The 55,569-nt window shown below is 65.7% G+C and carries 54 protein-coding genes and 1 riboswitch (2 of these 55 only partly in view); of the genes, 31 read left to right on the plus strand and 23 right to left on the minus strand.

The genetic code is table 11. The features are described 5' to 3' along the window. A protein-coding gene (locus ACQR1H_RS18345; RefSeq protein ID WP_316238388.1) for an efflux RND transporter permease subunit crosses the window boundary here: on the plus strand, positions 1-2,112 show its 3' portion. Its footprint begins 966 nt before the window's first position; 2,112 of the gene's 3,078 nt are visible here — the last part of the coding sequence; its start codon lies beyond the left edge, outside the window; its stop codon occupies positions 2,110-2,112. 108 nt (positions 2,113-2,220) lie between these two features. After that, positions 2,221-3,495 (plus strand): DUF2130 domain-containing protein, encoded by a 1,275-nt coding sequence (locus ACQR1H_RS18350; RefSeq protein WP_434863841.1) that lies wholly within the window; start codon positions 2,221-2,223, stop codon positions 3,493-3,495. Positions 3,496-3,610: 115 nt separating this feature from the next. On the opposite strand, the gene ACQR1H_RS18355 is transcribed toward ACQR1H_RS18350, so the two are convergent. From ACQR1H_RS18355 to asd, 6 genes are all read right to left on the minus strand, one after another. Continuing rightward, on the minus strand, positions 3,611-4,504 hold the full coding sequence (locus tag ACQR1H_RS18355; RefSeq protein ID WP_434845464.1) for a DUF3313 domain-containing protein: 894 nt from the start codon (positions 4,502-4,504) through the stop codon (positions 3,611-3,613). 175 nt (positions 4,505-4,679) lie between these two features. Further along, positions 4,680-6,884 carry a xanthine dehydrogenase family protein molybdopterin-binding subunit gene (locus ACQR1H_RS18360; RefSeq protein WP_434907964.1) on the minus strand — a complete coding sequence of 735 codons (2,205 nt, stop codon included), beginning with the start codon at positions 6,882-6,884 and terminating at the stop codon, positions 4,680-4,682. Between the two features lie 4 nt (positions 6,885-6,888). After that, positions 6,889-7,905 (minus strand): FAD binding domain-containing protein, encoded by a 1,017-nt coding sequence (locus ACQR1H_RS18365; protein ID WP_434839183.1) that lies wholly within the window; start codon positions 7,903-7,905, stop codon positions 6,889-6,891. After that, on the minus strand, positions 7,902-8,411 hold the full coding sequence (locus ACQR1H_RS18370) for a (2Fe-2S)-binding protein (RefSeq protein ID WP_434907965.1): 510 nt from the start codon (positions 8,409-8,411) through the stop codon (positions 7,902-7,904). The genes ACQR1H_RS18365 and ACQR1H_RS18370 overlap by 4 nt, the downstream gene beginning before the upstream one ends. Positions 8,412-8,561: 150 nt before the next feature. Next, positions 8,562-9,539, minus strand: a complete 978-nt coding sequence (locus ACQR1H_RS18375) for an NUDIX hydrolase (protein WP_315804386.1) — start codon at positions 9,537-9,539, stop codon at positions 8,562-8,564. A 115-nt stretch (positions 9,540-9,654) separates the two neighbouring features. Beyond that, the gene (gene asd, locus ACQR1H_RS18380; protein WP_434907966.1) at positions 9,655-10,530 is read right to left on the minus strand and encodes an archaetidylserine decarboxylase; all 876 of its coding nucleotides are present in this window, start codon (positions 10,528-10,530) and stop codon (positions 9,655-9,657) included. A gap of 35 nt (positions 10,531-10,565) precedes the next feature. Here asd and ACQR1H_RS18385 point away from each other — a divergent pair, with 35 nt between their 5' ends. Beyond that, on the plus strand, positions 10,566-12,230 hold the full coding sequence (locus tag ACQR1H_RS18385; protein ID WP_434887434.1) for an aminotransferase class III-fold pyridoxal phosphate-dependent enzyme: 1,665 nt from the start codon (positions 10,566-10,568) through the stop codon (positions 12,228-12,230). A 247-nt stretch (positions 12,231-12,477) separates the two neighbouring features. Here the strand turns inward: ACQR1H_RS18385 and ACQR1H_RS18390 are convergent, their stop codons facing one another. From ACQR1H_RS18390 to ACQR1H_RS18400, 3 genes are all read right to left on the minus strand, one after another. After that, positions 12,478-13,110 carry a hypothetical protein gene (locus tag ACQR1H_RS18390; protein ID WP_316177869.1) on the minus strand — a complete coding sequence of 211 codons (633 nt, stop codon included), beginning with the start codon at positions 13,108-13,110 and terminating at the stop codon, positions 12,478-12,480. 145 nt (positions 13,111-13,255) lie between these two features. Further along, on the minus strand, positions 13,256-13,945 hold the full coding sequence (locus tag ACQR1H_RS18395) for a class I SAM-dependent methyltransferase (RefSeq protein WP_315804383.1): 690 nt from the start codon (positions 13,943-13,945) through the stop codon (positions 13,256-13,258). Between the two features lie 50 nt (positions 13,946-13,995). After that, positions 13,996-15,051 (minus strand): glycosyltransferase family 4 protein, encoded by a 1,056-nt coding sequence (locus ACQR1H_RS18400; RefSeq protein WP_316217598.1) that lies wholly within the window; start codon positions 15,049-15,051, stop codon positions 13,996-13,998. Between the two features lie 357 nt (positions 15,052-15,408). Between ACQR1H_RS18400 and ACQR1H_RS18405 the strand changes: the two genes are divergently transcribed. The 4 genes from ACQR1H_RS18405 to ACQR1H_RS18420 all read left to right on the plus strand — a co-directional run bounded on the left by ACQR1H_RS18405 (position 15,409) and on the right by ACQR1H_RS18420 (position 20,478). After that, positions 15,409-16,107: a L,D-transpeptidase gene (locus ACQR1H_RS18405; protein ID WP_434907967.1), complete on the plus strand. Its 699-nt coding sequence runs from the start codon at positions 15,409-15,411 to the stop codon at positions 16,105-16,107. Positions 16,108-16,351: 244 nt separating this feature from the next. Beyond that, positions 16,352-17,989 carry a DUF4403 family protein gene (locus ACQR1H_RS18410; RefSeq protein ID WP_434839189.1) on the plus strand — a complete coding sequence of 546 codons (1,638 nt, stop codon included), beginning with the start codon at positions 16,352-16,354 and terminating at the stop codon, positions 17,987-17,989. Positions 17,990-18,306: 317 nt separating this feature from the next. Next, positions 18,307-19,047 (plus strand): response regulator, encoded by a 741-nt coding sequence (locus ACQR1H_RS18415; protein WP_315717811.1) that lies wholly within the window; start codon positions 18,307-18,309, stop codon positions 19,045-19,047. Positions 19,048-19,071: 24 nt separating this feature from the next. Beyond that, positions 19,072-20,478 carry an ATP-binding protein gene (locus tag ACQR1H_RS18420; protein ID WP_316177860.1) on the plus strand — a complete coding sequence of 469 codons (1,407 nt, stop codon included), beginning with the start codon at positions 19,072-19,074 and terminating at the stop codon, positions 20,476-20,478. A gap of 70 nt (positions 20,479-20,548) precedes the next feature. Here the strand turns inward: ACQR1H_RS18420 and ACQR1H_RS18425 are convergent, their stop codons facing one another. The 3 genes from ACQR1H_RS18425 to ACQR1H_RS18435 form a co-directional block, all read right to left on the minus strand. Continuing rightward, positions 20,549-21,085: a PRC-barrel domain-containing protein gene (locus tag ACQR1H_RS18425; RefSeq protein ID WP_316238377.1), complete on the minus strand. Its 537-nt coding sequence runs from the start codon at positions 21,083-21,085 to the stop codon at positions 20,549-20,551. A 686-nt stretch (positions 21,086-21,771) separates the two neighbouring features. Beyond that, positions 21,772-22,038: a hypothetical protein gene (locus tag ACQR1H_RS18430; protein ID WP_316238376.1), complete on the minus strand. Its 267-nt coding sequence runs from the start codon at positions 22,036-22,038 to the stop codon at positions 21,772-21,774. 164 nt (positions 22,039-22,202) lie between these two features. Further along, complete coding sequence (locus tag ACQR1H_RS18435) at positions 22,203-23,690, minus strand: hypothetical protein (protein WP_434839190.1); 1,488 nt, start codon at positions 23,688-23,690, stop codon at positions 22,203-22,205. Between the two features lie 214 nt (positions 23,691-23,904). On the opposite strand from ACQR1H_RS18435, the gene ACQR1H_RS18440 reads away from it, so the two are divergent. The 9 genes from ACQR1H_RS18440 to ACQR1H_RS18480 all read left to right on the plus strand — a co-directional run bounded on the left by ACQR1H_RS18440 (position 23,905) and on the right by ACQR1H_RS18480 (position 32,561). Then, entirely contained in the window at positions 23,905-24,696 is a 792-nt protein-coding gene (locus tag ACQR1H_RS18440) for a lytic transglycosylase domain-containing protein (RefSeq protein WP_316217604.1), read from the plus strand. 78 nt (positions 24,697-24,774) lie between these two features. Next, positions 24,775-24,886: riboswitch (TPP riboswitch) on the plus strand. Further along, a complete protein-coding gene (locus ACQR1H_RS18445; RefSeq protein ID WP_434874120.1) occupies positions 24,874-25,887 on the plus strand; it encodes an FAD-dependent oxidoreductase in 1,014 nt (337 codons plus the stop codon). (Overlaps the previous riboswitch by 13 nt.) Beyond that, positions 25,878-26,075: a sulfur carrier protein ThiS gene (gene thiS / locus ACQR1H_RS18450; protein ID WP_316238372.1), complete on the plus strand. Its 198-nt coding sequence runs from the start codon at positions 25,878-25,880 to the stop codon at positions 26,073-26,075. Before ACQR1H_RS18445 ends, thiS begins: the two co-directional genes overlap by 10 nt. Positions 26,076-26,203: 128 nt before the next feature. Then, entirely contained in the window at positions 26,204-26,986 is a 783-nt protein-coding gene (locus ACQR1H_RS18455; RefSeq protein ID WP_434907968.1) for a thiazole synthase, read from the plus strand. Beyond that, positions 26,973-27,581 (plus strand): thiamine phosphate synthase, encoded by a 609-nt coding sequence (locus tag ACQR1H_RS18460; protein ID WP_316238370.1) that lies wholly within the window; start codon positions 26,973-26,975, stop codon positions 27,579-27,581. The genes ACQR1H_RS18455 and ACQR1H_RS18460 overlap by 14 nt, the downstream gene beginning before the upstream one ends. A gap of 380 nt (positions 27,582-27,961) precedes the next feature. Continuing rightward, on the plus strand, positions 27,962-29,863 hold the full coding sequence (gene thiC, locus ACQR1H_RS18465) for a phosphomethylpyrimidine synthase ThiC (RefSeq protein ID WP_434907969.1): 1,902 nt from the start codon (positions 27,962-27,964) through the stop codon (positions 29,861-29,863). A 287-nt stretch (positions 29,864-30,150) separates the two neighbouring features. Further along, on the plus strand, positions 30,151-30,948 hold the full coding sequence (locus tag ACQR1H_RS18470) for a hypothetical protein (RefSeq protein WP_434907970.1): 798 nt from the start codon (positions 30,151-30,153) through the stop codon (positions 30,946-30,948). Continuing rightward, positions 30,945-32,114 (plus strand): hypothetical protein, encoded by a 1,170-nt coding sequence (locus tag ACQR1H_RS18475; protein WP_434907971.1) that lies wholly within the window; start codon positions 30,945-30,947, stop codon positions 32,112-32,114. The genes ACQR1H_RS18470 and ACQR1H_RS18475 overlap by 4 nt, the downstream gene beginning before the upstream one ends. Before the next feature lie 51 nt (positions 32,115-32,165). Beyond that, positions 32,166-32,561, plus strand: coding sequence for a RidA family protein (locus ACQR1H_RS18480; protein ID WP_434907972.1), 396 nt, complete (start codon positions 32,166-32,168; stop codon positions 32,559-32,561). A gap of 286 nt (positions 32,562-32,847) precedes the next feature. Here the strand turns inward: ACQR1H_RS18480 and ACQR1H_RS18485 are convergent, their stop codons facing one another. After that, complete coding sequence (locus ACQR1H_RS18485; protein ID WP_316217612.1) at positions 32,848-33,192, minus strand: hypothetical protein; 345 nt, start codon at positions 33,190-33,192, stop codon at positions 32,848-32,850. Between the two features lie 653 nt (positions 33,193-33,845). On the opposite strand from ACQR1H_RS18485, the gene ACQR1H_RS18490 reads away from it, so the two are divergent. The 3 genes from ACQR1H_RS18490 (at position 33,846) to ACQR1H_RS18500 (ending at position 36,053) form a co-directional block, all read left to right on the plus strand. Beyond that, positions 33,846-35,105, plus strand: a complete 1,260-nt coding sequence (locus tag ACQR1H_RS18490) for an acyltransferase family protein (protein ID WP_434907973.1) — start codon at positions 33,846-33,848, stop codon at positions 35,103-35,105. 226 nt (positions 35,106-35,331) lie between these two features. After that, positions 35,332-35,589 carry a hypothetical protein gene (locus ACQR1H_RS18495; protein ID WP_315804366.1) on the plus strand — a complete coding sequence of 86 codons (258 nt, stop codon included), beginning with the start codon at positions 35,332-35,334 and terminating at the stop codon, positions 35,587-35,589. A 194-nt stretch (positions 35,590-35,783) separates the two neighbouring features. Beyond that, complete coding sequence (locus ACQR1H_RS18500; protein ID WP_434848711.1) at positions 35,784-36,053, plus strand: hypothetical protein; 270 nt, start codon at positions 35,784-35,786, stop codon at positions 36,051-36,053. 162 nt (positions 36,054-36,215) lie between these two features. Here the strand turns inward: ACQR1H_RS18500 and ACQR1H_RS18505 are convergent, their stop codons facing one another. Next, positions 36,216-36,836 carry a glutathione S-transferase family protein gene (locus ACQR1H_RS18505; protein WP_434907974.1) on the minus strand — a complete coding sequence of 207 codons (621 nt, stop codon included), beginning with the start codon at positions 36,834-36,836 and terminating at the stop codon, positions 36,216-36,218. 108 nt (positions 36,837-36,944) lie between these two features. Here ACQR1H_RS18505 and ACQR1H_RS18510 point away from each other — a divergent pair, with 108 nt between their 5' ends. Then, complete coding sequence (locus tag ACQR1H_RS18510; protein WP_316217616.1) at positions 36,945-37,487, plus strand: mismatch-specific DNA-glycosylase; 543 nt, start codon at positions 36,945-36,947, stop codon at positions 37,485-37,487. Positions 37,488-38,347: 860 nt separating this feature from the next. On the opposite strand, the gene ACQR1H_RS18515 is transcribed toward ACQR1H_RS18510, so the two are convergent. Further along, positions 38,348-38,788 carry a hypothetical protein gene (locus tag ACQR1H_RS18515; protein ID WP_315804362.1) on the minus strand — a complete coding sequence of 147 codons (441 nt, stop codon included), beginning with the start codon at positions 38,786-38,788 and terminating at the stop codon, positions 38,348-38,350. Positions 38,789-39,214: 426 nt separating this feature from the next. On the opposite strand from ACQR1H_RS18515, the gene ACQR1H_RS18520 reads away from it, so the two are divergent. Beyond that, complete coding sequence (locus tag ACQR1H_RS18520; RefSeq protein ID WP_316217617.1) at positions 39,215-39,484, plus strand: helix-turn-helix domain-containing protein; 270 nt, start codon at positions 39,215-39,217, stop codon at positions 39,482-39,484. Positions 39,485-39,645: 161 nt separating this feature from the next. After that, positions 39,646-40,173, plus strand: coding sequence for a collagen-like protein (locus ACQR1H_RS18525; RefSeq protein ID WP_434907975.1), 528 nt, complete (start codon positions 39,646-39,648; stop codon positions 40,171-40,173). A 30-nt stretch (positions 40,174-40,203) separates the two neighbouring features. Here the strand turns inward: ACQR1H_RS18525 and ACQR1H_RS18530 are convergent, their stop codons facing one another. Further along, positions 40,204-40,476, minus strand: coding sequence for a DUF2277 domain-containing protein (locus ACQR1H_RS18530; RefSeq protein ID WP_434907976.1), 273 nt, complete (start codon positions 40,474-40,476; stop codon positions 40,204-40,206). Between the two features lie 96 nt (positions 40,477-40,572). On the opposite strand from ACQR1H_RS18530, the gene ACQR1H_RS18535 reads away from it, so the two are divergent. The 5 genes from ACQR1H_RS18535 to ACQR1H_RS18555 all read left to right on the plus strand — a co-directional run bounded on the left by ACQR1H_RS18535 (position 40,573) and on the right by ACQR1H_RS18555 (position 46,677). Then, entirely contained in the window at positions 40,573-41,634 is a 1,062-nt protein-coding gene (locus ACQR1H_RS18535; RefSeq protein WP_434907977.1) for an alpha/beta fold hydrolase, read from the plus strand. 20 nt (positions 41,635-41,654) lie between these two features. Further along, entirely contained in the window at positions 41,655-42,008 is a 354-nt protein-coding gene (locus tag ACQR1H_RS18540) for a hypothetical protein (protein WP_434907978.1), read from the plus strand. A gap of 164 nt (positions 42,009-42,172) precedes the next feature. Beyond that, complete coding sequence (locus ACQR1H_RS18545) at positions 42,173-43,294, plus strand: efflux RND transporter periplasmic adaptor subunit (protein ID WP_434907979.1); 1,122 nt, start codon at positions 42,173-42,175, stop codon at positions 43,292-43,294. Further along, positions 43,295-46,369, plus strand: a complete 3,075-nt coding sequence (locus tag ACQR1H_RS18550; RefSeq protein ID WP_434907980.1) for an efflux RND transporter permease subunit — start codon at positions 43,295-43,297, stop codon at positions 46,367-46,369. Then, on the plus strand, positions 46,366-46,677 hold the full coding sequence (locus ACQR1H_RS18555) for a DUF3240 family protein (protein WP_315804523.1): 312 nt from the start codon (positions 46,366-46,368) through the stop codon (positions 46,675-46,677). The genes ACQR1H_RS18550 and ACQR1H_RS18555 overlap by 4 nt, the downstream gene beginning before the upstream one ends. A 100-nt stretch (positions 46,678-46,777) precedes the next feature. Here the strand turns inward: ACQR1H_RS18555 and bfr are convergent, their stop codons facing one another. The 3 genes from bfr to ACQR1H_RS18570 form a co-directional block, all read right to left on the minus strand. Beyond that, complete coding sequence (gene bfr / locus ACQR1H_RS18560) at positions 46,778-47,263, minus strand: bacterioferritin (RefSeq protein WP_315717837.1); 486 nt, start codon at positions 47,261-47,263, stop codon at positions 46,778-46,780. A 120-nt stretch (positions 47,264-47,383) separates the two neighbouring features. After that, entirely contained in the window at positions 47,384-47,668 is a 285-nt protein-coding gene (locus ACQR1H_RS18565) for a (2Fe-2S)-binding protein (protein ID WP_315804522.1), read from the minus strand. 187 nt (positions 47,669-47,855) lie between these two features. Beyond that, positions 47,856-48,125, minus strand: coding sequence for a hypothetical protein (locus tag ACQR1H_RS18570; RefSeq protein WP_315804521.1), 270 nt, complete (start codon positions 48,123-48,125; stop codon positions 47,856-47,858). 169 nt (positions 48,126-48,294) lie between these two features. Here ACQR1H_RS18570 and ACQR1H_RS18575 point away from each other — a divergent pair, with 169 nt between their 5' ends. Both ACQR1H_RS18575 and ACQR1H_RS18580 read left to right on the plus strand, forming a co-directional pair. After that, positions 48,295-48,615, plus strand: coding sequence for a hypothetical protein (locus ACQR1H_RS18575; RefSeq protein ID WP_315804520.1), 321 nt, complete (start codon positions 48,295-48,297; stop codon positions 48,613-48,615). 214 nt (positions 48,616-48,829) lie between these two features. Further along, on the plus strand, positions 48,830-49,111 hold the full coding sequence (locus ACQR1H_RS18580; RefSeq protein WP_315804519.1) for a hypothetical protein: 282 nt from the start codon (positions 48,830-48,832) through the stop codon (positions 49,109-49,111). 82 nt (positions 49,112-49,193) lie between these two features. On the opposite strand, the gene ACQR1H_RS18585 is transcribed toward ACQR1H_RS18580, so the two are convergent. The 3 genes from ACQR1H_RS18585 to ettA all read right to left on the minus strand — a co-directional run bounded on the left by ACQR1H_RS18585 (position 49,194) and on the right by ettA (position 52,889). Further along, entirely contained in the window at positions 49,194-50,441 is a 1,248-nt protein-coding gene (locus ACQR1H_RS18585) for a lytic murein transglycosylase (protein WP_315804518.1), read from the minus strand. Positions 50,442-50,512: 71 nt separating this feature from the next. Further along, positions 50,513-51,094: a TIGR00645 family protein gene (locus ACQR1H_RS18590; protein WP_315804517.1), complete on the minus strand. Its 582-nt coding sequence runs from the start codon at positions 51,092-51,094 to the stop codon at positions 50,513-50,515. A gap of 145 nt (positions 51,095-51,239) precedes the next feature. Further along, positions 51,240-52,889, minus strand: a complete 1,650-nt coding sequence (ettA, locus tag ACQR1H_RS18595; protein WP_315804535.1) for an energy-dependent translational throttle protein EttA — start codon at positions 52,887-52,889, stop codon at positions 51,240-51,242. Between the two features lie 304 nt (positions 52,890-53,193). On the opposite strand from ettA, the gene ACQR1H_RS18600 reads away from it, so the two are divergent. Next, on the plus strand, positions 53,194-53,412 hold the full coding sequence (locus ACQR1H_RS18600; protein WP_315804516.1) for a hypothetical protein: 219 nt from the start codon (positions 53,194-53,196) through the stop codon (positions 53,410-53,412). Between the two features lie 124 nt (positions 53,413-53,536). Continuing rightward, on the plus strand, positions 53,537-54,499 hold the full coding sequence (locus ACQR1H_RS18605; RefSeq protein ID WP_434907981.1) for a D-2-hydroxyacid dehydrogenase family protein: 963 nt from the start codon (positions 53,537-53,539) through the stop codon (positions 54,497-54,499). 80 nt (positions 54,500-54,579) lie between these two features. Here the strand turns inward: ACQR1H_RS18605 and ACQR1H_RS18610 are convergent, their stop codons facing one another. Continuing rightward, a protein-coding gene (locus ACQR1H_RS18610; RefSeq protein WP_316177822.1) for a L,D-transpeptidase family protein crosses the window boundary here: on the minus strand, positions 54,580-55,569 show its 3' portion. It continues 237 nt past the right edge of the window; 990 of the gene's 1,227 nt are visible here — the last part of the coding sequence; the start codon falls outside the window, past its right edge; its stop codon occupies positions 54,580-54,582.

The raw sequence follows: 55,569 nt of genomic DNA on the forward strand, positions 1-55,569 counted from the left end.
GTCTCGGACCAGCCCAAGATCGTCGAGGAAGCGGTCGGCGGCTTCACCAAGGCGCTGTACGAAGCCGTCATCATCGTGCTCGCGATCAGCTTCGTCAGCCTCGGCGTCCGCGCCGGCCTCGTGGTCGCGATCTCGATTCCGCTGGTGCTCGCGATCACCTTCCTGTTCATGGCCTACACCGGCATCTCGCTGCAGCGCATTTCGCTGGGCGCGCTGATCATCGCGCTCGGCCTGCTGGTCGACGACGCCATGATCGCGGTCGAGATGATGGTGGCGCGGCTCGAGGTGGGCGACTCCTTGCGCAAGGCCGCGACCTACGTCTACACCTCGACGGCGTTCCCGATGCTGACGGGCACGCTGGTGACGGTCGCCGGCTTCATTCCGATCGGCCTCAACAGCAGCGCCGCCGGCGAGTTCACCTTCACGCTGTTCGTGGTGATCGCCGTGTCGCTCGTCGTGTCCTGGATCGTGGCCGTGCTGTTTGCGCCGCTGCTCGGCGTCACCATCCTGCCCGCGACCTTGCCGAGTCACCATGCCGAAGGCGGCCGGCTGACGCGGATATTTCGCGCCATGCTCAATGCCTGCATGCGCAACCGCTGGACCACGATCGTCGCCACGGTCCTGATCTTCGGCCTGTCGGTGTTCGGCATGCGCTTCGTGCAGCAGCAGTTCTTCCCCTCCTCCGACCGCACCGAGCTGGTGATCGACTTCAACCTGCCGCAGAATTCCTCGATCGCCGAGACCAACGCGCAGATGGCGAAGTTCGAACAGGAGGCGCTGAAGGGCGATCCCGACATCGACCACTGGTCGACCTATGTCGGCTCCGGCGCGCAGCGCTTCGTGCTGTCGTTCGACGTGCAGCCCGCCGACGTCTCGTTCGGCCAGATCATCATCGTCACCAAGAGCCTCGAGGCGCGTGACCGCGCCCGCGCCAAGCTGCAGGCCTATCTCACCAAGACGTTCCCCGGCACCGACGCCTATGTGCACCTGCTCGACATCGGCCCGCCGGTCGGCCGCCCCGTGCAGTACCGTGTCAGCGGGCCTGATGTCGCAAAGGTGCGCGAGACAGCGCAGGAATTCGCCGGCGTCATGCGCGGCAACAGCCATCTCGGCGCCGTCATCTTCGACTGGATGGAGCCGGCGCGTGTCGTGAAGGTCGACGTCCTGCAGGACAAGGCCCGCCAGCTCGGCGTCACGTCCTCCGACATCGCCAACGCGTTGAACGGCGTGCTCGACGGCACCTCGATCACCCAGGTGCGCGACGACATCTATCTGATCGACGTGCGCGGCCGCGCCCAGGCCAAGGAGCGGCAATCGCTGGAGACCCTACGCGACCTGCAGCTGTCGGGCTCGAACGGCCAGTCGATCCCGCTCGCGGCGCTGGCGACCTTGCGCTACCAGATCGAGCAGCCCGAGATCTGGCGCCGCTCGCGGCAGCCCACGCTGACCCTGAAGGCCAGCGTCATCGATCAGGTACAGCCGAACACGGTGGTCGATCAGCTCAAGCCCGCCCTTGCGGCGTTCAACGCCAGGCTTCCGGCCGGCTATCAGGTCGTCACCGGCGGCAGCGTCGAGGAGAGCGCCAAGAGCCAGGCGCCGATCATCGCGGTCGTTCCGATCATGCTGTTCACCATGGCCACGATCCTGATGCTGCAGTTGCAGAGCTTCCAGCGCCTGTTCCTGGTGTTCGCGGTCGCGCCGCTGGCCTTGATCGGCGTCGTCGCGGCGCTGCTGCCGAGCGGTGCGCCGCTCGGCTTCGTCGCCATCCTCGGCGTGCTCGCGCTGATCGGCATCCTGATCCGCAACTCGGTGATCCTGATCGTGCAGATCGAGCATCTGCGCGACGAAGGCCGCCCGCCATGGGAGGCCGTGATGGAGGCGACCGAGCACCGCATGCGGCCGATCATGCTGACAGCAGCCGCGGCCTCGCTGGCGCTGATCCCGATCGCGCGCGAAGTGTTCTGGGGTCCGATGGCCTATGCGATGATGGGCGGCATCATCGTCGGCACCGTGCTGACCCTGCTGTTCCTGCCGGCGCTCTATGTCGCCTGGTTCCGGATCAAGACGCCGGAGGCGAGCGATTCAGTCGAGCCGGCAGCGCACGGCGCCTGACGCGGGGCCTGCGTGAATCGCGGATAATTGCGTGGGATAAGCCGCCCGCGTGGGTTAAAGCCCGCGCGGCGGCCGGGTAGATTCGGCCTTCATGGAAGGATGCGAATCATGACCGATCCTCAGATCGTCTGCCCCTCCTGCCGCACCGAGATCAAGCTGACCGAGCAGCTCGCAGCGCCCCTGATCGCGGAGACGCGCCGGCAGTTCGAGAAGCAGCTCCAGGCGAAAGAAGCCGATTTCGGCCGCCGCGAGGCGCAGCTCACGGCCGCGCAGGCGCAGATCGCGCAGGCCAAGGCCGCGATCGACCAGCAGGTCGCCGCCAAGCTGAAGGCCGAACGCGCCGCGATCGCGCAGACCGAAGCCGAGAAGGCGCGGCAGGCGGTGGCCGATGAGATGGGCAACCGCGATCGCCAGCTCGCCGAGCTGCACGAGGCCATCGTCAGCAAGGACGCCAAGCTCGCCGACGCACAGAAGGCCCAGGCCGAGATGCTGCGCAAGCAGCGCGAGCTCGACGAGGCCCGCCGCGAGCTCGATCTCACCATCGAGACCAAGGTGCAGGAGAATCTCGCCGCCGTCCGCGACAAGGCCCGGCTCGAGGCTGAGGATTCGCTGAAGGCCAAGGTCGCCGAGAAGGAGACCCAGATCGCCGGCATGCAGCGGCAGATCGAGGAGCTTCGCCGCAAGGCCGAGCAAGGCTCGCAGCAGCTTCAGGGCGAGGCGCTGGAGATCGAGCTGGAATCGCAATTGCGCGCGCGCTTTCCCCGCGACCTGGTCGAGCCGGTGCCGAAGGGCGAGTTCGGCGGCGACGTGATCCATCGCGTGGTCGGCCCGGGCGGCCAGGCCTGCGGCGCGATCCTGTGGGAATCCAAGCGCACCAAGAACTGGAGCGATGGTTGGCTCGTGAAGCTGCGCGACGACCTGCGCGCCGCCAAGGCCGACATCGCGCTGATCGTCTCGAGCGCGCTGCCCAAGGGGGTCGACGGCTTCGACCTGATCGACGGCGTCTGGGTCGCCGAGCCGCGCTTCGCGCTGCCGCTGTCGCAGGCGCTGCGCCAGTCGCTGATCGACGTCGCCTGCAGCAAGCTCGCGCAGGAGGGCCAGCAGACCAAGATGGAGATGGTCTACGCCTATCTCACCGGCCCCCGCTTCCGCCACCGCATCGACGCCATCGTCGAGCGCTTCACCGAGATGCAGTCGGATCTCGACCGCGAGCGCAAGACGATGATGCGTCTGTGGGCCAAGCGCGAGGAGCAACTGCGCGGCGTGCTGGATTCGACGGCGGGCCTGTATGGCGATCTCCAAGGCATCGCCGGCCGCGCGATGCAGGAGATCGAGAGCCTCGACGTGCTGCTGATCGAGGGCAAGAGCGAGGCGGCGGAGTAGCGCGCGCCGGCCGCGCCCCGAGGCGTGCCAGCATCACGCCGCATCAACGCTTTTTCCGATGCAGCCGCATCGCGCCGCGTCTCGCTTTGCCGTGGCATGCGGATGCAGATGACCGCTACTGCTTCGCCATCTGCGTGCTCGCCTGGGCGTCGCTCGGCACAGCCCCCTTGTCGACCCATTCCGGCGGGGCGCCCAGACGGTTGGCGACCATGCCGATGAGCCCGGGGTCCCTGCCGAACGCCTCGCACGCCGCGTTCTTCGGCTTGCCGCCGAGCGCCGCGCCGATGCGTTCGATCGACGGCAGCTTCGGTGGCTTGCCGAACGGGGTCTCTCCGGTCACGAGCATCTGGCCGAAATCGGCGCTGAACGAACTTGCCAGATCGTAGGCATCGCCGGCCTGCGACAGCACCGGCGAGTTGGTGAACGAGTTGGCGCCGCGCGCCCACACCATCGCGGCCTGCTGCCGGCCCTTGCGGTCGAGCGCTTCCGCCTCGATCGTGAGACTGCCGAGCCCGATCGGCAGCCGCGGCACTGGGACGGGGACGCCCAGCGCGCCAGGCACGGCCGACACGACCTTGGACGCGCCGGCGGCGACCGGATCGGTCGGCGACGCCTGGGTGATGAAGGTGCGCGTCGTCAGATCGGCTCTCTGATTGGGCGCAACGACCGTGAAGCGTTCGCTCAGGTTGAGACACAGCGCGCGGTCGACCGCATTGGCGACGAGCTGCCGCTGCTGGTCCGTCAGCACCGCGCCGGCCTGCCCCGAAAAGGACGTCGGCATGATACGCACGGTCTGGGCCGCGAGCACATTGTCCTTGTCGACGTTGAGCTGCGACTTGGCGAGCAGGCCGTTCGATTCCGCCAGCGCCTGATAGGATGCGAGCGCGCCGCTCTGCGTCATCTGCGCCGTGGCGCAACCCGACAGGCCGAGCGCCGCGCACAGCATCGTCAGGCGGATGGTGGCGGGGGCACAGGATCTCACGAAAGCCGCGACGTCGATCTCGACCATGCTTCTCCCGCCTCACGCCCACAATGATCGCCCTCTCGCGGGCGGCGCATCCTTCTCCGAGATTTCGGACGGCGTGGGGCGGAAGCATGGAGAGATGTTTCGAAACGGCGCCAACAAGGGAGAGAGTGCGGCGAGCGCGGTCGCTCTGGCGCCATTATGGCGGAGCGAAGACGGCTCACCCCACGACCTTGTCCAAGGTGATCGGCAAATCCCGAATACGCTTTCCGGTGGCGTGATAGACCGCGTTGGCGATCGCCGCGGCGACGCCGACGATGCCGATCTCGCCGACGCCCTTGATGCCCATCTTGTTGATGGTGCGATCCTCCTCGTCGACGAAGATCACCTTGATATCGTGAACGTCGGCATTCACCGGCATGTGATACTCGGCGATGTTGGCGTTCATGATGCGCCCAAACCGCTGGTCGATCTGGGCTTCCTCGTGCAACGCCATGCCGATGCCCATGACGACCCCGCCCATGATCTGGCTCGAAGCCGTCTTGGTGTTGAGGATGCGCCCGGCGGCGACGGCATTGACGATGCGCGTCACCCTGACGACGCCGAGCTCCTCGTCGATCTTCACCTCGGCGAAAACGGCCGAATGCGTGTTGTGCGCGTGCTTGTCGTCGTCCTCGAACTCCGAGCCGCGCTCCTTTTCGATCCGGTCCATGCCGCCATGGCGCATGACGTCGGCCATGGGCACCGAACGATTGCGATCCGCGATGGCAACGATCGCGCCACCCGCGAGCGTCACCTCGTCGGCCCCAAGCCCCTGCAAAGGCGAGCCCGGGATGGTGTGCGCGATCTTCAAAAGCTCCGCCCGGATATCATCAGCGGCGTTGACGATCGCATGCGAGATCGAGGCTGCGGTCCATGAGCCGCCCTCCACCGGCGACTTCGGCAGCGTGGAGTCGCCGAGCTTCACATTGATGCTGTCGAGCGGCACGCCGAGCATGTCGGCGGTGACCTGTGCCATGATCGTGTAGGTGCCGGTGCCGATGTCGGAGGTCGCGCTCGACACCTCGACATGTCCGTTGGCCGTCATCACAATCCGCGCCGCGAACGGCATCTGCAAGGCCTCCCAGGCCCCGCTCGCCATACCCCAGCCGACGAGTTCTCGGCCGTCACGCATCGACCTCGGCTCCGGATTGCGCTTCGACCAGCCGAAGGCCCCGGCGCCCTGCTGATAGCACTCCTTCAGCCGCTTGCTGGAGAACGGCAGATCCTTGTCCTGATCCCGATCGGAATAGCAGCGCAGGCGCAATTCGAGCGGATCCATCTTGAGCGCGACGGCGAGCTCGTCCATCGCGCATTCGAGACCGTAGACGCCACTGGCGGCGCCGGGCGCGCGCATGTCGCCCGGCGTCGGCACGTCGAGCCTGGCGAGCCGATGCGTCGCGCGCGAAGTGGCGGAGGTGTAGAGCACCTCGCCCCAGCCGATGTCGTTGCGCGAGAACGCCTCGTGCTGCGAGGTCATTGCGATGGCTTCTTGCGTCAGCGCCGCCAGCGTGCCGTTCTCACGGGCGCCGAGCGCCAGCCGCTCGATCGTCGCCGGGCGATAGCACAAGCCATACATCTGCGCACGGCTGAGCACGACGCGCACCGCGCGCTTCAGCTTCAGCGCCGCCATGGCGGCGAGCACCACCTGATATTGCGGCCGCAGGCCGGAGCCGAACGCGCCGCCGACGAACGGCGACATCACCTGGACGTCGTCCTCCTTCAATCGGAAAACGCTGCAGACATAGCGCTGCACGTTCTGGACGCCCTGGGTCTTGTCGTAGACCACGAGCTTGCCGCCCTCACGCCAGAGCACCGTCGACGCGTAGAGCTCCATCGGGTTGTGATATTCGATCGGCACCCCATAGTCCGCGTCGTGACGCACGGCTGCGCCGGCGAGCGCCCTTGTCGCGTCGCCGCGTGGCTTGACCGGCTTGTCGACCTTGAACGCCTGCTCGCGCAGCGCATGCAGATCCGTCGCGAATCTCTCGACCTCATAGTCGATCTCGACCAGCGTTGCGGCGAAGCGTGCGGTGTCCTCGTCCTCGGCCACGACCAGCGCGACCGGCTGGTAGTTGAAATGCACTCTGTCATCGTAGAGCGGGCGATAGGGCGAGCCGTCCTCCGGCGCGACCTCGTCGCGATAGTCGTCATCCTTGTCCGCCATCCTGACCCGGTTGGCGTGAGTCAGCACGTCGATGACGCCGTCGACCGCCAGCGCGCGGCTGGTATCGATGCGCACGATCCGCCCCCGCGGAATGGTGGAACTGACCACGACGCCGAAGGCGAGATCGGGCGCGGTGAACTCGGCGGCATATTTGGCGGCACCGGTGACCTTGGCGCGGCCGTCGACGCGGGAGGTGGCAGTGCCGATGTGAGCTGTCATGACGTCACCGGATGGTCTTGATGGCTTGGATCTGCGGGGTTGCGTTCGCGGCCTGGGTCAGCGTGCGGACGATCGCGCGACGCGCGAGCGGGATCTTGAACGCATTGTGCCCGGAGCTTTTGGCTTCCTTGAGCAGGATGTCCGCGGCACGGCCGAACGCCTGGGGATCCGGCGCCTGCCCGCGCAGCGCGTCCTCGGCAGCCTGGTTGCGCCACGGCTTGTGGGCGACGCCACCGAGCGCCAATCGTGCTTCGCGGATCTGGCTGCCGTCGAGATCGAGCGCAGCGGCGACCGAGACCAGTGCGAAGGCATAGGACAGCCGGTCGCGGATCTTCAGATAGCTGTGGTGCGACGCGAAGCCTTGCGGCGGCAGCTCGATCGCGGTGATGATCTCGTCGGCACGCAGCGTGTTGTCGAGATCCGGCCGGTCGCCAGGCAGCCGGTGGAAATCGGCGAAGGCGATGAGGCGCTCACCCGAGGCCCCGGTAACATGCACCGTGGCGCCGAGCGCGGCCAGCGCGACGCACATGTCGGAGGGATGGGTCGCGATGCAGTCGGCGCTGGTGCCGAGGATGGCGTGGCCTCGGTTGAGGCCATCGATGGCCGAGCAGCCGGCGCCGGGTGTGCGCTTGTTGCAGGGCGTGGCGACGTCGTAGAAATAGGCGCAACGTGTCCGCTGCAGCAGGTTGCCGCCGGTCGAGGCCATGTTGCGCAGCTGTGCCGAGGCGCCGGCGAGGATCGCGCTCGCTAGCAGCGGATAGCGGCTCTCGATGACCGGGTGATAGGCCAGCGTGCTGTTCGGCACCAGCGCGCCGATCCTGACGCCGCCGGCGCTCGTCTCCTCCACCTTCGTCAACGGCAGGCGGCTGATGTCGATCAGCTGACGCGGCTGCTCGACGTGATACTTCATCAGGTCGATCAGGTTGGTGCCGCCGGCGATGAACCTGGCTTCCGGCACCGCCGCCTTGAGCTTGACGGCCTCGGCGACATCGCTCGCGCGGGCATAGTCGAAATTGTTCATCGTCCTCCTCCCATCGCCTGTTCGATGGCGCCGACGATGTTCGGATAGGCGCCGCAACGGCAGATGTTGCCGCTCATCAGCTCGCGGATCTCCTCCTTCGTCTTCGCCCTGCCCTCGGCGATCAGGCCGGCCGCCGAGCAGATCTGGCCCGGCGTGCAATAGCCGCATTGGAAGGCGTCGTGATCGATGAAGGCCTGCTGCAGCGGGTGCAGGTCATCGCCCTTGGCGAGTCCCTCGATGGTCGTGATCTCGGCGCCGTCCTTCATGACCGCGAGCGTCAGGCAGGAGAGCTCGCGGCGGCCGTCGATCAGAACGGTGCAGGCGCCGCACTGGCCGTGATCACAGCCCTTCTTGGTGCCGGTGAGATCGAGATGGTTGCGCAGGAGATCGAGCAGCGTGGTCCAGGGCGACACCGGCAGGGTACGCAATTCGCCGTTGATCTGAAGCGTGACGGACAGAGGCGCAGGCCTGGAAAGGGGTAAGGCATTCTCGCGCGACGCGCTCATGCGGGGTCTCCATTGACGGACCCGCATCAACCCGCGATGGCGCCAATGGTTCGCAACAATTTTTCAGCAGCGGCCCGCGGGACTTGCCCAGGCCAGCACGTGCAAAGGGCGGACGGTACAACCGCTTGGTCGGTCGCGTCGCCGTCCGGCTCAAGCGGCGCGGCCGAGCCACGCCCGCATTTTCTCCGCCAGGCTGCGGCGGCGCGGTCCGTCCTGCGCCTCGTCATCGACGGCGGCCGCATCCTCAGGCGGCATGGCCTCAGCGCCGGGATCAAGCCCGTCCTCACTTTGGCGGCTCACATCGGCATCCGGCGCGACCGGGGTGGGCAGCAGCGACTTGATCGCGGCGGCGACCGCTTCGATGCGCTCGAGGTCGGCGGGCTCGCGTTCCATCGCTACGGGTTCGGCCGGCAGCGGGGCTAGGTCCGCCTCCACCGACATAGCCGTCGTCTCCAAGACGATCGGTTCGGATTGATCGAGGCCGGGCGCCGCAGCCGCAAGCACGGCTTCGGCGGGCTGCTCGCCCTGCACGTCGATCGCGAGGTCGGCGATCTCCGGCGCCGGGGCGGGCTGCTCTACGATCCGGCTGCGGCGCTTCCTGGCCGTTGCAGGCTTTGCCGCGAGCGCCGCCGTCTCCACCGCGGGCTTCTCGACCGGCTTCTTGTCAGCGGCGGTCTTCGCCGCCACCTCGGGCGCGGACTTCGCTTTGGTCTTGCGGATCAGGCCTGCCAGCGCGTAGGGCCCGACGGTCTCCAGGAAGGTCTTCTCATGGTCGCGCGACAGCCGCCCCACTGCCGCATCGAGCGGCAGCCAGTCGACGGCGCGGACATCGTCCATCAGCGGCTGCGACGGCTCGCCGGCCGCTTCCATGCGCCAGTAGTGCACGACCTTGGAGCGCGTTCCGGTGTCGTAGACCAGGGTGCCGAGAAATTCATGCACGGTGACCTTGTGGCCGGTCTCCTCCAGCACCTCGCGCTTGGCGGCGTCGCGGGGCGTCTCGCCATCGTCGAGCTTGCCTTTCGGCAGCACCCATTCGTCACGCTTGCGCAGGCGCACGACCGCGATGCGCGGCGGCTGTTCCCGCCGCAGCACGATGCCACCTGCCGCCATGATCGGCGCTCTCGCCATCGCCTCTCCCGAGCCGCAACGACCGCAACTCCCGCGGTCTGATTCGTCAGTTGAACGCTCCGATATAGGACTGCGCAACGACGAAATCGAGATTGCGCAGGCAGGGACCCGACATTCATCCGGCGGCGACGCGCCTGCGCCACAGTGGCTGGCCGGCGCGAATGCGGGCGCCCTCCGTGACATTGGGACAGAACGTGAAGTCGCCCGGCGCGAGCAGGATGATGGTCGAGCCGTGCTCGAACCAGCCGAGCTCGTCTCCCTTGCGCACATTGTTGTGACAGGGGTAGGCGAGCGGCCGCTCGGTCTGCGCGTTCAATACGCGGTCGAGCGCATGCAGGCGGATGCTCGCGACCAGGATCGCCGCCACCGGCACGATCGTGAACGGCTCGCCCGAGGCGAGATGCGTGCGGATCACGGCGCGCTCGTTCTTGCAGAACAGCCGCTCGACCCGCTTCAGCGCGATCGGATTGACGTTCCAGACGTCGCCATGGATCAGGCTGACATGCTCGAGCGTCATGTCGTACGGCGCATGGAAGCGGTGATACATGCTCGACGTGAGACGCAAGGTGACGAAGCAGCCGTTGCGGTGGGTGTCGACCACGGCGGGATCGGCGACGAGCTCACGCAATAAATAGGGTGCGCCCTTGATCTGATAGAGCTCGCCGTCGCGGATCAGGCCGTGCGCGCCGATGATGCCGTCCGACGGGCTGGTGACGATGGCAGGATCGGGATCGAACGGCCGCAGGCCGGGCTTCAGCTCGCGCGTGAAGCAGGCGTGCAGGCTTTTGAAGCGGTTCTCCTTGGCCTCGGAGAGATCGAGGTCGGAGAACAGCTTCCACAGCGCGATCGAGGCGTCGCGGACCAGCGGGTTCTCGATCTTTGAGAACCAGCCCATGAAGCGGGTCAGCGCGGCGCGCGGCACGCGGTTGGTGAGCAGGAAGTTGAGGTCTTCCTGTTGGGTGACGGAGGCGATCAGGCTTTTGACTGTCATGAATCTGTCAGCAGGAGTGGTTAGCGCTTTTGGACATGATGGAAAACTCGATTCCTTATGTATCGCTCGCCGTTGGCGCTGCCGTGACGGCCGCCATGGCCCCGAAGGTCAAGGCCCGCATCGAGCTGTCGCGCGCCAAGCACCGCTCGCTGGCCGGCCATTCCAAGATGTCGCGCCGGATCTCCAGGCTGATCCCGCGCTATGAGTTCGAGATCGACGACTTCTTCCGCTCCGACGGCGCGCCGCAGGCGATCGCCACGAAGCGCCAGGACGGCTTCTTCCGACTCGGCGCGTTGTTCCAGGAGAGGTTCGCCAAGAGCCGCGCGCTGACGGCGGAGGCCGCAAGCCGCATCTCCGACCTGCAGTTCACCCAGAGCTACCGGGTCCCCTTCCAGTACAGCCGTCTGGTCAAGGAGCAGCTCGGCGCCGGCTCGTTCATGCAGGCCTCGTCGGGCGTCACCCTGACCGATCTCGACGGCAATCAGTTCTACGACCTCACCGGCTCCTACGGAGTCAACATCTTCGGCTACGATTTCTACAAGGAGTGCATCGCAGCCGCCGAGCGACGCGCGAGCGCGCTCGGTCCGGTGCTCGGGCTCTATCACCCGGTCGTGGCCGACAATGTGAAGCGCCTGACCGAGCTGTCCGGCATGGACGAGGTCTCGTTCCACATGTCCGGCACCGAGGCGGTGATGCAGGCGGTGCGGCTCGCGCGCTACCACACCGGTCGCAGCCATCTGGTGCGTTTCGCCGGCGCCTATCATGGCTGGTGGGGCGACGTGCAGCCCGGCGTCGGCAATCCGATTGCGCCGCACGAGACCTACACGCTCGCCGAAATGTCCGAGCGAACCCTGCATGTCCTGCGTACCCGCCGCGACATCGCCTGCGTGCTGGTCAATCCGCTGCAGGCGCTGCATCCGAACGGCAATGCGCCCGGCGATTCCGCGCTGGTCGATTCCTCGCGCAAAGGAAAGTACGACCGCGAGGCCTACACCGCCTGGCTGAAGCAGCTGCGCGAGGTGTGCAGCGAGCGCGGCATCGTGCTGCTGTTCGACGAGGTCTTCCTCGGCTTCCGGCTCGCGCCGGGCGGCGCACAGGAGTATTTCGGCATCACAGCCGACATGGTCACCTACGGCAAGAGCCTCGGCGGCGGACTGCCGATCGGCGTCGTCTGCGGCAAGCGCGAATTGATGCGCCGCTTCCGCGACGACCGCCCGGCCGACATCTGCTTCGCGCGCGGCACCTTCAACTCGCATCCTTACGTGATGGCGGCAATGGACGAGTTCCTGAGCCGGCTCGACAGCCCGAACTTCCGCGCCATCTATGACGGCCTGGACGAGACCTGGAATGGCCGTGCCGCGCAGCTCAACGCGGACCTCACCGCCAAGGAGCTGCCGGTGCGCGTCTCCAATCTGCAGTCGATCTGGCTGGTCGAGTACACCGTGCCGTCGCGCTACAATTGGATGCTGCAATACTATCTGCGCGCCGAGGGCCTGGCGCTGAGCTGGGTCGGCACCGGCCGCTTCATCTTCAGCCTGAATTACACCGACGCCGATTTCGCCGAGGTGACCAGGCGCTTCGTCTCGGCGGCCGAGAAGATGAAGCAGGACGGCTGGTGGTGGAACGACGGCACGCTCACCAACAAGGCGATCAAGCGCCAGATCCTGAAGGAGATGCTCGGCGCCGCGTTCGGGCGCTGAGGCCAGCGCCTCCCCCGCTTGCGAGGGAGGTCGGCGGGCTCGCAGAGCCCGACGGGTGGGGGCCGCGGCACGACGCGCTCTCACGATCAGCGGAGCAAGCCTGTCCCCTCCCCGCCCCTCCCCCGCAAGCGGGAGAGGGGGCGCACTGCCCTTGCCGCGACAGCCTGCGTTCAACATCGACAGCCCCCACAAACACCGATGCCCGGGACCGGCCCGGGCATCGCGCAACTCCGACGCATCGGTCCGATCAGGCGTGCTGCTCCTCGAGGGTCTCGCCCATGAGATGCAGGCCCGGATCGATCAACTCGCCGCGCAGCAGCGCCAGCGGCGCCGAGCGGTACTGCATGAAGTCGTTGAACGGGTCGGTGATGATCTTGGTCATCCAGACGAGGCCGGTCTCGACGTCGCGGATGAAGAACAAATGGATGGTGCGGAACAGCAGGCCACCGATGCCGATCACGAGCCAGAGCTTGGCGGTTTCGCGGACGAACTCCATCGCCGAGGTCCAGGGCGGCAGCAGGCCGAACAGGGTCGGCTGCAGATACAGCACCACGGGGGCCGCGGCCCAGATCGACATCAGCACGACCTTGCGCTGCAGATTGTAGCCGACCTTGATCTCTTCCTTGTGCTCGTGGGTCGCCTGGTTGACGTGATCGTAGCCCTTCGGCTCGAAGAAGAAGTGGCCCGCCTGGCGCGAGGTCATCGACACCAGCCAGCCGATCAGCGCCGAGACCAGCGGATCGAACACCATCATCACGTAGGCGATCATGAAGCTGAGCGCGCTGACAAAGTGCAGGCTCTGATTGATACGGCTGTGATGATAGTAGCGATGGTCGTCCCAGCGCTGGATCCGCAGCTGCTCCAGGAAATGCTTGATCATGGTTGCTCCGAAGTATGAGTTGCAGGTCGTGTACAGGGATTCGGTGTAGATCGTGTGACATCATCAAGATGTCACACGATCGGACGCAGTGAAACGTTTTGGACTACGGAGAACGCCGCAGCGGCGGTAGACGGTCGCCGCGGCTTCAAGCCGCGGCAGCACGCTCCAGCTTGCGGAAACGGACCAGCGAGAAATGGCCGAGCGGCGGGATCAGCCGGCGCTCGACCAGCTCCATGCGCTGCGCTCCGGCGAGCCAGCGCATGTAGCGCGACCAGCCGAATTCGGCGGTGCGGAAGCCGAGGCGGCGCACGACCGGCTGCAACGCCTGCTCGATCACGCGGCGCATGCCGGCATCGGCGCTGACGCGGGTCAGGATGATCAATTCGCCGCCCGGGCGCAGGACGCGGGCGAACTCATCGAGCGCGACCTCCGGGTTCGGCACCGCGGTGACGACATATTGCGCCATCACGACGTCGAACGAATCGTCGGGGAAATCGAGCTGCTCCGCGTCCATCACCGCAAGCCCTTCGACGTTCTTCAGCCGCTGGTCGGCGACGCGGCGCATCGCCTTGCCGAGCATCGCCTCGGAGATGTCGGTGCCGAACACGCGCACATGCGGCGCATAGAGCGGCAGCGAGATGCCGGTGCCGACACCGACCTCGAGCACGCGGCCGCCGAGCTTGTTGGTGGCCGATATCGCGGCCTGGCGGCCCTTCTCGAACACGCCGCCGAACACGAGGTCGTAGATCGGCGCCCAGCGGTCATAGGCCTGCTCGACCTGCTCGCGATCGAAGTCGAGCTCCCGCGCGCCGTCGAGCTTCATGGTTTCTGCCATCGTTACATCTCACTTGGTTTGGAATTGATGGAGTGACGCAAGATCCGCCGTCAGCCGCGCACCGCGCTCTGGCCGGCCAGCACCGGGGTCGGTCGCACGACGCGGGACGGCTGCAGCACGGCGAGATTGCCGATGAACTGGCGCGCGCTGTTCTCCCAGGAGCGGTCGAGCGCGAACGCCCGGCAGGTCTCACGCGACATCGTCAGCGCCTTCAGGCACGCCGCGCGCAGATCCCAGTCGATCGCCCCGATCGGATGGTCGGCGATGACGTCGAGCGGACCGGTCACGGGGAAGGCCGCGACCGGCGTGCCGCACGCCAGCGACTCCAGCTGCACCACGCCGAACGTATCGGTCAGGCTGGGAAACACGAAGACGTCGGCGGCCGCCATGTGCGCGGTCAGGTCCTTGCCGGTCTTCTCGCCGAGGAAATGCGCGGTGGGGAAGCGACGCTCGAGCTCCGCCTTCTGCGGACCGTTGCCGATCACGACCTTCGAGCCCGGCAGGTCCAGCGACAGGAACGCCTCGAGGTTCTTCTCGACCGCGACACGGCCGACGGTCATGAACACCGGGCGCGGCAAATCGAGCGTGACCGGCTCATCCGGATTGAACAGTTTCGTATCGACGCCGCGGGTCCAGAAACCCAGCTTCTTGAAGCCGCGCGACGCGAGGTCCTGCTTCAGCGAATTGGTCGCTACCATGGTCATCGCGGCCGCATCGTGGAAGCGGCGCATCACCCAGTAGCCGACGGCATCGGGAATGCCGGTGCGCACCGAGACATACTCAGGGAAGCGCGTCGTGTAGGACGTCGTGAACGGCAGGCCGTGGCGCAGGCAGTAGCGGCGCACCGCCCAGCCGATCGTGCCTTCGGTGGCGATATGGATCGCATCGGGTGCAGCGGCCTCGATGCGGCGGGCGATCTCGCGGCCGTTGGTCACGGCGAGGCGCAGGCCCGGATAGGTCGGCACGCCAAACGACGGAAACCCCTCCGGCGTGAGGAAGGTGATGTCGGCGCCGAGGCCTGTGGCCGCGCGCGCCAGCGAGGTGAGCGTGCGCACGACGCCGTTGACCTGAGGGTGCCAGGCGTCGGTTGCGATTAAGATCCGCATAAGGCGATCCGGAAAGTTGCTGCGATTCTGAACAGCCGCAAAATCCGACATTGTTATTTCAGGCGTGTGACGTCATCGAACTGTCGAAGGGTCTTTTTGGCCGCCCGCCGCTGTTTTCCCCGCGATCCGTGGCCGTCCCGCGCGGGCGCTCTCGTGAAACCGTCATGAAACAAACGGTTAAGCCGACGAAACCGTTTTGCGTGCAGCGCGCAAACGCAACGAAACTTTTCTCCCCTATGAGTTGCAGCATCGGGCGTTGGTCAATGCGCCGCAAAGAATGATGACAGGCAACTGATTTTGACGACGCCGGCCGAGACAAGCGCGGCGCGCACCAAGCGATCAAACGAGGGGACGTCCATGGTCACGCCGGGCACAGTGTATTCGTCATCCCGCATTCTCTTTGGTGTACTCGTCGCATCCGCAATCATGGCGGCGACGCCGACGCAGGCGGCACCTCCCGCGCCACTCCCCTTCCCGTTCCTGCTGCCGCCGCCGATGGCGGCCTATGAGCCGCCGGCGACGGCGCCGCAACTGATCACACCGCGCGAGGACGAGGCGACCGCCTATGAGTTGCCGGCGCGGCTGCGCCGCCAGGTCGTGAGCTATTCGACTCGCGAGGCGCCGGGCACGGTCGTGATCGATACGCCTAACAAGTACCTCTACTACGTGCTCGGCAGCGGCCAGGCAATGCGCTACGGCATCGGCGTCGGCCGCGACGGCTTCACCTGGTCGGGCGTGCAGTCGGTGACCAGGAAGGCGGAATGGCCGGACTGGACGCCGCCGCCGGAGATGATCGCACGCCAGCCCTATCTGCCGCGTCACATGGCCGGCGGTCCCGGCAATCCGCTCGGCGCCCGCGCGATGTATCTCGGCGGCACCGTCTACCGCATCCACGGCACCAACGCGCCGGAGACGATCGGCACCCATGTGTCGTCGGGCTGCATCCGCCTGACCAACCAGGACGTGATCGACCTCTATTCCCGCGTCAGCGTCGGCGCCAAGGTGATCGTGCTGCCGATGGAGCGCCGCGCCGATCTCGGCCGCATGACACGCTAGCCCGCGCCGCTCGTTCCTTCCTCCGGATCCTCCCTGACTGGACCGCCGAGGCCCAAAAGCCGCGGCGGTCATTTCTTTGCGCGCATGTCGGCGTTCACCATCACGGCCGATTGATGATGATCCGCGTCACGGGCTGCCCTGGCGCGCCTCCGTCCGGCCCTGTAAGCTCGGCAATCTTGTATTAACCGCGATCTCGCCGCTTCCGGCATGGGCCGGCGTGGCAGCTGGAGTCCGTGGATCCGACATGAACCTTCCGACACCGCGACCGGATTGGCAAAGCAGGCCGCATCCGCTCGCCCCGAGAACGCAGCCTCCGCCGCGGCGCTCGCCGCCCCGGCTGCGGCTGATCTTGATCGGCGCCGCCGGCCTTGCCGCCATCGTGCTGGTCGGCATCATCATCGTGGAGGTGTTTCTGTTCTCGGGCAGCACGCCGGCGCCGCAGCTGACCCAACTGCCGCCGCTGCCGCCGGCCACGCGCAATTCGATCATCATGACGCCGGTCTCGATCTCGCTCGGCGCGATTCGCGACGCCGCCGAAAAGGCCACGCCGCGCAATTTCTCCGGCAAGGCCGACAATCCCGTCAACCAGATCCTGCAGAATGCCGACATCGGCTGGACCGTCACCCGCGGCGCCATCGCCGCCACCGGCACCCAGGACACTCTGTCGCTGGCGACGCCGCTCTCGGGCCGGCTGAACGTCACCGGATCGCTGTCCGCCAAAGCAACCGGCGCGCTCGGCGACGCCATCGGCGGCCTGCTCGGCTCGGATGCGGCCAAGCAGATCGGCGGCATCAACATCAAGAATCTGAACGCCACCGCCGACATCAAGGGCAACGTGCTGATCGCGATGCGGCCGCGGCTGGCCGCCGCCTGGTATGTCGAGCCGAACTTCACCGCCCAGGTCAATCTCGGCGACACCGCGCTGACCGTCGCCGGCGCCCGCGTCAACGTGCCCGCGCAGATGAAGCCGGTCATCGACAAGACCGTCAACGACCAGCTCAGCGCGCTCAGCGACAGGCTGCGCAAGGACCCGACCGTGCGGCGCGTGGCGCAGGCGCAGTGGGCCCGCGCCTGCCGCTCGGTGCCGCTTCAGGGCACCACGCCGGGACTGCCCGCGGTCTGGCTCGAGATCAAGCCGACACGGGCGCTGGCCGCGCAGCCCGCGATCGATGCCAACGCCGTCAGCGTCACCATGGGAATCGAAGCGGAGACCCGGGTCACGGCCGCCGAGACCAAGCCGGAGTGTCCGTTCCCGGACAAGATCACGATCATTCCACCCACCGCCGGCGCCATCAACGTCGCGGTTCCGATCGACGTCCCGTTCACCGAGCTCAGCAAGCTCGTCGACTCGCAGCTCGCCGGGCGGACGTTCCCCGAGGACGGCTCCGGCCCGGTCGCGGTCACGGTGAAGCACGCGACCGTCGTGCCCTCGGGCAACCGGCTGCTGATCTCGCTGCAGGTGAAGGGCAAGGAGAAGGAGAGCTTCTTCGGCCTCGGCGCCGACGCGACCGTGCACATCTGGGGACGCCCCATGGTCGATCAGGCGCAGCAGATCCTGCGGCTGTCGGACCTGCAGCTCGCCGTCGAATCCGACGCGGCGTTCGGCCTGCTCGGCGCCGCCGCGCGCGCCGTGGTGCCGCATCTGCAGCGCGCGCTGCTGGAACGTTCGGTGGTCGATCTCAAGCCTTTCGCCGACAACGTCCGCGACAAGATCGCGACCGCGGTCGCCGAGCTGCAGAAGAACGAGAACGGCATCCGCGTCGATACCGACATCAACAACCTCGCTTTGACCGACATCGCCTTCGACGCCACCGTGCTGCGCGTGATCGCCTCGGCGGAGGGCACGATGTCGGTTCGAGTCAATACGTTGCCGGGACTGTGACGGGCCGTTTCGGAATGTCGCATCCCGTCGCTGCGGGCGTTCGGATCGTGCAACGACCGGCAACGATTCAATCGGGCCTGACCTGGTCTGCGGCCACTCACGAATGTCCGCACCGTTTCCGGTAACCCGATGCAGCCGCATCGCGCGAGCGTGCTGCGGCCCCGAGGCCATACGTTTCGCGAGGCTTGACGCGCCCTCACGGAAGCCGCAACACGGCGCAGGGAGAGATTGTCGGGCCTTGTCCGCGCGCCCGTCGCAGGAAACATTCCGTAACAAAATTCTTCGCAAAACGCCGCGATTCTAGGTCACTTGTCGGTATGGCCCAGACACAACCACACATTCTTGTCGTCGAGGACGACCGCGAGACGCGGACGCTGATCGCGAAATATCTGCGCAACAATGCCTGTAACGTGACCACCGCGACCGACGGCCGCGAGATGACCCGCATCATGGGCGACCACCGTGTCGATCTCCTGATCCTCGACGTCATGCTGCCCGGCGAGGACGGCCTGACCTTGTGCCGCAAGCTGCGCGCGGAATCGCAAGTGCCGATCATCATGCTCACCGCGCGCGGCGAGGACGTCGACCGCATCCTCGGATTGGAGATGGGCGCCGACGACTATCTGCCAAAACCGTTCAATCCGCGCGAGCTGCTCGCCCGCATCAACGCGGTGCTGCGCCGACAGGCGGCCGCGATGACGGCGAGCGCAACCGAAGGCGCGACCGCGCTGAGCTTCCTCGGCTGGACGATCGACTTCCGGCTCCGCGAACTACGCAATCCCGAAGGCGCGCGCGTCGCGATGACGAGCGCCGAATTCGATCTGCTCCGCACCTTCTGCGAGCGGCCGGGCCGCGTGCTGTCGCGCGACAGCCTGCTCGACCTGACGCAGGGCCGCAGCGCCGGCTCGTTCGAGCGCTCGATCGACGTGCTGGTCAGCCGCATCCGCCGCAAGATCGAGCCGGACCCGCAGGAGGCCACCATGATCAAGACCGTGCGCTCCGGCGGCTACATGTTCACGCCCGTCGTCGAGGTGGTGACCGGCCCGCAAAGCCATTGACCGGCCGGATCGAATGGCGATGTCATGATGTCGTTCGGCTTTCTCAACCTCAAGGGAATCCGCGGCCAGATCACGGCGCTGGTGGCCATTTCGATCGTGGCGCTCCATGCCATTATCACGGCGACGTTCCTGATCTATCGCGCCGAGCAGCCCGACCCCGAAAACGAAGTCGGGCCGTTTCAGCTCGCGACCGCCATCCGCATTCTTGGACGCGCGCCCGCTGCCGAACGGCCGCGACTGATCTCCGACATTGCCCGCGCCTATCCCGAGTTCGAGCTCAAGCCTCACGCGGGACCTCTGCCGGATGGCCGCCGGCGCGAGCCGGCCGGCCCCGACGTCGAGGCCGGGACCGGTGGCGACGAGCGCCACCCGGCGCCTCAGGAGATGGCCGACGGACGGCCTCACGGTCCAGGCGGCTTTCGCGGCCTTGGCCCCGGCTATCGCATCTTCATGCCGCCGCCCGGCTCCCAGACGCGCACCGTCGTCTTCGCCCTTCCCGACGGCAACATGGTCTCTGCGCGGATGGCCGACCGGCCACACCGGCCACCGTTCTGGGGCGCCCCATGGCTGACGACGATCATGTTCGCGCTGATCAGCACGACACTGCTCGGCCTGTGGGCGGCCCGTGCGCTGACCTCACCGCTGTCGAGCTTCGCGAAGGCTGCCGAGAGCTTCAGCCTCGATGGCGATGCCACTGCCCTGCCCGAGCGCGGACCGGAAGAGATCCGGTCGCTGGCGCGCGCCCTGAACCGGATGCGCCAACGCATCACGGCGCTGATGAACGACCGGACCAAGATGCTGGCGGCCATCAGCCACGATCTGCGGACACCGCTGACCCGCATGCGGCTGCGCTGTGAGTTCGTCGAGGACGAACTGCAGCGCAATCGCATGCTGGCCGATCTCGATCAGATGCATGCGATGCTGGGCTCGGTGCTGTCATTCCTGCGCAACGGCCGCAAGCTCGAGCCGATGACGCTGGTCGATATCGCGAGCATCCTGCAGCTCGTCGCCGACCAGTTCGCCGATGTCGGCCACAGCGTCACCTATGTCGGCCCGGCGCACGCGATGGCAACGGTGCGGCCCGACGACCTGATGCGTTCGGTCACCAACCTGGTCGAGAACGCCGTGAAGTACGGCAAGGAAACCGTGATCAGACTGTCGGCGTCTGGGAAGTGCCTGACGATCGACGTGGAGGATGACGGACCGGGGATCGCCGATGCGCGCAAGCCCGACATGCTGGAGCCGTTCGTGCGCGGCGACGATGCCCGCAACATGGACGAGGCCACCGGGTTCGGCCTGGGCCTCTCGATCGCGAAGGCGATCGTCCAGGCGCATGGCGGCGAGCTGTCATTGCACGATCGCAAGCCGCGCGGGCTGATCGCCCGCATCGAGCTGCCGCTCGGCCAGACCACCTTGCGCCCCGCAGCATGACGCGCGAACGCGCCCGGACGGATCCGGGCGCGCCGCGATCGAGACGATCGACTAATCGTCTGTGACGCCGTTACTCCGAGTACTTGAACTCGGGCATCGCCTTGAGCTGGTCCTTGGTCGCGTTGATCATCGCATGGTCGGGATACCAGCGGTTCTTCGAGCTCATCGACGAGGACGACGTGCCGGTGGCGGCACCGGTCGTCGTGGTCGAAGCCGGCGGGTTGGTCGACGAGGTCGTGCCAGAAGCCGGAGCGTTGGAAGCCGTGGTCGACTGCACCGGCTGATCCGAGAACTTCACCTGGTCGAAAGAGACCGCGACGAGGTGCTCGCCCATGCCGAGGAAGCCGCCGACGCCGATCACGACGCCCTTGACCGCGCCGCTCTTGTCGACCAGCAGGTCGTCGATCGAGCCGACGTTCTCGTTGTTGTTGTTGTAGACCTTGACGCCGACGAGCTTCGAGCTGCGCCAGTCGCCCTGATAGGACGCAGCGGTGGTGTTGCTCTTGATCGTGGTGCTGGTCGTGGTGGTGGTGCTCTCCGCAGCGAAGGCGGCGGTCGCGAGCAGCAGGGAACCGGCGAGGCCGGCCGCAACAGTCTTCATCACCATGTGGTGTCTCCTCTCAGTGAATGGTGACGAGAGAACGGCAATGGACAGTCGGCGTTCCCAGGGAACCACGATTTCGTCACGCTGCGCGACAAGCGGTCTCACTGCGACGCGGAAGTGTTAGTTTGTGACGGTTCGGGTGGACATGGCTGACGTCGTCAGTACGGTATGACGCAGGTGCGTGGAGCTTGTTAGCTGCTGACCGCGGTGACGGTCGGCTCCCTCTCCCTGTTCTTACGGGGAGAGGGTTGGGGTGAGGGGCAGCCGCACCGGTGGTGGGCATGGTGAGACCTGTCCCCCCTCACCCGGATTGCATCTTCGATGCAATCCGACCTCTCCCCGCTTGCGGCAGGGCGATCGCATATGGTGAAAGAGGCTGGGCGCGCCGTCTTTTCGCGACCATCCTTCGAGACGCCCGCCTTCGGCGGGCTCCTCAGGATGAGGGCCTTTCTCCGCCGCAAAGCTGTTGAACCTCATGGTGAGGAGCGTCGCTCTTGCGACGCGTCTCGAACCATGAGGCCATGAAGGTTCCGCCCAGGAAAACCATATGCGATCGCCCAGCCGCAAGCGGGGAGAGGTCGAGCGGAGCAAGCCGCAATCGCCGTGCTCACATCGGCATCAACCGATAGACCATCTGTTCAGCATTCCGTCCAAGCCAATTGAATTGCTCGGCTGCGGGACGCCTGCCCCTACGCCGCCATCGCGCCGTCCTGATCGACGGACTCGGCATAGAAGGCGATGGTTTCGTACCGATAGTCGCAGAGGCGGCAGTGCCAGAGATAGGCGGTGCGGCGGCCGTCCTTTTCGACCCAGGACGGCAATGCGATCGCCTCGCCACATTGGGCGCAGGGATTGTTTCGCGGCAGATCCACGACGCGAACCGTGGATGGCGTCGCGTCGATGTCGAATGAACGGTCAATGCGGGGTGAATGATCGTCGGCTGCCTTCACGGCCATGACGCGCTCCCTCTCTGTTCAGTCTTCTTGAATGAGTCAGGTTGAATGAGTCAGGCATGCTGTCGAACTGACGGCCGCGATCTTACCCACGCGGCGGCGGATTTGCACGCGCCGGGATGCCGCGCGACATCCGACCTCACGCGGATGGGATCGACGTCTTTGATTCAATTGCAGCCGGAGGTGACCGCCGGTTCCGCGACGTGGCGGGCGCCCGCCTTGCGCAGATGGATGGTGGCGATGTCGTCGGCATAGACCTTCTGCCAGCCGTCGACGTGATCGAGCAGCTTGGTCGCAGCACTCTGGGTGCGCAGCAGGGTCGCCTCGATGTCGTAGTCCTTGAGCAGGCGGAACAGATTATCCGGCTCCATCAGGCCGGAGGCGGCATTGTGGTCGACGAAGAATTTTTCGCCATAGAGCTCGGTGCGGCCGTCGATGAACGGCGCGACACCGGCCGAGATCAGGTAGCCGCCGAAATCATAGTCGTTGAGGACCCGCGTGAGGTTGAGCTTCTTCAGCTCGGTCACGGCCGCGACGGGGGTGCCGCGCATGTTCGGCGCGTAGTTCAGGATCGCGGCCGACGCGATGGTGCCGGCGCCGAGCGCGAGCATCACTGCCGCCGTCAGCGCCGCGCCCGGCACGCGCGCCTGCGGCGGCATGGGCGACGCGCCCGCCTGCCGCGCCAGCGGCGCGGCGAGCACCAGCGGGCCCACCAGCGCCAGGATCTCCGCCGCGCGCGCCTGCGCCAGCGCCATGTGCAGCAGGCCGAGCAGCATCATGATGCGCACGGGCGGCAACCTGAGGCCATGGAACAGCGCGAACCCGATGGCGATCAGCAGGCAGATCTCGAACGGACCGAGCCCCTGGAAATCGGTCGCCTTCCATTCCACGATCAGCGGCAGCGCCTGACCCAGCGAGAGGATCTTCTGCGACGCCAGCAGCGCATTCCAGCCATAGGGCGTGCAGCAGCTCGCCACCAGCGCGAGCGCTGCAAACCCGGCCCAGCGCAGCGCGAGGCTACGGCGGGCCGAGGCATCGGCATTGACCAGCGCGTCGAGCGCGGCGGGCGCGATGAAGAACAGGCCGAACACGAATCCGCCATGCAGATTGGCCCACAGCGCGATCAGCAGCACCAGCGGCCATGGCGGCGCGGCCTTGCGATCGGCGGCATCGACAAGTCCGGCGATCCAGGCCACCAGAATCGGAAACGCCAACACATGCGGCCGCGCCAGCAGATGCGGCAGGCAGAGCAGGAACGCCGCGACCACGAACACCAATGTCGTGGCGTCGCGCAGATGCCGGCTGAGGGCGCGCGCCAACAGCGCGAAGGACAGCGCGGTCGCCGAGGCCGCCAGCACCACCGGCCCGGTCCAGCCGGCGAACCTGTAAGCGGCGGCATAGGCGACCTGCGCCAGCCACTGCGTGGAGATCCAGGGCGCGCCGCGCATGGTGAAGGAATAGACGTCGACCTCGGGCACCGCGCGGTGGTCGATGATCCACTGCCCCACCGTGATCTGCCACAGCGTGTCGGGATCGTTGAGCAGCCGGTTGCCGGAGATCAGCAGCAGCGCATAGACGCCGGCGCCGACCCATAGTGGCAGCAGCGCCTGCGTGCGCCCGGCGGTCGCTTCGGTGTGGGTGACGGACAGCGTCATCGCGGCAGGGCCCCGTTGGCGGAATTGCTCCGCCAGCCAAGCATGCACGGCATAATTCGCGGTAAACCGCCGGCGCATCCGCACTCGCCCGGCGTCTCCGCCCCATTATTGCCACATTATCGCCCGGCGTTCGCGCCAATTACGGTGTGCAAAGTGTAAAGCGCGTGCTGGGGGGCTGCTCGGCATGCGTGTGGTTCCCGGGGGATCCTGACACATGAGACGTCTTGTGCTGACGGCCTGCATTGCAGGCTTCGCGATGGCTGGTCCCGTGCCGTTCGCAATGGCTGCCGATGATGCGAGCACCGCATCGGACAATGCAGCCAAGCCGAAGGCCGGCAAGGTCAAGCTCGCCCATGTCCGCTCCGACGGCACCAGGGAGCTGGCCGCACGCAGCGCGGTGACCAAGGCCGCGCGCGAGGTCGAGGCGATCGAGGCCGTCAGCAGCGCCGACACCTCGCCGCCGATGGACGCCAATGCCTCAGCGCCCGCCGACACCGACGCCATCCCGGCCGCTGCGGCCGAGCCCCGCGACGCCGAGCGCAGGGCGGCCGAGACCAAGCCGCGCCACATCGACACCGGCCATCCGCACATCGACGCGCTGGTGGCGGTGCACGCCGCCGCCAACAACATTCCGGAATCGCTGATCCACCGCGTCATCGTGCGCGAGAGCAAATACCAGAAGGACCTGGTCGGCCGCTGCGGCTGCATCGGCCTGATGCAGATCAAGCTCGGCACCGCGCGCGGCCTCGGCTACACCGGCGACGCGCAGGGCCTGCACGATCCGAACACCAATCTCACCTATGGCGTGCGCTATCTCGCCGGCGCCTACCGTGCCGCCCACGGCGACCACGACCGCGCCGTGCTCTACTTCGCCAGGGGCTACTACGAGGAGGCCAAGCGGCAGCGCCTCGCCGACGCGCGGCCCGCCGGCCGCTCCGAGCGGACGAGCGGCCCGCTCGACATCACCCCGAAAATCGCGACCGGCCGCCACGCGCGGGCGCACTGACGGCGCTTGGTTCCTTACCGCCCCAAACTGTCTTTCCGTGACACTCCGTTGACACGGGGCCGTATCGGTCTATTTTAAGCGCGTTCCGAGGGGAGCTCCGAGGGGGAGCTGAGATACCGCAGCGTGATGCGGTGACCCTTTGAACCTGATCCGGGTCATGCCGGCGAAGGGACAGGGATGCAGCAGACAACCACGCGCGGGGATGTCCCCGTATCCATCATCGGTGCAGGCATCGCAGGTGCCTGGCAGGCGCTTCTGCTCGCGCGCGCGGGCCGCGAGGTCACCCTGCACGAGCGCAGCGATTCCGATCTGATGCTCTCCACCAGCCATTGGGCCGGCGGCATGCTGGCGCCCTATTGCGAGAGCGAGGTCGCCGAGCCGATCATCAGCCGCCTCGGCCTCGCCGCGCTCGACATCTGGCGGCGCGAGCTGCCGGACACGCCGTTCAACGGCTCGCTGGTGATCGCGCATGCCCGCGACCGCGCCGATTACGACCGCTTCGCCCGCCGCACCTCCGGCTATCAGCGGCTCGACGCGCAGCAGCTTGCCGCGCTGGAGCCGTCGCTGGAGGGCCGCTTCCGCGAGGGCCTGTTCTATCCGACCGAGGGCCATGTCGAGCCGCGCCGCGTGCTGCCGAAGCTGCATCAGCGCATCGTCGAGGCCGGCGGCCGGGTGCTGTTCAACAGCGACGTCACGGCTGACGACCTCGACGGCCTCGTGATCGACTGCCGCGGGCTGGAGGCGCGCGACGCCGAGCCCGAGCTGCGCGGCGTCAAGGGCGAGATGATCCTGATCGAGACCGCCGAGGTGCAGCTCGCGCGGCCGGTGCGGCTGATGCATCCGCGCTTCCCGCTCTATCTGATCCCGCGCGAGGACAATTTGTTCATGCTGGGCGCGACCTCGCTCGAGGCCGAGGACACCGGCGTCAGCCTGCGCTCCGCTCTGGAGCTGCTCGGCGCCGCCTACTCGGTGCACCCGGCGTTCGGCGAGGCCCGCATCCTCGAATTCGGCTCGGGGCTGCGGCCGGCCTATCCCGACAATCTGCCGCGCATCACCATCAAGGGCGAGCGCGAGATCCGCGTCAACGGCCTCTATCGCCACGGCTTCCTGATCGCGCCGGCGCTGGCGCAGGCGACCTTGAACTATCTCGCGCACGGCCAGATCGACAACGAGGTGATGCGATGCGCGTGACCGTCAATGGCGAGGCCCGCGACATCAGCGCGACCAGCGTGACCGCGCTGTTGTCCGAGCTGGACTACGAGGGCACCCATTTCGCCATCGCGCTGAACTACGACGTCGTGCCGAAGAGCCGCTGGTCCGAGACGGCCTTGAAGGCCGGCGACGAGATCGAGATCATCACCCCCCGGCAGGGAGGGTGAGTGATGGCCGTGAGACGCGCGCTCGCCCGCCACTTGCAGCTGTCGTCCTTGCGAAAGCAGCGACCCATAGCCACCCGCCGCGGTGATAGCGCCGGGACGACCACCGTCCGCAACGACGGAGACAACTAATGCCCACCTTCTACGACAAGACCTTCGCCTCCCGCCTCCTCATCGGCACCGCGCTGTACCCCTCGCCCGCGATCATGCAGGACGCGATCCGCGCCTCGGGCGCCCAGATCGTCACGGTGTCGCTGCGGCGCGAGGCCGCCGGAGGCAAGACCGGCGACGCGTTCTGGAAGCTGATCAACGCGCTCGACGTCACCGTGCTGCCGAACACCGCCGGCTGCCGCAGCGTGCGCGAGGCGGTGACGACGGCGAAGCTCGCGCGCGAATTGTTCGGCACGAGCTGGATCAAGCTCGAAGTCATCGGCGACAACGACACCCTGCAGCCCGACGTGGTCGGTCTCGTCGAAGCCGCTGATATCCTGATCAAGGACGGTTTCGAGGTCTTCCCCTACTGCACCGAGGATATCACGATCGCGATGCGGCTGGTCGATGCCGGCTGCAAGGTCGTGATGCCCTGGGCGGCGCCGATCGGCTCGGCCAAGGGCATCACCAATCGCGATGCGCTGAAGCTTTTACGCGACCGCCTGCCCGACATCACCCTCGTGGTCGACGCCGGCCTGGGCGCGCCGAGCCACGCCGCGGAGGCGCTCGAGCTCGGCTACGACGCCGTGCTGCTCAACACCGCGGTGGCAAAAGCCGCCGATCCCGTCGCGATGGCCCGCGCCTTCCGGCTCGGGGTCGAGGCCGGCCGCACCGCCTACGAGGCCGGGCTGATGGACGCCCGCGATTTCGCCTCGCCCTCCACTCCTGTCGTTGGGACCCCGTTCTGGCATGCCGTATCCTGATCGCTTCTATCCCGTCGTCGACAGCCTCGCCTGGGTCGAGCGCCTGACCAAGCTCGGCGTCGGCACCGTGCAGTTGCGCGCGAAAGACCTCAACGACGGCGAGGCGCTGCAGATCGTCACCGATGCGCTGGCGATCACCAGGGGCACCGCGACGAAGCTGATCGTCAACGACTACTGGCGCGCCGCCGTTGTCGCCGGTGCGCAGCACGTCCATCTCGGCCAGGAGGATCTGGCGGAGGCCGACGTCGTCGCGATCAAGCAGGCCGGCCTGACGCTCGGCCTCTCCACGCATGATGATGCCGAGCTGGAGACCGCGCTCGCCGCCGAGCCCGACTATGTCGCGCTCGGGCCGATCTTCCCGACCACGCTGAAGGCGATGCGCTTCGCGCCGCAGGGCGTTGCGAAGATCGGCGAATGGAAGAAGCGCGTCGGCAACATCCCGCTGGTCGCGATCGGCGGCATCAAGCTGGAGCAGGCCGCGGAGATCTTCGCGGCGGGCGCAGACTCCATCGCCGTCGTCAGCGACGTCACCCAGAACCCCGACCCCGACGCCCGCGTCCGCGCCTGGCTCGATGCGACCAGGGAGCCGGCGTAATGCGCGCGGATTTTGCGAATGCGTCTGACAGTGATTGGGCCCTGATGTCGCCCCGCTCTCCGTCGTTCCCTCCCCCCTTGTGGGGGAGGGCTAGGGAGGGGGGTAGCCCCGGGGGCGGTGGGTGCGGCTTACCCCCCTCCCCAACCCTCCCCCACAAGGGGGGAGGGAGCCTGAACAGTCTGCGTCCCTCACAGCGCCAAATCATCTCCGCTCGGCATAAGCGGCGAGCCAATGTGAGCCGCAACTCTCTCCACCGTCATTGCGAGCGGAGCGAAGCAATCCAGGGCCGCGCGTGCCGCCCTGGATTGCTTCGTCGCTTTCGCTCCTCGCAATGACGGCCCCCATTCACTCCGACAACAACAATTGAGAAGGAGGATCCCATGAACATCCGCTCCAATCCCGACACCACCCTGCCCGCCGTCACCACCGGCCCGCTGCCGTCCTCGCGCAAGATCTACGCGACGCCCGACTCCGCGCCCGATCTGCGCGTGCCGCTGCGCGAGATCATTCTGTCCGAAGCGGCCTCCGAGCCGAACCTGCCGGTCTACGACACCTCCGGCCCCTACACCGATCCCTCCGTCACCATCGACGTCAACGCCGGCCTGCCGCGCAACCGCATCGCCTGGGTGCTGGAGCGCGGCGGCGTCGAGGAATATGTCGGCCGCGACATCAAGCCCGAGGACAATGGCAATGTCGGCGCCGACAAGGCGGCGAAGGCGTTCACCGCGCATCACAAGCCGCTGCGCGGCCTCGACGGCCACAAGATCACCCAGCTCGAATTCGCCCGCGCCGGCATCGTCACCAAGGAGATGATCTACGTCGCCGAGCGTGAGAATCTCGGCCGCAAGACCCAGCTCGCGCGCGCCGAGGCCGCGCTCGCCGACGGCGAGAGCTTTGGCGCCGCCGTCCCCGCCTTCATCACCCCGGAATTCGTCCGCGACGAGATCGCGCGCGGCCGCGCCATCATCCCCTGCAACATCAACCACGCCGAGCTCGAGCCGATGATCATCGGCCGCAACTTCCTCACCAAGATCAACGCCAATATCGGCAACTCGGCGGTGACCTCGTCGGTCGAGGAGGAGGTGGACAAGATGGTGTGGGCGATCCGCTGGGGCGCCGACACCGTGATGGACCTCTCCACCGGCCGCAACATCCACACGACGCGGGAATGGATCCTGCGCAATTCGCCGGTGCCGATCGGCACCGTGCCGATCTACCAGGCGCTGGAGAAGTGCAACGGCGATCCGGTGGCGCTGACCTGGGAGCTCTACAAGGACACCCTGATCGAGCAGTGCGAGCAGGGCGTCGACTACTTCACCATCCATGCCGGCGTGCGCCTCGCCTACATCCATCTCACCGCGAGCCGCGTCACCGGCATCGTCTCGCGCGGCGGCTCGATCATGGCCAAGTGGTGCCTCGCGCATCACAAGGAGAGCTTCCTCTATACGCATTTCGAGGAGATCTGCGACATCATGCGCAAGTATGACGTCTCGTTCTCGCTCGGCGACGGTCTGCGCCCCGGCTCGATCGCGGACGCCAACGACCGCGCGCAGTTCGCCGAGCTGGAGACCTTGGGCGAGCTCACCAAGATCGCCTGGGACAAGGGCTGCCAGGTCATGATCGAGGGCCCCGGCCACGTGCCGATGCACAAGATCAAGATCAACATGGACAAGCAGCTCAAGGAATGCGGCGAGGCGCCGTTCTACACGTTGGGGCCGCTGACCACCGACATCGCGCCGGGCTACGACCACATCACCTCAGGGATTGGCGCCGCCATGATCGGCTGGTTCGGCTGCGCCATGCTGTGCTACGTGACGCCGAAGGAGCATCTCGGCCTGCCCGATCGCAACGACGTCAAGACCGGCGTCATCACCTACAAGATCGCCGCCCACGCCGCCGATCTCGCCAAGGGCCACCCGGCCGCGCAGCTCCGCGACGACGCCCTGTCGCGCGCCCGCTTCGAGTTCCGCTGGACCGACCAGTTCAACCTCGGCCTCGACCCGGACACCGCCAAGAGCTTCCACGACGAGACCCTGCCGAAGGAAGCCCACAAGGTCGCGCATTTCTGCTCGATGTGCGGCCCGAAATTCTGCTCGATGAAGATCACCCAGGACGTCCGCGACTACGCGGCGACCTTGAACGATCCGACGACGGTCGGCATGACCATCAGCGGCACCATCGAGGACGGCATGGCCCAGATGAGCGCCAAGTTCAAGGAAATGGGCGGCAGCGTGTATCTGGATGCGGACAAGGTGAAGGAGAGCAACAAGGCGTTGTCCTGACGCCCGCTCAGCTCTCTCCATCGTCATGGCCGGGCGCAGACCCGGCCATCCATCGAGCCGGGCGAAAGCCCGGCTTTTTTTTGAACAGCCCGATGCCCCTCGGACCGCAGCAGGCGATCTGGATGCAACGACCATCCCCGGGCCCAGCGGTTGGAAGACGCTAAACTTAAGGGTGAGCGCCGAAAGAATAAAATCCAACTTCATCTTTACGCATGCGACAGTACCTCTGATAATAACCATCAGAAAACTTCACAACCGGCAGGTCCATTTGGCTGAGGAGGGCTGCCATGGCAAAATTAAACGGCGGCAGAACCGATTTCCGTGAATGGGTAGACAAGGAGCCCGCGCCCGATTGGCCGCTCATGCCCCTCACTCACATCACAAAGTCGATAGTTGCAGCTGACATTTCCAAATCAGGCTTCGTCGAGCCGATCGAATGCGCGGTTTTTAACCGCCCCCTCGCATATTTCTTCTATGGAAGACCCGCATATCGGGTCAGCGGCGACGGCGCGATCAAGGCAGAAGCCGTTTGCCCCTGCTGCTTCATCTTCGACGCCAATCTAATTGAACAAGCTGAAGCAATCTTCGCATTCGACACCGGAGCCTTCTCCAAAAGGCTATACAAACACATCCTTCCCGAGGAAATGAACGTAGAAGACTTCAGCCTTGAGAAAGACAAGGCTCGTCCTAACAAGCTAATCAAAAAGTCATTCGGGTCAAGAATAGACTACTTTCATGGAAACATTCATGCAATTCCAAACCCACACTCAATAGCGAAAGCTTATGAATTTCACGCAAGGTCCTACCTCCAACTGGTAACATCGCCGGGGCGCAACGAACCAGATGATCGCATCTGTTCAATCGAGGTTATCTTCGGAAACTCGGTTCCGCTGAGCGGCAATCTTCGCGCCATCATCGCTCCTCATACCCTGTGGGCCGACGAAGCTCCTTGGCTGAAAGAGTTAGAGACTAACGGCACGACTATACAGCCCTACGCCTTTGTACCTGGACGCCACCCGGATTATTACCAAGCGCAAATAGAGTCGATGGCCGGAGACCTCCTCAAAGCATGGAATTTAATATGAGAACAACACCTCAAAGAGCCCGCCTTATCGGCTACCACATGCAAAATAGAACAAACTGTGGATTTGCTCTTCCAATATTCTCGCATCCAGAGGACGAACGCAATGTCGCTATTCAGGAGGTCGACGAGCTAACCGGGCGAATTGTCAGATTTCGGACTCTGGAAAACTTCGTCGGACAAGAGATACGCATCGAAGGCCCCCACGCTGAGACGGGTGGCGAGCAACTATATGTATTCGTCAACACTCCCGACAAAGTCGATATCGGTACACTTGATACCTTGCGGCTCAAATTAAGGCAGTATTCCGAAGAGAATGTCTCTACAAGCGACATCGCCCTACAAATAGCTGAGCTAGTGGGCAGCCCTGAGGAACGTAGAATTGCTCGCATTAGAATGCAAAAGCTTTTTCTAAGGCATCACGGAGCAGCGGTTGCACGTCACTTCTATGAAGGATCAGCACTACGTTCAGCCCTGTGGGCCTGCCTGGTTTCAACAGCAAGCAGCGACGAACTCGCGCGGCGAATTCTTGCATCTAGAGGCCAGCTATCTGCAAACGTCAATCAAGATGGCACGATCTCCCTCAATCTTAGCGCTCTCCCAGAAATAGATCAGATAGAGATCGATCAAGATGCAGTAATTTCCAAAATTCTGATGGAGTTTGACCCAGAACCAAACTCCAGACCCACCACCATTCTCGAAGCCGATTCAAACACTGAAATTAGAATTCAGACAACCAGACTAGTCAGCGACATCAATCACGCAAAGCGGCAGGAAGAAAGGATATCAATTCTTCTATCGGCGATACTTGACACGCCGCTAATTGGAAAGTCGGCACTCTTACAATATCAAAATGACAAGGCGAAATTCGCCAACTGGGCACTAGGGGAGATTCGCAATCTACTTTTAAATACCGAATGGTCTTCCGATGAACGCCTCATCGCATCGCTTGTTCCGAGATTTTTTACCCGGCAGTATCCTTTATCACGCGGCGACCTCCTAGTCTTCTTGGCAAAGCACCTAGGAAAATGGCCCGCGGTGAGAACTGAGATCGTCAATTGCCTAAACCGGACGAACTCCTTATTCGTGCATTTGCGAAAAGACGAGATTGAAGAACTCTTGACGAAACGTGAAGCGAGTGAACAAGAGCTGCGAGAAGTCCGCTATTAGCTCCCGATAGACATTGCCTTTGCAACTCAAATTGAGCCCTACAGAATCCCAATGCTCATCCACCACATCCCCGTCCCACCCCACATCAAAGCCCCGCCGCTCTCCTTCGGCACCCGCATCGGCGATCTCCTCTTCATCTCCGGCATTCCCGGCTTCGACGCCGACGGCAACCTGCCCGACGAGTTCGAGGCGCAGTTCGCCAATGTCGTGACCAACTTCACGCGCGTGCTGACCGAGGGCGGCGCTGGCCTACGCGATCTCGTCAAGGTCAACGTGCTGCTGACGCGCGCGGCTGATGTGGCTGTCATGAACCGGCTCTATGCCGCGGCGTTCGGGCCGGCGCCGTATCCGGCGCGGACGACGTGTGTGGTGGTGGCGTTGCCGGATCCGAAGATGTTGATTGAGATCGAGGGTGTCGCGGCGATCCCGACACCTGCCGACGAATAACGCGCCGTTCCGGGATAAAGCTCTGAAGATCTTCGCGCGGTGCTCATGAATGCGCCCTCTGCCCTTGTGGGAGAGGGCATGTAGGACAGAGCGGTAAGTGTGGTTGGGTGAGGGGTATCTCTCCGCGAGCTCGCCTGCGGAGAGATACCCCTCACCCAACCGCATGTGTGGATGGGCCATACATGCCCTCTCCCACAAGGGGCGAGGGCGCTGTATCTGGCGGCGCCATGCTCGGCCTACGTCCAGGCGTGGCTGTGGACGAGTGGCCACCCGGCCCTCGCCCCTCCTACGGCACGTTGATCTGCTTCCTGCTGGTGGCGCCGATCACCTCGATCCCCTTTTTGCCACGCACATGCGTGATGTCGAGAACCACGTGATACGGCGCCGGCTGCGGCAGGCCGATGCCGCTCTGGCAGCCGACGACCTCGATGCCCCAATATTCGGGTTGCCGGATATAGATCAGCGGATGCAACTCGACCTTCATCGTGACCCAGGGCTTGGTGCCGGTGACGATCAGGAAGTAGGTGTCCGGAACGATGCCGGGCACCACGGTCGCGCTGTCGAACGTAATGATCCTGCACGAGGTGGACTGGGGCAGAGCCTCGAATGCCTTGATATGCGCTTCTTCCATGACAAGCTCCGTTGAAATGACACTGAAAAATTGGCTGCACTCAAACAATCGAGGATCTTAAACTTCAATTCCGCAATTCACAACCAATGATTGTTAATCTGCGCTGCACACCAACGACGGGGTTGACGCGCATTCGCCGTGTGGGCGCTCGCACTCCGGAAGATGCTGATCGAGGGCGTCGCCGCGGTCGCGACACGGTAGGGCAAAGCATCCGACGGCGGCGGAGGCGTGTCCACCGCGGTGGACATGCTGGGCACGCTCCCGCCGGCGCGTGGTGACGCAGTGAGCAAGACATCGCTTTGCCCACCCTGCGGTTCTGTCGATGAGGCGACAGTCAATGGCTACGATGGTCGTCCGGCGATGGTGCTGCCGATCCGGCGACACGGCCGACCGTGCAGGCGGCGAAGACGAGACGAGCAGAATACGCCGACCGCGCCACACACCGTCGCCGCCTCCACATCGGCATCACGAGTTCCCGTCGCCTTCACCTGCACTGGCGCCGTCATCTGCCGCCGCATCCGGCGACTTGCCTCATTTCATCGCAACCCTGCGTCGTCATGACACCCGCCCTGCTATTTCGCTGCTTGCGGATTATTTAATTTTTAAATAGGATTTAATAGTCCGAAACATTATCTCCGAAAATCTCACGATAAATGTTTTATCCATGGCCGATTCATGCCCTGTTCCGCCTCGCGGCCGCCGCCACGGCGCCGTTGCGGGAGGCGATCCGGGAGGCCTTCCAGGCCCAGGTCTATCCGCTCGGCTACGTTCCCTCGCATGACGGCATGCGCGGGCTGATGACCCTGGGCGTCGTCACGGCGCATGTCTCGCATACGCTCGTGCCGGGCGCGGTGCTCTATATCGACCTGTTCTTCGTCGCCAGCGCCTATTACATCACCGGCCTGCTGCTGCGGGACATCGACAAGCACGGCCACATCAGGTTCCGGCAGTTCTATGCGCGGCGCTTCGCCCGGATCGTGCCGCCGCTGCTGCTGATGCTCGCCGCCTACCTGCTGTTCACCTGGCTGCTGCGGCCGCCGTTCCTGCCGGCGCTGGAGCGCGTCGCGATCGCGCTCTCCTATATTTCCAACTACTGGTACGTGTTCGATCCGAAGACGATCGAGGACATCGGCCACACCTGGACCTTGTCGACCGAGGAGCAGTTCTATCTGCTGTGGCCGCTGACCTTCGTCTTCCTGGTGAAGCGCTTCGGCGTCACCTGGCGGCTGGTCGGCGCCATCTGTGCCATCGCAGCCGCGATCTGGGCCTGGCGCGTGGCGCTGGTGCTCGATGGCGCGGAGTGGCGGCGGCTCTACACCGCGTTCGACACCCGCGCCGACGCCCTGATGGCGGGCTGCGCGATGGCCGTCGTGCTCAGGCTGGTGCCGCACGGCGCCTCACCCGCGCTCGACCGGCTCTGGCCGAAGCTGGCGTGGCCGCTGCTGATCTATTGGGGCACGGTCACCTTCCTGTTCTGGCCGGCGGACGGACCGAGCATGAACTACTATCTGTTCGGCAGCATGGTGTGCGGCGTGCTTCCCGGCATCCTCGCGCTGACCATGCTGGCGCGCAGCCACGGCACGATTCTCCACCGCATCTTCGAATGGCCGGTCGCGCTCTTCCTCGGCCGGATCTTCTACGGCATCTATCTCTGGCACCTGCCGATCCTGAATTTCCTCGACAGCTACGGCGTCTGGTGGCCGCTGCGGCTCGCGATCGGGCTCCCGCTGTCGGTCCTGGCGGCCACGCTGTCCTACGCCTATCTCGAGCGCCACTTCCTGCGCCGGCGCGCGCGGCCGGTGGCCTCGCAGCCGCCCCCCATCGGCGTGGTCCCGGCTTTCGTCCCGACAGCGAGCTTCGCGGCGGATCTCAGGTTCTCCTCCCGCCAAGGCACCGAGACCGTCCGCCCCTGACGCTCGCGCCGACGTCGCCGACGTGACGGCGTCGGATGGCGGCGGCCGCAATCCATGCGGCGCGCCGCGCATCCGGTGAGGCTCCGTTCGCTGCCATCCGCCTCGTCAGCCGTGATCGCGCGCTTTTGCCGCATGATTCCTGCGCGGCTGCCTTCAAAATGAACGAGACCGCTCCGACATAGGGCCGGCCGCGGGCTGGGGCCAGTTTGTTGCCGGAGTTTTCACGATGCCTCGTTTCACCACAGTCTGTTTGGCCGCAGGCCTCGCCGCGGCCACCCTGCTGGCCGCCGCGCCGGCGCAGGCCGGCTACTACATCATCCGCTGGGACAATACCGGCATCTGCCAGGTCTGGAGCGAGGCCTTCGCATTCAAGCCGGTCGCATGGCCGTCGAGCTATCAGGTCATCAGCCGGCCGGTGCCGACGTTCAACGACGCCGTGACCCGGCAGATCAGGCTGCGTCAGCAGGGCCGCTGCACGCTCTGAGCCAGCGCCCGCCTGATGGCATCATGTGACGGCGGCATGTCGTCGTTCACATCCCGGCCATCGCTGTGAATGACGGCACGCGCAAGCTTGCGTTGCGCGCGCTTTTGTCGCACCACTTTCGCCTTGGTCCGGCCGCACGGCCGGTGGCCCGCGCGGGCGGGCGATTGTCGTTGTTTCGTTTGAGGAGATTGATGATGCGTCGCCTGACCACGCTCGCCGCCGTCGCGGCCATTGCTGCCGCCTCCATCGTGCCCACCGCATTCGCCGCGCCTGCGCCCAAGTCCGGCTACTACGTGATCCGCTGGGACAACACCGGCATCTGCCAGATCTGGAACACCGAGCTGCAGTCGAAGCCTGTGGAGTGGCCGTCGACCTACAAGATCGTGTCCAAGCCGGTGCCGACCTTCGTCGAGGCGACCAACATCCAGCTCAAGCTGCGCGACGAGCGCCGCTGCTTCCTGTAAGCGGCGTTCGCACGCCGTCGTGCATGAGAGCATGATCCGGAAAAGTGGAAACCGGTTTTCCCTCGCGACAAACGCCGAAGGCGTTTGCGCGGAGATCATGCTCAAACAACGAGATGAGATCATGATGCGATTCCGTGGAATCGCATCATGATCTAGCGCCGGTCAGACTGCGCTGACCGCGCTCGCCGGCATCGGCACGAAGCCTGGCAGATCCCTGATCCGCGCCAGCCACGCCTGCACGTTCGGGAACGGCGTCAGCGACACGCCGCCTTCCGGCGCGTGCGCCGTGTAGCTGAACAGCGCGACGTCGGCGATGGTCGGCGCCGCGCCGGCCAGATATGGCCGCGCGGCAAGCTCGCGCTCCATCACCGCGAACAACGTGTCGGCGAGCTGGTGCGCCTTCGCCATGTCCAGCGGCGCGCCGAACAGGGTCGCAACCCGCGCCGCCGCCGGACCGAACGCCAGCGGACCGGCCGCGGCCGACAGCCAGCGCTGCACCTGGGCCTGACCGAGCGGATCGCGCGGCAGCCATTTGCCAGCGTCGTCGTAGCGGCCGGCGAGATAGACCAGGATCGCGTTGGAATCGGGGATCACGGCATCGCCGTCGACCAGCACCGGCACCTGGCCGAACGGATTGAGCGCGAGAAAGTCCGGCCGCTTGTGCGCGCCGCCCTTGAGGTCGACCTCGACGATCTCGCAAGGCAGGCCGAGCAGGCTCAGCATCAGCCGCGCGCGATGCGCGTGGCCGGAGAGGGCGAAATGATACAGACGACGTTGTGACATCAGGTGCTCCCGTGGCTTCCCGTCACATAGACCAGGGGCATCGCGGCAACAATGCAGCCCGCCGGCAACAGGCTGTTGCGGCGACCGCAACAATGCGACAACGACGCCATGGACCGCCTGCCCGATCAGCTCCAGCCCGGCCTGCGCCTCGTCTTCGTCGGCACCGCCGCGAGCGAACGGTCAGCCGCGACCGGACACTACTACGCTCATCCCGGCAACCGCTTCTGGCGCACGCTGCAGGCAATCGGCCTGACGCCGCGGCTGTACCAACCGCAGGAGTTTCCGGCGCTGCTGTCGCTCGGCATCGGCTTCACCGATCTGTGCAAGCAGGGCGCGGGCATGGACCATGTCGCGCTGAAGGCCGGCGTCGACGTCGCCGGCTTTGCCGCGAAGATCCGGCGCCATCGGCCGGCGACGGTCGCCTTCACCAGCAAGAAGGCCGCGAGCCTGTTCTACGGCCGGCCGACCGGCGCGATCGCGCTCGGGCGACAGCCGGAGCAGGATGATTTCCCGGTCGTGTTCGTGCTCGCCTCGCCCTCCGGCGCGGCCTCGGGTGCGTGGACGTTGCAGCCGTGGCGCGAGCTCGCGGCGCATGTCACCGGGATCGCGTCTAACGCAGCGCCTGTCACCGCAGTCGATGAGAATCGGTAGGGTGGGCAAAGCAGCCGCCCGCAGGGCGGTCGCGTGCCCACCGTCGATCAGCACACGCTGCAGCCGGATGGTGGGCACAGCGCGTGATAGAGCACGTCACTCCACCAGCGACGTGGCGCGCCTTTGCCCACCCGACACACCTCTGCGCGGTGCATGACGAGCAGCTTGTAACTCATCCCTGCGCCAGCGACGGTGCGGTTCAGGCATGACCAAGGGCCAAACAAGCATCGTTCGCCCGACGGGCAATCCGCGCATGCGCCCCATGCACCAACTGCCCGTCGTGTTAGTTTGCCGCAGGTCTGCACACTTGCCTCGTCGGGCAAATCAGGACGATGCTTTCGCTCAACCCGCCTCATGCAGAGGGACGTACGCGTCGTCACGATACGTGGAGGTGGGCCGCGGTGGACGTGATCGCTGCGCCGGACGAGCGCCGGCGGTCACGTACGGCGAAGTCGTGATGTCCTGATACCCCGACGCTGGTATCACGTGCGTGCTCATGCGGAAGCGTGACGCGTGCAATGGCGGCCAACAAGCCGGCGCGCCAGGGAGACCACGTATAAGCCGTCAAACCATGCGCGCAGGGAAGGCCGGGATGTCTCCGCCGAACCTGTGGTTCTGCCGCGTGCTTTTTGTTGCACGCGGACCATGGGAGCGGCGAGCTCCCGGCCTTCCCTGCCCCTCTCGATTTTCGACCGGGGCTCTCACGATGCATCCCTCGCGCACGCGGTGCGGCGAGAACGTGGAATCACGCGCTGCAGATGGACGATGTTGGCAGTCGCTCACCTCAGGAAAAACTGTCATCGCCCGTGCAGGCGAACGATGGCAACTCATCGCGCGGCACTGACCGAACACCACCGCAACTACCTGATCGTGATCGCCAGACCCGACAGATCGACGTTCGCCAGCAGCCCGATCTGCTCGCCCGACAGCTCCAGCACCGCGCCCTTCTGGTTGGTCAGAACGATGCCGCGCACGCCGCGGCCGACGGCAAGGCCCGCACCCGCGGCGCCGTAGACGCCCTCGACGTCGGACGGACGCCAGATGTTGCTGACGCGGCCGCGCAGCACCGTGCGCGAGCCGCCGAACACAAGGCCCCAGTCGAGGCCGCCGGTCGACAGCGGATAGGCGCGGCCATGGAAATGCAACACGCCGCTGCCGCCGGAGCCGCCGATGATCCATCCCGCCTTGTAGATGGTCAGCGTGATGAAGCCGCCGTCCGCGCGCGCGGTGGCCGGCAGGACGGCGAAGGCTGCGGCCGTCAGCGCCACCAGCAGACCACGGACGAAGGATGCAATTCTCATGGATGAAGTCTCCAGCGAAGTGAACTTGAGGTAATTCGATGGCCACGTGTGACGATCGCGCCCCATCAAGCGAATCGATCCGGCCGAATTTAGCCCTTTGCGCGGCACCGCGCATGCGCCGCCGCCGGTGTGTTCGAAATGACGCGCTCGCAGTGCAGGAACTGTGGCGGCGCGAATGTCAGCCGCCCGCATGGCGTGGGACGAAGGCCAGCCGACCGGGATGTGCCGCGGGCGCTGGCGAAATGGGTCGAGACCCGCGCAGAACCAAGGCGATTTCGGGGTATTTGGCGCGTGCAAGGCCGCCGGGCGCCGGCGTTAAGGCCCCATTAACCTTGTCCGACCACGGTGATTTACGGGCTGGATGTTTAGTTGGTCTCGATGTTTGCGCGTCGTTTCTGTCGGCGCGGGCGTTGATCGGGAGGTGTTATGTCGCAAGAGTTGTCATCCGAAGCCGCAAGTCCGTCACTCGTGCCGCTTGCCATGCCACCGTCGCGCTCCGCGGCGGAAATCCTGCCGCTGTTGATCGGCACGCCCCTGTCAGAGATCGAGCGCGAGCTGATCGTGCAGACCCTGGCGCGCTGCAACGGCAACCGTACCCACGCCGCAAGGCTGCTCGGCATGCCCGTGCGCACCTTGCGCAACAAGATCCGCAGCTACACGGCCGACGGCATCGCGGTGCCGGCCTACTCGGCCTGATCCGACGGCGGCCACGCGATATCCCATCGCGTGGAACTCATCAGGATGCGGCGCCGATTGATGTTGATCAATCGGCCTCGCAGCCCTGCTGCAATTGCTGCCGTCGTCGCCGCTCTGTTAGGCTTCGCTGCGAATCAAAGACGTGTAGCGGAGTTGCGGTGGTGGCAAAGAATCCGGCCGGACGCGGCCTGCAGGGCCCGGTGGGTCCACGTGGCCCGCAAGGGCAGCCCGGGCGGCGCGGACCGGATGGTCAGCGCGGCAAGCCGGGTCCCGACGGCAAGGCGGGTCCGCAAGGCAGGCCCGGCCCGCAGGGGCCGCGCGGCGAGGCCGGTCCGCCCGGCAAGCCGGGACCTGCCGGACCGCAAGGTCCGCAGGGCGAGCCGGGGCCGCCGGGCACCTTGCCGACGATCGATCAGCTGATGCCCTGGCTGGAGCAGATCTTCGCCGCCTATGACGACTACAAACGCGCGCGGGATCGCGAGGCGCATGAGCGCGAGGCCGAGCTGGTCGCGGTGCGCGACATCTTCGCCGCCACCACGCATGACGATGCGCTGGACGAGGCCTTCGAGGACGACGATCCGCACGAGATCGACCTCCCGAAAAAGAAGAAAAAGAAGAAGGGCAAGAAAAAGAAGAAGCACGAGAAGCACGCCGAGAGCCGCGACGACCACGACGACGACGGCTTCTGAGCTCCGGTTTGCGTCCGGGTGCGGCGAGCCTCAGCGCGGACCGAACCTGGCCGCCGAGCGCTCTCGCGCCTTGGCCGCCTCGATCTCGCGGTCGCGCGGCGGCGCCTGGGTCTGCAGCGAGGTCAGCAGCCGTCGCGCGGCATCGGCCACCTCCTCGACCGCGCGGGTGAAGGCGGCCTCGTTGGCCTGCGACGGCGCGTTGAAGCCGGACAGCTTGCGCACGAACTGCAGGGCCGAGGCCTGGATTTCAGCCTCGGTCGCCGGCGGCTCGAAATTGAACAGCGTCTTGATGTTGCGGCACATGATGGGTCCCATCAATCCGGTACTGAACCAGGTCGCGGACCGTGCTATCATGCCCCCGACGCAGCCGGAAGAGCTGCGCTTGATCAGGGGGAGTCCATGTTTCGACCGCTTGCCGCCGTTTTTGCCGCCGTCATCGTTTTTTGCGCGCCGGCCCGCGCCGCCGACTATCCCGCCCCGAAGCAGGGCGACTTCGTCGTCAAGGATTTCAAGTTTCACACCGGCGAAACGCTGCCGGAGCTGAAGCTGCACTATACGACGGTCGGCGAGCCGACCGGGCAGCCGGTGCTGGTGCTGCATGGCACCGGCGGCTCCGGCGCAAGCATGCTGGGGCCGACCTTCGCCGGCATGTTGTTCGGCAAGGACCAGCCGCTCGACGCGAGCAAGTACTACATCATCATTCCCGACAGCATCGGCCACGGCAAATCGTCAAAACCCTCCGACGGGCTGAAGACGAAATTTCCCGCCTATGACTATGCCGACATGGTCGAGGCGCAGCACCGCCTGCTGACCGAGGGCCTCGGCATCAAGCACCTGCGGCTCGTGATCGGCAATTCGATGGGCGGCATGCATAGCTGGGTGTGGGCCACGCGCTATCCGGACTTCATGGACGTGGCGGTGCCGATGGCCTCGCAGCCGACCGAAATGGCGGCCCGCAACTGGATGCTGCGCCGGCTGATGCTGGAGACGATCCGCAACGATCCCGACTACAACGGCGGCAACTACACCGCACAGCCGCGCATGATGAAATACGCCGTCACGGCCTACGCCACCGCCTCGGCCGGGGGCACCATCGCCTACCAGCTCGCGGCACCGACCGCCGCCAAGGCCGACAAGCTGGTCGAGGAGCGGCTCGCCACGCCGATCCCCACCGACGCCAACGACTTCATCTATCAGTGGGACTCCTCGCACGATTACAATCCGTCCGCCGATCTCGACAAGATCAAGGCGACCGTGATGCTGATCAATTCGGCCGACGACGAGCGCAACCCGCCGGAGACCGGCGTGACCGTGGACGCGATGAAGCGCGTCGCCAACGGCAAGCTCTTCCTCATCCCGACCTCGGCCGAGACGCGCGGCCACCTGACCACGGGGAATGCGAAGTTCTACAGCGAGGCGCTGCGCGACCTGCTGGCGACGGCGCCGCAGCGCGGCATGTAGGTCGGCGGAGGGAGCAGTGCATGCGCAGGATGGTGCTGGCTGCTCTCACGATCGGCTCGCTCGCCTGCGCGACCGTGGCGGCCGCCTTCGACAACGGGCAGTTCGACAATGTCCCGCCCGACATTCGCGCGTGGTTCAAGAGCGTGATCGCGCCCAACGGCGTGCCGTGCTGCGATATCTCCGACGGCCACCGCACGACCTATGACGTGCGCGACGGCACCTATTGGGTACCGATCGAGGGCCGATGGATGGCGGTACCGGAGCGCGCCATCATCCGCGACCGCGGCAACCCGATCGGCGAAGCCGTGGTGTGGTACGTCCATCACCGCGGCGACATCATCATCAGCTGTTTCGTTCCCGCCGATGCCGTGTGAGACGCTGGCGCGTGCGACTGCCACCAATGCGACTCGTTGGCAGTAGGAGAAGTGACCTCCCGGGTTCGTGACCAGCTCCGATTGACCCAGGTCAACAGTCGCGGGAATCGGCGGAAATAGTGTACAGAATGTGTCATGCATGAACCTGAAGATTCCTAGTCGAGATGCCCAAGCGCCTCCTCCACCGGTCTGCGGCCCGTCTGTGCCGCGCAGCTCTCGCGCTGGCTCTCGTCGTCGGGCCTTGCGCCGCGTCAGGCGATGATGAGCTGAAGCTCACGCCGAGCCAGGCGCAGAACCTCGGCGTGCGCGTGACGCATCCGATCTCCAGCCGGATGGACAGGACGCTGCCTTATCCCGCGCAGATCGTCATTCCCACGCCTCAGCTGTGGGTCGTCAGCGCGCCGGTCGCGGGGATGATCACCAACCTCGCCGTCGCCCGCGGCGATCGCGTGGCCGTCGGACAGCCGCTGCTTACGTTGGAAAGTCCAAGCTTCGTCTCACTGCAGCGCGACTACCTGCATGCGCTGGCCCAGGAGGGCCTCGCGGCTCAGCAGCTGAAGCGCAACGCCGACCTGTTCGAAGGCAAGGCCATCCCGCAACGCGTGCTGGAGTCGAGCCAGGCGGAAGCGCGCCAGGCCAGCATCGTCGTCGCCGAACGCCGGCAGATGCTGCACATCAGCGGTCTGTCCGACGACGCGATCTCCCGGCTTAGCAGCGATGCGGCGATCAGCGCCACGCTTACCGTCACCGCGCCGCGTGCTGCGTCGGTGGTCGAGATCGCGGTATCGCCGGGCCAGCGCCTGGAGCAGGCCGCGTCCCTGGTGAAGCTCGCGCGGCTGTCGCCGCTCTGGGCCGAGATCGCGATTCCCGCGACCAACATCGGCGCGATCAAGACGGGCGCCAAGGTCGACATCGAAGGCTATGCGACACCGGGCCAGGTCATCCTGGTGTCCGAGACCACGGATGCCGCCACGCAGACCATTCTCGTCCGCGCCGAGATTCCCAACAATGGCGAGCTGCATTCCGGACAGATGGCGGCCGCCCGCATCGGCTTCATCTCGGCAGGCGAAAGCGCATGGGAGATTCCCTATAGCGGCCTCGTCCGTCGCGGCGAGCAGACCTCGGTGTTCGTCGCCACGGAAGGCGGTTTCCGGCTCGTCCCCGTGACGCTGCTCGCGGAGGATCAGGATCACGTCGTCATCGCCGGCCCCCTCACGGACAAGGACGAAATCGCCATCGGCGGCATCTCGGCGCTGCGCGGCATCCTCTCGCGACTGGGGCAGTAGATGCTGCCGCGGCTTGTCGCATTCGCGCTGTCGCAGCGGCTCTTCGTCATTCTGAGCACGCTGCTGGTGATCGGCGCAGGCGCGATCGTCCTGCCGAGCCTGCCGATCGATGCCTTTCCGGACGTCTCGCCGGTCCAGGTGAAGATCATCATGAAGGCCCCCGGCCTGACGCCGGAAGAGGTCGAGCAGCGCATCACGGTCCCGATCGAGCTGGAGCTGCTCGGATTGCCGAACAAGAAGATCCTGCGCTCGGCGACCAAATATGCGCTGGCCGACATCACCGTCGACTTCGAGGACGGCACCGACATCTACTGGGCCCGCAATCAGGTGTCGGAGCGCCTCTCCAACATTTCGCGCGACTTCCCCGAGGGCGTGAGCGGCGGCCTTGCGCCGATCACCAGTCCGCTGGGCGAGATGTTCATGTTCACGATCGACAGTCCGGATCTGTCGCTGGCCGAGCGCCGGACCTTGCTCGACTGGGTCATCCGCCCGGCCCTACGCACCGTGCCCGGGGTCGCCGACGTCAACGCGCTCGGCGGCTATGTCCGCGCGTTCGAAATCGTGCCGCGGAACGATGCGCTGGCGGCGCGCGGCATCTCGTCCGAGCTGTTTCGCAAGGCCATCGAGGCCAACAGCCGCAACGACGGTGCCGGGCGGGTCAACCAGGGCGAGGACAGCGCGCTGGTCCGCATCGAGGGCAGCATCCGCGGCATCGACGACATCCGCGCGATCATCGTCGACACCCGCGACGGAATCCCGATCCGGGTCAGCGACGTCGCGCGGGTCAAGATCGGCGCCCTCACCCGCTATGGCGCCGTCACGAAAGACGGCAAGGGCGAGACGGTCGAGGGGCTCGTGCTCGGCTTGCGCGGCGCCAACGCCGGACAATTGGTGCGCGACGTTCGGGCCCGGCTGGATGAGCTGAAGCCGTCGCTGCCGAGCAGCGTCACCATCAACGTGTTCTACGACCGCAGCCGGCTGGTCAACCGCGCCGTCGGCACGGTGGTCCGGGCGCTGGGCGAAGCCACGGTGCTCGTCGTCGTGCTGCTGCTGCTGTTCCTCGGCAATTGGCGCGCCTCGCTGGTGATTGCGCTCAGCCTGCCGCTCGCGATCGTAATGGCGCTGATCGTGATGCGGGCTGTCGGCATGTCCGCCAACCTGATGAGTCTCGGCGGCCTTGCGATCGCAATCGGCATGCTGATCGACGCGCTGGTCGTGGTGGTCGAGAACATCGTCGGCAATCTCGCCAAGCACGATCACGCAAGCACCACGCCGCTGATCCACATCGTCTACCGCTCTGTCTGCGAGGTCCTGCAGCCGGTCGCCTCGGGCGTCCTGATCATCATCATCGTGTTCGTTCCGCTGCTGACCTTGCAGGGGCTGGAGGGCAAGCTCTTCATTCCGGTCGCGCTGGCGATCATCTTCGCCCTGGCCGCGTCGCTGCTGCTGGCGCTGACGGTGCTTCCGGTCGCAACATCCTTCGTGCTCACATCCGCGTCGCATGACGATCCATTTCTCATCCGCGCAGCGCAGCGCGTCTATGCACCCGCGCTCGACTGGGCGCTCGGGAACGAGCGCAAGGTGATCATAGCGGCGCTGGTCGGCCTCGTTGCCGCAGGATATGGCTACACCCAGCTGGGCAAGACCTTCATGCCGACGATGGACGAAGGCGACGTCATCGTCAGCGTGGAGACGCTGCCGTCCGTCAATCTCGACGAGTCCCTCGCCATCAATGCCCGGCTGCAGGCGGCCCTGATGAAGGTGCCCGACGTCGCCGGCATCATCGCGCGCACCGGCTCCGACGAGCTCGGGCTCGATCCGATGGGCCCCAATCAGACCGACACGTTCCTGGTGCTCAAGCCGGCGGACCAGAGGCAGACCAGCGATCGGGATGCCCTGCTCGAGAAGCTTCGCGAGGTCCTGACCGGCTTTCCCGGCGTCTCGCTCAGCTTCACGCAGCCGATCGACATGCGCGTGCAGGAGATGATCAGCGGCGTGCGCGGCGACGTCGCGGTGAAGATCTTCGGCCCGGACATCACCAAGCTCAACGAGATCGCAGCCAAGCTGTCGGCGATCATGTCCGACATCGACGGCGCCCAGGACGTCTACACGACGCTCAACGAAGGCGCGCAGTACTACACGATCGCCGTCAACCGCATGGAGGCGGGCCGCCTCGGGCTCACGGTGGACTCGATCTCGGCCTCCCTGCGCACGCAGATCGAAGGCCGGACGATCGGCACCGCGCTCGAGGAGGGACGCCGGACGCCGATCCTGGTCCGCGGCAGCGAGGCCACGCGGCAGGCTCCCACGATGCTGGCGGCATTGCCGCTGACGCTTGCGTCCGGCCAGCATGTCGCACTCTCTCAGGTCGCACGCATCCAGCGCGTCGACGGCCCGGTGAAGATCGACCGGGAGGACGGCAACCGCATGAGCGTGGTTCGCAGCAATGTCCGCGGCCGCGACATGGTCGGCTTCGTCCAGGCGGCCCAGCAAAGGGTCGCAACCGAGCTGCCGCTGCCGTCCGGCTATCGGCTGACATGGGGCGGGCAGTTCGAGAACCAGCAGCGTGCGGCCGCGCGTCTGTCCGTCGTGGTGCCGGTCGCGATCGGCTTGATCTTCGTGCTGCTCTTCACCACGTTCGGCTCGGTGCGCCAGGCCCTGCTCGTGCTCGTCAACATTCCGTTTGCGCTGATCGGCGGCGTGTTCGCGCTGGTCTCGACCGGCGAATACCTCTCCGTTCCGGCCTCCGTCGGCTTCATCGCACTGCTCGGAATCGCCGTGCTCAACGGTGTCGTGCTGGTGTCTCATTTCAACCAATTGCGCGCTCACGGGGTCCCCGAGCGGCGCATCGTGGTCGAAGGCGCCAAGCGCAGGCTGCGGCCCGTGCTGATGACGGCGAGCATCACGGCGCTGGGATTGATCCCGCTGCTGTTTGCGTCGGGACCCGGATCGGAGGTCCAGCGTCCGCTCGCGATCGTCGTGATCGGCGGCCTGCTGTCGTCCACGCTGCTGACGCTGATCCTGCTGCCGATCCTGTATCGCCGCTACGGCGCCGCTGCGAAGGAAGCGACATGAGCAGCCAAGCCGTCTGCCTGACCCTGATCGTGCCGGATGCGCTTCACAGCGAGGTGCTCGACCATCTGAGCGAGCAGACCGATCTCGTGACGGGCTTCACCGCCTCGGAAGCGGCCGGACACGGCGCGCGCGTCCGGCTGCGGAGCGCCGCAGAGCGGGTGAAAGGACATGCCGACGAGGTCGTCGTGCGGATCGTGTTGCCGGAAGAGGATCTCGAGCGGCTACTGGAGCGGCTCAGGAGCGCGTTTGCGGGAACGCAGCTCGTCTATTGGGTCGTGCCTGTCACCGCCTTCGGCATCATCCAGTAGGCACGCCCGAGGTCGAAGGTCGAAGGCGGTCGATTCAAGGCTTGAAACACCAGCCCTGAATCGCCCCGTTCCGAAGCGGACTGCACCCTCGCCGCCGCCGTCAGTGCTCGCTCTCGAGGCCGCCGACGTGCTTCTGCGTGTAGAGCTCGAGCCCGATGCGGTTGATGAGGTCGAGCTGGGTCTCGAGGAAATCGATGTGATGCTCCTCGTCCTTCATCAGTTGCTCGAAAAGGTCGCGCGACACGTAGTCCTTGACGCCGTGGCAATAGGTGGCGGCCTCCTGATACAGCGTCCGCGCACCGATCTCGGCGGCGAGATCGCATTCGATGATCTCCTTGACGTTCTGGCCGATGCGCAGCGGATCGAGCACCTGCATGTTGGGGAAGCCGTCGAGGAAGAGAATGCGGTCGGTGAACTTGTCGGCGTGCTCCATCTCCTCGATGGATTCCTTGCGCCAGACCTTCGCCATGTCGAGAAGGCCCCAATTGTTCAACAGGCGATAGTGCAGCCAATATTGGTTGATGGCAGTCAGCTCGCTGCGCAATCCCTTGTTGAGATATTCGATGACCTTGGGGTCGCCCTGCATGGATAAGCTCCGAAAAAGTTAGAGGCCGCAGGCGCTCAATAACAGGTTCGAAGTGCGGAGACGACCCCCGTTCATGTGCATTTTTCGGGCGGAGAACGACGCGACCGAGTGCAATGCCTGTCAGCAGGCAGCAAGCGCGAAACGGCTCTGAAGGTCGTCATCGATCGCCTTCGCCGGCGTCGTCCCATGATGGTGGCCGTGCTGACAGCCGGCCTGGCAGGCGCGGGCACAGGGACCCAGCGCCTCGTCGATGATCGTCTTGATCGTGCGCGCACAGCGGCCGCATTCCGCGCTGCACCCCAGGCAACCGTAGACCTGCTTCGGGTTCCGCGGCAGTTCGTCCGCGGACTTTACCGCGTTGCGGATGTCGTGATCGCTGATGACGTTGCAGGAACAAACAATCATGAGAAACCGGCCAATCGTCCTTGGTCAGGTATCGATAGTCATCCGCAGCTACCCGCGCAAAGGGAAAACGGCGCTTTTGAAGCTATTCCAATTTCCCGATCAATCTAGAATGCCTCCAACTATACGAGCTTGCCGCAGATCAAAGTTGCCGCCGAATATGGGCGGGCGGCGATCAAGCCGCTGCAACTCAGTCGCCCCCACCACCGTCCCCTCCACCACCGTCGCCACTGTCACCTCCGCCGTCGATCGGGTTTCCCATCACGTCCGACGAGGTATTGGAAAACCAACTTGCGACACCGCTCCCCTGACTGGAGCTGGACGCCCCATCGGAATCGACGCTGGTGCTGTCCGCGGACGAGCGGCGGTGGTGGGGCCGGCGGCCGGCGCGAACCAGCAGCGCGTAGCAGGCGGCCGAGGTCAATCCGATGGCCACGACGATCGTCATCACGGGGGTCATGCCTGCTCCTGACCGGCGGCGACTTTTGTGCAATGCAGCATTGAACGTATCCCGGAGATGGGTCGTCCAATGGGACGCGCCCGTTCATTGATCATTCAAGCGGGATGTGTGAACCTGCCGTATCGCCTGATGCGCGATCCGCCGACCTGGAGTGAGAGAGGTTAAGGTCATGAAGAAGACTCTTGCGGCTCTGGCCGCCGTCGCGACGCTGTCGACCGCAGCGCTGGCCCCTGCTCCTGCTGAAGCGCGCAATGGTCGTGTCGCCGCTGGCGTCGCTGCCGGCCTGCTCGGCGGCGCCCTCATCGGTGGCGCCATCGCTGCGGGCAGCAATCCCTATTATTATGGGCCCGGATATTCTTACGGGCCGGGCTACTCCTATTACGGCGGGCCTGCCTACATCGCCGATCCTGGCTACGCCTGCTATTGGCAGCGCCAGCGCTTCTGGGACGGCTACGGCTGGCGGATTCGCCGCGTCCGGGTTTGCGAGTGATCGTTCACCTTCATTAATTCCATGACCTTGCACCGGAATTTCGAGAACGGCGGCTGACACGGCCAGAAAAAACCGTTTTTCCGTCGCATCAGGTCGGACAGAGTTTACGAAGGGTTGACGGATTGTCGTGTTTTCTCGCGACGCTGACGGCCCTGATCGTGCGTGAATCACCAACCCGGCGCTCGCGAGGGCGCCTTCCAGGAGATCTCGGAACATGAAGAAGATCCTGACCGCAGTGCTTGCGGTTGCGACCATCGCCGGTTCGCTGAGCATGACGGCACCGGCCGCCAAGGCCGGTGACGTCGGTGCCGGCGTGGCTGCCGGCCTGATCGGCGGCGCCCTGCTCGGCGGCGCGATCGCGTCCAGCCGTCCGGCCTATGGCGGTCCGGTCTACGTCGAAGCCCCTCCGCCGGGCCCGCCGCCGTGCGTGTGGCGTCGTGAGCGCTATTGGGACGGTTATGGCTGGGTGTCCCGCCCGGTTCGCGTCTGCTACTGATCCCGACGACGCATAGCTCGCAACAAGCCCGGCCCTGCGGCCGGGCTTTTTGCTGCCCGCCTGCTCGGCTGATTTCACTCGATCAGCGCGCGGCGTCGATCGCCTGCAGCACTGATTCGCTCGGCCAGCAGTCGACCTTCAGGCCCGCCTTCTTCTGAAATACGCCGAGTGCGGCACGGGTCTGCATGCCGGCCTTGCCGTCCAGCTTATCGCCGTAGAGACCGAGCCGCATCAGGCCCTTCTGCATCGCCTCGACGTCCTTGCTCCGAAGCTGCTTCGACGCCGACCATGGTGTCGCGAACGGGGCCGGGCTCGTCATGCGATCCGCGAGGTGACCGACGAACAGCACGTAGAGATCGGAGAAATTGTATTCCTTGATGACGAAGTAGTTCGCCGTCGTCAGGAACGCCGGACCATAGATGCCCTCGGGCTGCAGCAGCGACGCCGGCTGCTGCTGCTCGGCAGCACTCAACCGCTGGCCGCGCACCGGCACGAAGCCCGCGCGCAGCCATTCGCCGATCGGCTTCTTCACCTCCGGCACGCCGATCGCGCAGTCCACATTTGCCGGCGGCTTGACCTCGTAGGCCCAGCGCACGCCGCGCTGCCAGCCCTTGTTCGCAAGCTGCAGCGCCGCCGAGCCCAGCGCGTCCGGCACCGAATGCCAGAGATCGACCTTGCCGTCGCCATCGAGATCGACACCGTGCTTGTAGTACTCCGACGGCAGGAACTGTGTGAGCCCGACCGCCCCGCCCCATGACGCCCTGAGATCGCGGCGCGACACCACGCCGTCGCTCAGCATCTTCAGCGCCATGATGAATTCGGTGCGGTACTGGTCCTTGCGGCGACCGACATAGGCCTGCGTCGCCAGCACGCGCAGCGCATCGTAGGGCAGCGCGTAGCGGCCGAAATCGGTCTCGCGGCCCCAGATGGCGAGCACGACAGGTCCCGGAACGCCGAAGCGGCGCTCGATCTCGGCGAGCGCGGGACGATATTGCTGGATCAGCTTCTGGCCATACGCGGCGAGCCGCGCGATCGAGGCTTCCTTGATGTAGTCGGCCGGCACCTGCACGAACTCGGCCTGCGCCGGAGCGCCTGTTGCCGGACGGCCTGGCAGCAGCAGGTCGGGAAGCTTGTAGTCGGGCTCGAGCTCGCGCGTCTCGGCATCGAACGTCGCGCGCGAAACGCCCTGCTCCTTGGCCTCGGGCCAGAGCGAAGCCACGAATTGCGTGAAGTCGCCGTCGGCGGCGCTCGCCTGGCCATCGCCGAGGATGCAGAGCGCCACACCAATCAGGACGAGCCTGCGCAAACCGAAGAGCAACTGCCGAGCCATGCAATAGGGTTAGCATGGCTCGCGGCGGTTGTGAACGTCAGCAGCCCTGCGCCGGAACCCGACTCTTCCGCTCAATGCCCCGCCGCCTGCTTCGCCTCCTCGATCGCGGCATTCGACAATTTGTCGACGACGGCGATTCCGATGGCGGAGAGAATGAAGACCGTGTGAATGATGGTCTGCCACATCACGCCGGTCTCGGTGTAGTTCGACTTGCCTGACGACAGCGCGCCGGCTTCGATGAAGGTGCGCAGCAGATGGATCGACGAGATGCCGATGATCGCCATGGCGAGCTTGATCTTCAGCACGCTGGCATTGACGTGGCTGAGCCATTCCGGCTCGTCCGGATGGCCCTGCAGATTGAGCCGCGACACGAAGGTCTCGTAGCCGCCGACGATCACCATCACGAGCAGGTTCGAGATCATGACCACGTCGATCAGGCCGAGCACCGCGAGCATGATCTGCTGCTCTGAGAAATCGAAGGCGTGGGCGAACAGGTGCCAGAGCTCTTTGAGGAAGAGCACGACATAGACGCCCTGCGCGATGATCAGCCCGACATAGAGCGGCAGCTGCAGCCAGCGCGAGCCGAAGATCAGCATGGGTATGGGGCGCAGCGCTCCGCCCTTGGAGGACAGGGTCGCGTCGGGGGAAGACATGATGGGATTTTCTCGCGGCTGGATGGGATTGCGGAACGACTATCTACGCAATCACGTCGCACATGGAAGCGACAACTGGCCGCAGCCTGGGCGCGACGCTTTGTCCCGGAACGAAGACAGCGTCGCGCCTCGCGATGTCCTGAGATCAGCGCGTCAGCTTCTTGTACTTGACCCGGTGCGGGATCACGCTGTCCTGGCCGAGACGGCGCATCTTGTCCTTCTCGTAGTCCTGGAAATTGCCTTCGAACCATTCGACGTGGCTGTCGCCCTCGAAGGCCAGCATGTGGGTCGCGATACGGTCGAGGAACCAGCGGTCGTGGCTGATGATGACGGCGCAGCCGGCGAAATCCTCCAAGGCCTCTTCGAGGGCGCGCAAGGTGTCGACGTCGAGATCGTTGGTCGGCTCGTCGAGCAGCAGCACGTTGGCGCCCGACTTCAGCATCTTGGCGAGATGCACGCGATTGCGCTCACCGCCCGAGAGTGCCCCGACCTTCTTCTGCTGGTCGGCGCCCTTGAAGTTGAACGCCGAGCAATAGCCGCGCGAGTTGACTTCCTTCTTGCCGAGCAGGATCAGCTCGTTGCCGCCGGAGATCTCCTCCCATACCGTCTTGTTGCCGTCGAGAGCGTCGCGCGACTGGTCGACATAGCCGAGATGCACGGTCTCACCGATGGTGATGGTGCCGGCATCCGGCTTCTCTTGTCCCGTGATCATGCGGAACAACGTGGTCTTGCCGGCGCCGTTCGGACCGATCACGCCGACGATGCCGCCCGGCGGCAGTTTGAAGGTGAGGTTGTCGATCAGCACGCGATCGCCGAAGCTCTTGGACAGCCCGTCGAAATCGACCACATTCTGTCCGAGCCGCTCGGCGACGGGAATGATGATCTGCGCGGTCTGGGTCTGCTTCTCGCTGGCCTTCTTGAGCAGCTCCTCATAGCGCTGGTAGCGCGCCTTGGACTTCGCCTGGCGGGCCTTCGGCGACGCCGCGATCCACTCCTGCTCACGCGCCAAAGTGCGCTGATGCGCGGCATCCTCGCGCCCCTCCTGCTCCAGCCGCTTCTGCTTCTGCTGCAGCCAGGACGAATAGTTGCCCTCGTAGGGGATGCCCCTGCCGCGATCGAGCTCCAGGATCCAGCTGGTGACGTTGTCGAGGAAGTAGCGATCGTGGGTCACGATCAGGATCGCGCCCGGATAATTGCGCAGGTGACCTTCGAGCCAGGACACCGATTCAGCGTCGAGATGGTTGGTCGGTTCGTCCAGCAGCAGCAGCTCGGGCTGGTCGAGCAGCAGCTTGCACAAGGCGACGCGGCGACGCTCGCCGCCGGACAGCTTGGTGACGTCGGCATCGTCGGGCGGACAGCGCAGCGCATCCATCGCCTGGTCGACCTTGCTGTCGAGATCCCAAAGGCCCTGCGCCTCGATCTCGTCCTGCAGCTTGGTCATCTCGTCGGCGGTCTCTTCCGAGTAGTTCATCGCCAGCTCGTTGTACCGATCGAGGATCGCCTTCTGCTTGCCGACGCCGAGCATGACGTTCTCGCGCACCGTGAGCTTCGGATCGAGCTGCGGCTCCTGCTCGAGATAGCCGACGCGGGCACCCTCGGCCACCCAGGCCTCGCCGGTATAGTCCTTGTCGATGCCGGCCATGATCTTGAGCAGGGTCGATTTGCCCGAGCCGTTGACGCCGAGCACACCGATCTTGGCGTCCGGATAGAACGACAGGTGAATGTTATCGAGCACCTTGCGGGTCGGGTAGGTCTTGGACAGACCCTGCATGAAGTAGACGAACTGGCGCGCCATCGCGTGTCCCTTGAAGCCTGCCGGAATTTTCGGAAAATGGTTGCCGCTGATGTAACCGCGCGGTCCCCAAAGGGCAACCGGCGAGCCGGTCTCGGCCGGAACAAATGCCGGGAGAATCCCGGTCAAACTTCGCGCCGGCCCGGCCTGCCGTCCACGGACGATTACGGGTCCGGCACCTTGTGTGCGGCCGATCACGACAATTGCAACCATCTTTTAATTAATTCGGCGGGACACTCGGTCTCGGCCCGCAAGACCCGCGTGCCCAAGCGGCAAAAGCCGCGACCGACAACAGCGAGAGCCCGTCATGGCAGCCTTCACGTCAGCCTCCCTGCCCGCTTCGGCGGCACACCGCAAAGACCGATCCGGGATCGCGGACGACATCCGCGGCTTCTGGCGCGAATTCGTCGCGCGCGCCTTCAACCCGTACCGGCCAGAATTGCACTACATGCGCGGCCCCGGCCCCGCCTGGCGCGCCAAGTACGGCCATGACGCCGCGTTCCGGCTGAAGTCCCGCCTCGATTGACGTCGCCTGGGTCCGCGTAAGAGCGTGACGATGCCTTGCGCAACCAGCCCGTTGCGCGCAAGCATGGCTCCATTCCTGACGGCATTCACCATTGCCGCCGTCCCCCGATGAATGGACCCTGCCGATGACACGGCTGCGCTGTGCGATCCTCGACGACTATTACGATACAGCCCTCTCGTTAGCCGACTGGCCCCGGCTGGCCGACAGGGTGGATGTGACGGCTTTCACACAGCCGTTCGGCAGCGAGGAAGCGGCCGCCAGCGCGCTCGCCGATGCCGACATCATCTGCGCGATGCGCGAGCGGACGCCATTGCCCCGCTCCCTGATCGAGCGGTTGCCGAAGCTGAAGCTCCTGATCACCTCGGGCATGCGCAACGCCGCCATCGACATGGAGGCCGCCAAGGCACGCAGCGTCGTCGTCTGCGGCACGCAATATGGCCGTGACCCCACCGCACCGCTCACCATGGGCCTGATCCTGGAGCTGACGCGCAGGATCGGCCAGGAGAACGCGCGCATGCACGCCGGGGAGCCCTGGCAGGCGCTGGGCGGCGTGGAGATCGAGGGCAAGACGCTGGGCGTAATCGGGCTGGGCAAGCTCGGCACCAAGGTCGCAGAGCTCGGCAAGGCGTTCGGCATGAACGTGATCGCCTGGAGTCCCAATTTGACGCCCGAACGCTGCGAGGCGGCGGGAGTAGGCTACGCGACCAAGGAGAAGCTGTTCACCGCCGCCGATGTCATCACCGTCCACGTCGTGCTCAGCGATCGCTCACGCGGGCTGGTGGGCGCGGCCGACATCGCGCGCATGAAGCCGACCGCCTATCTCGTCAACACCTCGCGCGCGCCGATCGTCGACGAGGCCGCGCTGCTGCAGGCGCTCCGCGACCAGCGCATCGCCGGTGCCGGGCTCGACGTGTTCTCGGTGGAACCGCTGCCGGTCACCCATCCGCTGCGCGGGCTCGGCAACGTCGTGCTCACACCACATCTCGGCTACGTCACCGAGGAGAGTTTTCGCGCCCATTACGGCCAGATGGTCGATTGCATCGCCACCTGGCTCGCAGGGGCCGAGCCGCCGCGCCGGCTGGCTTAAAAGCAGACGAGAGCGGCCCTCACAGCAAAACACCCTCCGAGGAGGGTGTTTTCAACGTGATCAGCTCGCACGCGCCCGCCTCAGCGGATCGTCACCGGCGGCGGCAGCGGCTGCATGTTGGCGGGCTGGCCAGCCGCCGGCACGGTCGCCTGGGCCTGGACGGGCGCCTGGGCCGGGGCCGCGGCAGCAGCCATGTTCTTGCTGGAACCTGGAGGCGCACCGCCCGGCATCACGACCACACGGGTGCCGACCTTGACCCGGTCGAACAGGTCGGCGACGTCGTCGTTCAGCATGCCGATGCAGCCCGACGACACGAACTTGCCAATCGTCGACGGCTGGTTGGTGCCGTGGATGCGGTACACGGTCGAGCCGAGATACATCGCGCGGGCACCGAGCGGATTGCCGGGACCGCCGGCCATGAAGCGCGGCAGATAGGGCTGCCGCTCGATCATCTCGCTCGGCGGATACCAGTCCGGCCACTCGGTCTTCTTGGTGATCTTCTGCACGCCGGTCCAGGTGAAGCCTTCGCGGCCGACACGGACGCCGTAGCGCATCGCCCGGCCGTTGCCGAGCACCAGATAGAGGTAGGTGTTGGGCGTATCGACGACGATCGTTCCCGGCGGCTCCTTGGTGACGAAGTCGACCTCCTGGCGGCGCAGGTTCGGCGGCAGCGGCGCCGGCGCCGCATCGGGTTGTTCCTCGGGCGGCAGAGCTGCCACCGTCATCGGCCGATCTCCGGCGGCCGGGGCCTGTGCCGCGCCCGCGACGGCCGGAGCGCCACCGACGGCGCCGGGCGGCCGCGGCGCGCCTGCGTCGCCACCGGGCGCGCTGGCGCCACCATAGGCCTGCTGGCTGGAGGCAGGACGATCACCGTAGATCACCGGGGGCGGACCAGCCGGGCGGCCATAGCGCGGATCATCCGGGGACATCACCGGGCCGGTCGGAGCGGCTCCGTAGACCGTCGCACCGGCCGGACGTCCATAACGAGGATCGTCGGGAGAAAGGATGGGACCGGTCGGAGCCGCAGCACCATAAACCGGCGCATTGGCTGGACGACCGTAGCGCGGATC

It is taken from the genome of Bradyrhizobium sp. HKCCYLRH2015, assembly GCF_051168215.1.
Taxonomy (GTDB): Bacteria; Pseudomonadota; Alphaproteobacteria; order Rhizobiales; family Xanthobacteraceae; genus Bradyrhizobium.

Bases quoted from the DNA above. Each gene is read 5' to 3' on its own strand.
- ACQR1H_RS18350 (WP_434863841.1), top strand. From the start codon at position 2,221: ATGACCGATCCTCAGATCGTCTGCCCCTCCTGCCGCACCGAGATCAAG.
- ACQR1H_RS18355 (WP_434845464.1), bottom strand. From the start codon at position 4,504: ATGGTCGAGATCGACGTCGCGGCTTTCGTGAGATCCTGTGCCCCCGCC.
- ACQR1H_RS18360 (WP_434907964.1), bottom strand. From the start codon at position 6,884: ATGACAGCTCACATCGGCACTGCCACCTCCCGCGTCGACGGCCGCGCC.
- ACQR1H_RS18365 (WP_434839183.1), bottom strand. From the start codon at position 7,905: ATGAACAATTTCGACTATGCCCGCGCGAGCGATGTCGCCGAGGCCGTC.
- ACQR1H_RS18370 (WP_434907965.1), bottom strand. From the start codon at position 8,411: ATGAGCGCGTCGCGCGAGAATGCCTTACCCCTTTCCAGGCCTGCGCCT.
- ACQR1H_RS18375 (WP_315804386.1), bottom strand. From the start codon at position 9,539: ATGGCGAGAGCGCCGATCATGGCGGCAGGTGGCATCGTGCTGCGGCGG.
- asd (WP_434907966.1), bottom strand. From the start codon at position 10,530: ATGACAGTCAAAAGCCTGATCGCCTCCGTCACCCAACAGGAAGACCTC.
- ACQR1H_RS18385 (WP_434887434.1), top strand. From the start codon at position 10,566: ATGATGGAAAACTCGATTCCTTATGTATCGCTCGCCGTTGGCGCTGCC.
- ACQR1H_RS18390 (WP_316177869.1), bottom strand. From the start codon at position 13,110: ATGATCAAGCATTTCCTGGAGCAGCTGCGGATCCAGCGCTGGGACGAC.
- ACQR1H_RS18395 (WP_315804383.1), bottom strand. From the start codon at position 13,945: ATGGCAGAAACCATGAAGCTCGACGGCGCGCGGGAGCTCGACTTCGAT.
- ACQR1H_RS18400 (WP_316217598.1), bottom strand. From the start codon at position 15,051: ATGCGGATCTTAATCGCAACCGACGCCTGGCACCCTCAGGTCAACGGC.
- ACQR1H_RS18405 (WP_434907967.1), top strand. From the start codon at position 15,409: ATGGTCACGCCGGGCACAGTGTATTCGTCATCCCGCATTCTCTTTGGT.
- ACQR1H_RS18410 (WP_434839189.1), top strand. From the start codon at position 16,352: ATGAACCTTCCGACACCGCGACCGGATTGGCAAAGCAGGCCGCATCCG.
- ACQR1H_RS18415 (WP_315717811.1), top strand. From the start codon at position 18,307: ATGGCCCAGACACAACCACACATTCTTGTCGTCGAGGACGACCGCGAG.
- ACQR1H_RS18420 (WP_316177860.1), top strand. From the start codon at position 19,072: ATGATGTCGTTCGGCTTTCTCAACCTCAAGGGAATCCGCGGCCAGATC.
- ACQR1H_RS18425 (WP_316238377.1), bottom strand. From the start codon at position 21,085: ATGGTGATGAAGACTGTTGCGGCCGGCCTCGCCGGTTCCCTGCTGCTC.
- ACQR1H_RS18430 (WP_316238376.1), bottom strand. From the start codon at position 22,038: ATGGCCGTGAAGGCAGCCGACGATCATTCACCCCGCATTGACCGTTCA.
- ACQR1H_RS18435 (WP_434839190.1), bottom strand. From the start codon at position 23,690: ATGACGCTGTCCGTCACCCACACCGAAGCGACCGCCGGGCGCACGCAG.
- ACQR1H_RS18440 (WP_316217604.1), top strand. From the start codon at position 23,905: ATGAGACGTCTTGTGCTGACGGCCTGCATTGCAGGCTTCGCGATGGCT.
- ACQR1H_RS18445 (WP_434874120.1), top strand. From the start codon at position 24,874: ATGCAGCAGACAACCACGCGCGGGGATGTCCCCGTATCCATCATCGGT.
- thiS (WP_316238372.1), top strand. From the start codon at position 25,878: ATGCGCGTGACCGTCAATGGCGAGGCCCGCGACATCAGCGCGACCAGC.
- ACQR1H_RS18455 (WP_434907968.1), top strand. From the start codon at position 26,204: ATGCCCACCTTCTACGACAAGACCTTCGCCTCCCGCCTCCTCATCGGC.
- ACQR1H_RS18460 (WP_316238370.1), top strand. From the start codon at position 26,973: ATGCCGTATCCTGATCGCTTCTATCCCGTCGTCGACAGCCTCGCCTGG.
- thiC (WP_434907969.1), top strand. From the start codon at position 27,962: ATGAACATCCGCTCCAATCCCGACACCACCCTGCCCGCCGTCACCACC.
- ACQR1H_RS18470 (WP_434907970.1), top strand. From the start codon at position 30,151: ATGGCAAAATTAAACGGCGGCAGAACCGATTTCCGTGAATGGGTAGAC.
- ACQR1H_RS18475 (WP_434907971.1), top strand. From the start codon at position 30,945: ATGAGAACAACACCTCAAAGAGCCCGCCTTATCGGCTACCACATGCAA.
- ACQR1H_RS18480 (WP_434907972.1), top strand. From the start codon at position 32,166: ATGCTCATCCACCACATCCCCGTCCCACCCCACATCAAAGCCCCGCCG.
- ACQR1H_RS18485 (WP_316217612.1), bottom strand. From the start codon at position 33,192: ATGGAAGAAGCGCATATCAAGGCATTCGAGGCTCTGCCCCAGTCCACC.
- ACQR1H_RS18490 (WP_434907973.1), top strand. From the start codon at position 33,846: ATGTTTTATCCATGGCCGATTCATGCCCTGTTCCGCCTCGCGGCCGCC.
- ACQR1H_RS18495 (WP_315804366.1), top strand. From the start codon at position 35,332: ATGCCTCGTTTCACCACAGTCTGTTTGGCCGCAGGCCTCGCCGCGGCC.
- ACQR1H_RS18500 (WP_434848711.1), top strand. From the start codon at position 35,784: ATGCGTCGCCTGACCACGCTCGCCGCCGTCGCGGCCATTGCTGCCGCC.
- ACQR1H_RS18505 (WP_434907974.1), bottom strand. From the start codon at position 36,836: ATGTCACAACGTCGTCTGTATCATTTCGCCCTCTCCGGCCACGCGCAT.
- ACQR1H_RS18510 (WP_316217616.1), top strand. From the start codon at position 36,945: ATGGACCGCCTGCCCGATCAGCTCCAGCCCGGCCTGCGCCTCGTCTTC.
- ACQR1H_RS18515 (WP_315804362.1), bottom strand. From the start codon at position 38,788: ATGAGAATTGCATCCTTCGTCCGTGGTCTGCTGGTGGCGCTGACGGCC.
- ACQR1H_RS18520 (WP_316217617.1), top strand. From the start codon at position 39,215: ATGTCGCAAGAGTTGTCATCCGAAGCCGCAAGTCCGTCACTCGTGCCG.
- ACQR1H_RS18530 (WP_434907976.1), bottom strand. From the start codon at position 40,476: ATGTGCCGCAACATCAAGACGCTGTTCAATTTCGAGCCGCCGGCGACC.
- ACQR1H_RS18535 (WP_434907977.1), top strand. From the start codon at position 40,573: ATGTTTCGACCGCTTGCCGCCGTTTTTGCCGCCGTCATCGTTTTTTGC.
- ACQR1H_RS18540 (WP_434907978.1), top strand. From the start codon at position 41,655: ATGCGCAGGATGGTGCTGGCTGCTCTCACGATCGGCTCGCTCGCCTGC.
- ACQR1H_RS18545 (WP_434907979.1), top strand. From the start codon at position 42,173: ATGCCCAAGCGCCTCCTCCACCGGTCTGCGGCCCGTCTGTGCCGCGCA.
- ACQR1H_RS18550 (WP_434907980.1), top strand. From the start codon at position 43,295: ATGCTGCCGCGGCTTGTCGCATTCGCGCTGTCGCAGCGGCTCTTCGTC.
- ACQR1H_RS18555 (WP_315804523.1), top strand. From the start codon at position 46,366: ATGAGCAGCCAAGCCGTCTGCCTGACCCTGATCGTGCCGGATGCGCTT.
- bfr (WP_315717837.1), bottom strand. From the start codon at position 47,263: ATGCAGGGCGACCCCAAGGTCATCGAATATCTCAACAAGGGATTGCGC.
- ACQR1H_RS18565 (WP_315804522.1), bottom strand. From the start codon at position 47,668: ATGATTGTTTGTTCCTGCAACGTCATCAGCGATCACGACATCCGCAAC.
- ACQR1H_RS18570 (WP_315804521.1), bottom strand. From the start codon at position 48,125: ATGACCCCCGTGATGACGATCGTCGTGGCCATCGGATTGACCTCGGCC.
- ACQR1H_RS18575 (WP_315804520.1), top strand. From the start codon at position 48,295: ATGAAGAAGACTCTTGCGGCTCTGGCCGCCGTCGCGACGCTGTCGACC.
- ACQR1H_RS18580 (WP_315804519.1), top strand. From the start codon at position 48,830: ATGAAGAAGATCCTGACCGCAGTGCTTGCGGTTGCGACCATCGCCGGT.
- ACQR1H_RS18585 (WP_315804518.1), bottom strand. From the start codon at position 50,441: ATGGCTCGGCAGTTGCTCTTCGGTTTGCGCAGGCTCGTCCTGATTGGT.
- ACQR1H_RS18590 (WP_315804517.1), bottom strand. From the start codon at position 51,094: ATGTCTTCCCCCGACGCGACCCTGTCCTCCAAGGGCGGAGCGCTGCGC.
- ettA (WP_315804535.1), bottom strand. From the start codon at position 52,889: ATGGCGCGCCAGTTCGTCTACTTCATGCAGGGTCTGTCCAAGACCTAC.
- ACQR1H_RS18600 (WP_315804516.1), top strand. From the start codon at position 53,194: ATGGCAGCCTTCACGTCAGCCTCCCTGCCCGCTTCGGCGGCACACCGC.
- ACQR1H_RS18605 (WP_434907981.1), top strand. From the start codon at position 53,537: ATGACACGGCTGCGCTGTGCGATCCTCGACGACTATTACGATACAGCC.